We start from the raw sequence: 57,671 nt of genomic DNA, 5'->3' as shown, positions 1-57,671 counted from the left end.
GCCGGTTACGGCGGGCTCGAGCAGCTCCATGAACCGGTCATAAACGCTGCGCTGCAACAGGATCCGGCTGCGGGCACAGCAGTCCTGCCCCGCGTTGTCGAACACCCCGGCCGGTGCGCTCGCGGCGGCACGCTCGAGGTCGCAGTCGTCGAAGACGATGTTGGCGCTCTTGCCGCCCAGTTCCAGGGTCACCCGCTTCACCTGAGCGGCCGCGCCGGCCATCACCTTCTTGCCGACATCGGTGGACCCGGTGAACACGATCTTGCGGATGTCGGGATGGGTGACGAACCGCTCCCCGACCACCGCGCCCCGCCCCGGCAGCACCTGCAGCAGGTCCGCGTCGAGTCCGGCCTGCGCCGCCAGTTCCCCGAGGCGGATCGTGGTCAGCGGCGTCGCCTCGGCGGGTTTGATCAGCACGGCGTTGCCCGCGGCCAGTGCCGGTGCGAAACCCCAGGACGCGATGGGCATCGGGAAATTCCACGGGGTGATCACGCCGACCACACCCATCGGCTCGTTGAACGTGACGTCCAGGCCGCCGGCCACCGGAATTTGCTTGCCGGACAAGCGTTCCGGGCTTGCCGCATAGAAGTTCAGCACGTCCCGGACGTGACCGGCCTCCCACTCGGCCGCCGCGATCGGATGCCCCGAGTTGGCGACCTCGAGGGCCGCCAACTCGCCGACGTGCGCGTCGACGGCGGCGGCGAAGGCCCGCAGGCCCGCGGCCCGCTCGGCGGGGGCCAGCCGCGCCCACCGCCGCTGGGCCGCCCGCGCCCGGCCCACCGCGTCGTCGACCGCCACGGCGTCGGCGTGCTCCACCGAGCGCAGCACCTCCTCGGTCGCCGGGTTGATCAGCCGCGCGGTGCTCACCTCACGCGTCCCGCGTACGACCGGGCCGCGTCCACGATCGCGGCGAACAACCGCAGGTCCTCCAGAGACTGTTCCGGATGCCATTGCACCGCAAGCACAAACCCGTCCCCCGGCAGCTCCAGCGCCTCGACGACGCCGTCGGCGTCCCGCGCGCTGACCACCAGGCCGTCCCCGACCTTGTCGATGGCCTGGTGGTGATAGCTCGGCGCATCGGCGGACTCCCCCACCAGCGCGGCCAGCCTGGTGCCCGGCACGGTGCGCACCGGCAACCTGGTGAACACCCCGTTGCCCGCCCGGTGACCGCTGTGCCCGAGCACCTCCGGCAGGTGCTGGTGCAGCGTGCCGCCCAGCGCGACGTTGAGCACCTGGGCGCCGCGACAGATCCCCAGCACCGGCAGGCCCCGTCGCAGCGCGCCGCGCAACAGCGCGAACTCCCACGCGTCGCGGTCGGTGCGCGGCCGGTCGGTGGTCGGGTGCGGTTGCTGGCCGTAGCTGGCGGGGTCCAGGTCGTACCCGCCGGTAATCACCAGCGCGTGCAGGCTGTCCAGTACCGAGCCGACGATCGCGTCGTCCAACGGCTGCGGCGGCAGCAACACCGCGATCCCGCCGGCCAAGATGACGCCTTCGAAGTAGTCGGCGGGCAGGTACCCGGCGCGGATGTCCCAGACGCCGGTCTGCACCTGCTCGAGATACGACGTCAGGCCGACCACCGGCCGCGGCGCAGCCGGGCGCGGCGGGTCGCCACCATCGGACCGTGGCGATCGCAAGCGCGGCGCAGCCGGGCGCGGCGGGTCGCCACCATCAAACCGTGGCGATCGCAAGCGCGGCGCAGCCGGGCGCGGCGGATCGCCACCATCGGACCGTGGCGATCGCAAGCGCGGCGCAGCCGGCGCGGCGGGTCGCCACCATCAAACCGTGGCGATCGCAAGCGCGGCGCAGCCGGGCGCGGCGGATCGCCACCATCGGACCGTGGCGATCGCAAGCGCGGCGCAGCCGGGCGCGGCGGGTCGCCACCATCAAACTCAGAGGCGTTCAAACCCGCGCATCCTCTCCCAATCGGTGACCGCCGCGTTGAACGCCGCCAACTCCACCCGGGCGTTGTTCAGGTAGTGGGCGACAACGTCGTCGCCGAACGCATCCCGCGCGAGCGTCGAGCGCTCGAACACCGAGGCCGCCTCGGCCAGCGTGACCGGCAACCGCGCGACGCCGGGAGCCTGATAGGCATTTCCCGCGCAGGGCTCCGGTAGCTCCAGGCCCCGTTCGATACCGTACAGCCCGCCGGCGACCATCGCCGCCACCGCCAGATACGGGTTGACGTCGCCGCCGGGGACCCGGCACTCGACCCGGGTGTTGGGCCCATGCCCGACCACCCGCAACGCGCACGTGCGATTGTCCAATCCCCACGCCAGCACGGTGGGCGCGAAACTGCCGTCGGCGAATCGCTTGTAGGAGTTGATGTTCGGTGCATAGAACAGTGTGAGTTCGCCCAGGGTGGCCAGCAACCCGGCGAGGAAACTGCAAAACGCCGACGACATGCCGTGCGGGCGGCTGGGATCGGCGAACACCGCACCGCCCTGAAGGTCGCGCAGCGAGAGGTGAATGTGACAGCTGTTCCCTTCTCGCTCATCGTATTTCGCCATGAACGTCAGGCCTTTGCCGTGCTGGTCGGCGATCTCCTTGGCGCCGTTCTTGTAGATGACGTGGTTGTCGCAGGTGACCAGCGCGTCGGCGTACCGGAAAACGATTTCCTGCTGGCCCCTGTTGCATTCGCCCTTGATGGTTTCGAAGCGCAGGCCGGCGCCGATCATCCCCCGCCGGATGTCGCGCAGCAGCGGCTCCATGCGCGACGACGCCGAGATCGCGTAGTCGATGTTGTAGTCGCTGGCCGGGGTCAGGCCGCGGTACCCGTTGGCCCACGCCTGGCGATAGGACTCGTCGAACACGATGAATTCCAGCTCGGTCGCGACGTCGGCGACCAGCCCGCGCCCGGCCAACCGGTCCAGCTGGCGGCGCAGGATCGCCCGCGGCGACACCGCGACCGGGCTGCCGTCGGCCCAGCCCACGTCGGCGATCACCAGCGCCGTCCCGGGCAGCCAGGGGACGCGCCGCAGGGTGGACAGGTCCGGCCTGGCCACCGTGTCGCCGTATCCGGTGTCCCAACTCGACATCGCATAGCCGCTCACGGTATTCATGTCGACGTCGACGGCGAGCAGATAGCCGCAGCATTCGGCGCCGTGGGCGGCCACGTCGTCGACGAACAGCCGCGCGTCGATCCGCTTCCCGACCAGTCGGCCCTGCATGTCGGCAAACGCCACGATGACGGTGTCCACCTCGCCGGTGTCAACCAGTCGATGCAGCGCGGTCAACGACAGCATCGCGGCATTCGGATCGGTCACAGCGTTTTCTTCACCGGCCATGACCGTCAGTCAACCAGGCGCTACCAGGTGCTGGTGCGCAAGATGATCTCGGCGGCCAGTTGCGCCGTCGACTCCTGCACGGTGCGCCGCCCCAGGTGCACCACCCGGTATTCGGCATAGACATAGCGCTGGCTGGCCTGGGCCACCGCCCGGGCGGCCGGCGAGCTGACCAACACGGTGGTGCCGATCTCGACCGGCGGGCATTGCCCGTCAGTGATGGCGCCCTCGTAGTTGGCGGCCCGCGGATGGCCGCGGTCGATCACCACCAGCCCGACGAACCGGCCCAGCCGGGTTGCGGTCAGTTCCCAGGCGAGTTCTCCGCCGGCCCGGTCGCCCATGACCACGGCCCATCCGATGCTCAGCGCGTCGAGGATGCCGATCACCGACTTGGGGGTCAGGCGCGAATCGAACCCGATCACGACGGTCCGAAGCGATGCGGTGTGCAGGCGCTCGCAGACCGCGTCGTACGCCGCCGGGACCCGGTCCTCGTCACCCAATATGACGACGACGACGCCGTTGTCTGGACCGGCTACAACAACCGGGACGGGGAACCCGTCCAGGGTGGTCATCATCGAGGACACCTAAGCACGCTACAGCCAAACGGCATGCGTGCGCGAGGATTCTGGGCATCTGGTACGCAAATCCGAATTTTTGACCGCACCGTCAGCAACGACCATCATCGCGGTTATGCGGCTAATGAGCTACGGCTGCAAGCGATTTGAGAGATACGGTCGCCGCGGCGGAGGACCATCAAGCAGGTTGAGAACGGCGTCGAGGTCGAGATGGGACGCCAGCAGATCCGCGGCGAGATCGAGCTGGGCATCGCGTCGCGCGGCGACGTCGGTGTCGCCGGCCACGAAGCCGTCGCGGCCCGCCGCGTCGGCGACCCGGGTGAGCCACGCACGCCGGAAGTCGTCGTTGTCCAGCAAGCCGTGCCAATGGGTCCCAAAAACCGCGCCGCGCACCACACCCTGGGAATCCGCGCCGGCTGCGAACCAGCTCTCCTCGTCACAGCGGGTGACCCGCCCGTGGTGGATCTCGTAACCGGTGAGCGGCTGCTGCCAGCGGCGCAAGGTCTTGTCGGGATGGAAGGCGATGTCGACCGCGAGCAGCCCCAGCCCGGGCACGTCCGCCGTCCCGGATTCCACCGGATCGTCTAGGCGACTGCACAGCATCTGAAATCCTCCACAGATTCCCAGCACCGGCTTGCCGGCACGGGCGTGCGCCGTGATCGCGTCGGCCAGACCGCAATCGCGCAGCCACGACAGGTCGGAGACGGTGGCTTTGCTGCCAGGGATGACGACCAGGTCGGTGTCGGCGAGGTCGGCGGGGTCGGCGACCCAGCGCACCAGCACACCGGATTCGCAGGCCAGCGCCTCGACGTCGGTGGAGTTGGAGATCCGGGGCAGCCGGATGGCGGCCACCCGCAGCCACTGCTTGCCGCGCGGGGGCGTGGGCGTGCCGATGACGCGGCGCGCGACCACCGACAGCGAGTCCTCGGCGTCCAGCCACAGCTCGTCGGCGTACGGCAGCACGCCGTAGGTCGGGCGGCCGGTCATGTCGTGCAGCCGGCGCAAGCCGGGTTCGAGCAGCGCGGGGTCGCCGCGGAATTTGTTGACGATGAATCCGGCGATCAGCGCCTGATCGTCGGGCTCGAGTACCGCGACGGTCCCGAACAGATGCGCCAGCAGACCGCCGCGGTCGATGTCCCCGACCAGCAGCACCGGCAAATCCGCGGCCCGGGCCAGCCCCATGTTGGCCAGATCCGTTGCCCGCAGGTTGATCTCGGCCGGCGAACCGGCTCCCTCACAGATCACCACATCGAATTCGTCACGCAGGCAGGTCAATTCGTCGAGCACGATCCGGGAAAGCTGATCACGATGCTGCACATAGCTTTTCGCGGTGACCGAGTCGGCGACCTGACCCTTGATCACCAGCTGCGAGGTGCGGTCACTGCCTGGCTTGAGCAGGATCGGGTTGAACCGCACGCTGGGTTCCAGCCCCGCCGCGCGCGCCTGAATCGCCTGGGCGCGCCCGATCTCACCGCCCTCGACGGTCACCACCGAGTTGTTGGACATGTTCTGCGCCTTGAACGGGGCGACGCGTACCCCGCGGCGCGCCAACAACCGGCACAGGCCCGCCACCACCACCGATTTCCCGGCGTCGGAGCTGGTGCCCGCGACCAGCAGCGCTCCGGTCATCCGGCAAACGTCATGGCAAGGTGAGGATTTCGACGCCGGAGTCCGTGACCAGCAGGGTGTGCTCGAACTGCGCGGTCCACTTGCGGTCCTTGGTGACCACCGTCCAGCCGTCGTCCCAGATCTCGTAGTCCAGGCTGCCGAGGTTGATCATCGGTTCGATAGTGAACGTCATCCCGGGCTGCATGATGGTGGACACCGACGGCTGATCGTAGTGCAAAACGACCAGGCCGTTGTGGAACGTGGTACCGATGCCGTGACCGGTGAAATCGCGAACAACGTTGTAGCCGAACCGGTTTGCGTATGACTCGATGACGCGGCCGACCACCGAGAGCGCACGCCCGGGCTTGACGGCGTTGATGGCGCGCATCGTCGCCTCCCGGGTGCGCTCCACCAGCAGGCGGTGCTCCTCGGAGACGTCACCGGCCAGGAAGGTCGCGTTGGTGTCGCCGTGCACCCCGTCGATGTAGGCCGTGACGTCGATGTTGACGATGTCGCCGTCGGCGATCACCGTCGAGTCGGGGATGCCGTGGCAGATGACCTCGTTGAGCGACGTGCAGCACGACTTCGGGTAGCCCTTGTAGCCCAGCGTGGAGGGGTAGGCGCCGTGGTCGACCATGTACTCGTGGGCGATCCGGTCCAGTTCGTCGGTGGTCACCCCGGGTGTGACGGCTTTGCCCGCCTCCACCAGCGCGCCGGCCGCGATCCGGCCGGCGACGCGCATCTTCTCGATCACCTCGGGCGTCTGCACCCACGGTTCGCTGCCCTCTTGGGCGGTGGACTTGCCGACGTATTCCGGACGCGGGATACGGCCGGGCACCGGCAGAGTCGGGGACAACTCTCCGGGGGAAAGCGCGGTGCGAGCAGGCATGCGACCAGCTTAACCGCGGTGCCGCGAGCCGCTCAGAGCCGCTGGCGGCGCAGCAGCGAGCGGCGCGGTCCGCGGATGACCACCGAGCCGCACACCACCCGCCCGGTCAGCACGACGTGCGGCCGTCCCTCGCCGGGCGGGTCTTTGCGGCGGTCGCTGGCGCTGCCCACGTAGACCTCGACGTCGTCGATCGACGCGCTGGCGCCCTCGGGCAGTCGAACCTCCACCGAGCCGAACCTCATGTCGAGTTCGATCACCACCACCGGCCCGGCGAACCGGGCCTTGGTGAGGTCGAGTTCCACCGAGCCGAGCCGGCGGACCAAGGCCAGGCGGGTCGGCACAGTCCATTCGCCGTGACGCTTCAGCGAACCCGCCCAGCCCCGCAGTTCCACCCGGTCGGCCGCGCAGGTGACGATGGCACCCGGTCCCGGCAGATCGCCGACCAGACCGTCCAGCTCACCACGCGTGCGCGCGTAGGACACCTGCGACGAGCGCTGCTCGAACTCGTCGATGTCGATCAGCCCGAGCGCGACGGCGTTGTGCAGTCGCCGCATGGTGCCGTTTCGGTCGGCGTCGGAGACACGCAAGGACACAGGGGCCACCATGTCGCCGCCGGTATCCGTCATGTTCGCAATTTACCGCCGATGCGACCCCGGGGGCACTCGGCGCTAGCGGCGATCGCAAGCGCGGCATAGCCGGGCGCAGCGGGTCGCCGCCATCGGACTAGGCCAAGAAATCCGGCGGCAGCGATTCGAACATCACCTTGGTCATCCGGACGGCGTACTCCGAGCTGCCGCCCCCGACGATCAGCGCCGCGAAGGCCAGATCGCCGCGGTAGCCGGCGAACCAGGAATGCGATCCGCCGGGGAACTCGGCCTCACCGGTCTTCCCGTACACCGCGCCGCAGCCCGCGATCTCCTTGGCGGTCCCGTTGGTCACCACCAGTCGCATCATCGGCCGCAGCGCATCGACCATCTTCGGGCTGATCGGCGTGGTGTCACCCTGGACGGCGGTCTGCCGCCCCGCGATCAGTTGCGGGACCGGCGTCTTGCCGGCGGCGACCGTCGCCGCCACCAGGGCCATGCCGAACGGGCTGGCCAGCACCTTGCCCTGACCGAAACCGTCCTCGGTGCGCTCGGCGAGATCCACCGTCGGCGGCACCGACCCGGTCACCGTGGTGATGCCTTCGACGTCGTAGTCCAGCCCGATGCCGTAGCGGGTGGCCGCCTGCGTCAGGCCGCGCGGCGGCATTTTGCTGCTGAGCTCGGCGAAGGTGGTGTTACACGAGCTGGCGAACGCGCGGGACATCGGCACCACACCGAGATCGAAGCCGCCGTAGTTGGGGATGGTGCGGTGCCCGATGTCGAGATGGCCGGGGCAGCCCAGCATGGTGTTGGGGGTGGCCATGTCGCGGTCGACGGCCGCGCCGGCGGTGATCATCTTGAACGTCGACCCCGGCGGGAAGAGGCCGTTGGTGGCCGGCAGTCCGTCGGCGTCGGCGCCGCCGTTCTGCGCGATCGCGAGGATCTCCCCGGTCGACGGCTTGATGACGACCATCATCGCCTTGCCGCCGCGGGTGTCCACCGCGTGCTGGGCGGCGTTCTGCACGGCGCGGTCCAGGGTGATCGACACCGACGGCGCGGGCGACCCTTCGACCTCGTGCAGCACCTCGACCTCGACGCCGTTCTGGTTGACACTCACCACCCGCCAGCCCGCCTGGCCGTCGAGTTGGTCGACGACGGCCTTCTTCACCGCGGAGATGACCGCCGGAGCGAAGTGCGGGTCGGTGGGCAGCATCTCGGGCTGGGGCGTGACGATGACGCCGGGCAGGTGCCCGACGAGCGGGGACACCTTGTCGTTGTCATCGGGGTGCAGCGTCACCCCCAGATCCACCGGGTGGGGCGTCGAGCTGGCTTGTTCGGCGAGCAGCTGCGGGTCGTTGAGGGCGCCGTTGAAGGGGTGCAGCACGTCGACGATCGCGTGCGCCGTGCCGATCAGCGCGGCTCCGGAGCCGGCTTGCGTGGCGTCCAGCGTGTAGTGGTACAGGTAGCCCGGCACCAGCACGTCGCTGCCGCCGAGCTCGTTCACCGAGGCGCGGTGCGGTCGATCGGCCCGCAGCGCGAAAGTTTGGTGTTCGCCCAGCTTGGCGTGCAGCGCGGTGGTGGTCCACCGCACGGCCCAGCGCCCTTCGTCGCGGGCCATCTTCAGCTGGCCGTCGTAGGTCCAGGTCCGGTTCTTCGGCAGGTGCCAGGTGAACCGGTAGCCGACCGTGCCGCTGTCCTCGGCGTACTTGGCGTTAAGGATCTGCGCGTCGAGATGAGAGGCCTGCAGGCCAGACCAGGCCGCGTTGAGGGCTTCGCGGGCCTCATTGGGGCTGTCGCTGAGCTGCGCGGCGGCCGCGGTGTCGCCGATGGCCAGGGCGCGGAAGAACTTTTCCGCGGCCGGGCCCGGGCCGTCGGGCCGTGGCGTGCATCCGGACATCGCGACGGCCGCGAGCAGCAACCCGGCCGCGACGATTACCACTGGGGTTTTTGTGACCATTGGTACAGATGTTATGAAGTGTGGATGTCGCACCGGTGCCGACACACCGAGACGCAACCGTTATGCACGCGCACGTAACGCCACGGCGGAAAAGACGGCGGAAAATCGCCACCCCGTTACACCCGCGAACGAGCGGTCCGGGCGCTAGTCGAGCAGCACCGTCGCGAAGGTGCCGATCTCGGTGAAGCCCACGCGGGCGTAGGCGGCGCGGGCCACCGTGTTGAAGTCGTTGACGTAGAGGCTGGCGGTTCGCCCGGTGCCGACGATCACCGCGGCGACCGTCGCGGTGCCGGCGGTGCCCAGGCCCAGCCCGCGCCACTCCGGGTGCACCCACACCCCCTGGATCTGGCCCACGCTTGGGGATTGCGAACCCACCTCCGCCTTGAAGACGACCTGGCCGCGCTCGAACCGCGCCCAGGCGCGCCCGGCCGTGATCAGGCTGGCCACCCGCCGTCGGTAACCGCGGCCGCCGTCGCCGAGCCGCGGGTCGACGCCCACCTCGCCGATGAACATGTCCACGGCGGCCACCAGGTAGGCGTCCAGTTCTTCGGGCCGGACTTGGCGCACACCGGGGTCGAGCTCGCAGCTGGGGTGGTTGGACAACGCCAGCAGCGGCTGGTGGTCGCGCACGTCACGAGCCGGGCCCCACGCCGCCTCGAGCCGCTCCCACATCGGCATCACCAGCTCGGCCCTGCCGACCAGCGACGAGCAGCGCCGCGTCCCGCGCATGGCCTCGTCGGCGAACGCGCTCAGGTCGGCCGGCGCGCCGCGCAGCGGGATCAGGTTGGCGCCGGCGAAGCACAGCGATTCTTCGGCGCCGCGCAGCGTCCACAGTTCGCCACCGATCGAATTCGGGTCGATGCCGTGGTCCGCTACCCGGGCCGCGACCATGCATGACGCGACGGGGTCGTCGTCGAGCACCCGCCAGACGGCGGCCGCGTCGCGCACCACGGACACCCGTCGCTCACCGACAAGGCGGAACAGGGGCGGAGCCGACATCTGGCGAACTCTCTGTGGTGCGAACTCAAGACCAGTACCGGGCGCTGGCCTTCATCAGCTTACGGTCACGATCGGCGAACCGCTCGATGTTGTATCAGGACCGTGATCGGTCCCCATCTCCGAGGCAATTCGCATCGCCTCCTCGATCAGCGTCTCGACGATCTGAGCTTCGGGCACCGTCTTGATCACCTCACCGCGAACGAAGATCTGCCCCTTGCCATTTCCCGATGCGACGCCGAGGTCGGCCTCGCGGGCCTCGCCCGGACCGTTGACGACGCAGCCCATCACCGCGACACGCAGCGGGACATCCAGCCCGTCCAGGCCGGCGCTGACCTCGTTGGCCAGGGTGTAGACGTCGACCTGAGCACGACCGCACGACGGGCAGGACACGATCTCCAGCCCGCGCGGCCGAAGGTTCAGCGACTCGAGAATCTGAGTGCCGACCTTGACTTCCTCGACCGGGGGCGCCGACAGCGACACCCGAATGGTGTCGCCGATCCCCCGGGACAGCAGGGCACCGAACGCGACCGCGGACTTGATGGTGCCCTGGAAGGCCGGACCGGCCTCGGTGACGCCGAGGTGCAGTGGATAGTCGCACTGCGCAGCGAGCTGCTCGTAGGCCGCGACCATCACCACCGGGTCGTTGTGCTTGACGCTGATCTTGATGTTGCCGAAGCCGTGCTCCTCGAACAGCGAGGCCTCCCAGAGCGCCGACTCGACCAGCGCCTCGGGGGTGGCCTTGCCGTACTTCTCCATGAACCGCTTGTCCAGCGAGCCGGCGTTGACGCCGATGCGGATCGGGATCCCCGCCGCACCGGCGGCCTTGGCGACCTCGCCGACGCGGCCGTCGAATTCTTTGATGTTGCCCGGGTTCACCCGCACCGCGGCGCACCCCGCGTCGATGGCCGCGAAGATGTACTTGGGCTGGAAATGGATGTCGGCGATCACCGGGATCTGGCTGTGCCGGGCGATCTCGGCCAGCGCGTCGGCGTCCTCCTGACGCGGGCAGGCCACCCGGACGATGTCGCAGCCGGCCGCGGTCAACTCGGCGATCTGCTGCAGCGTCGTGTTGACGTCGTGCGTCTTGGTGGTGCACATCGACTGCACGGAAATCGGATAGTCGCTGCCCACCCCGACGTCGCGGACCATCAGTTGGCGCGTCTTGCGCCGGGGGGCGAGCGTGGGCGCCGGAGCGTCCGGCATGCCCAGGCCAATGCTCACTGTTTCAATTCCTTCTGCTATTGGAAGATCCTGATCGGGTTGACCAGATCGGCGGTCACGGTCAGCAGCATGTAGCCGACCACGAACACCAGCACGACGTACGTCGCGGGCATGAGCTTGAGGTAGTTCACCGGCGCGGCCGCCACCATGCCCCGGGCCGTCCGGACCAGGTTGCGGAGCTTTTCGAACACCGCAATGGCGATGTGGCCGCCGTCGAAGGGCAGCAGCGGCACCAGGTTGATCGCGCCCAGAATGAGGTTCAGCTGGGCCAGGAAGAACCAGAACGCCACCCACAACCCGTGGTCGACGGTGTCGCCGCCGATGATGCTGGCCCCGACCACGCTCATCGGCGTCTGGGGGTCGCGCTGCCCGCCGCCGATCGCGTGCACCAGCGCGCCGACCTTCGTCGGGATCGACACGAGCGCCTTGCCCACCTCGCCGGTGAGGTCACCGGCGAAGGCGACGGTGGCCGGGATCGCCGTGAACACCCCGTAGTGCGAGGGCGCGACCTTGACGGCGCCGACGCCGATAGCGCCGACCGTCGAGGGTTGCGGCTGACCGCCCTGCCCGCCGGCCCCGTTGGTCAGGTAGCGCTGGGTGGGGGTGACATCGACGTAGGTGGTGATCGTGGTGCCGTCGCGCTGGGCGACGATCGGGACGTTGCCGTGCGCCTTGCGGATAGCGGCGGCCATGTCGTCGAAAGTCGATACCGGGGTGTCACCCACCTTGACGATGACATCGCCGGCGCGGATTCCGGCGAGCGCAGCCGGGCCCGGGCCGGTGCAATCCGCAATCTTGCCCGGAGCGACTTCCGGTGCCACACAAGCGGTTTCGCCGACGATCGCCTGGGTCGGCGGATGCAGGTTCGGCAGCCCCCAGATCAGGGCGATGCCGTAGAGCAGCACCAGGCAGATGACGAAGTTCGCGGCCGGGCCCGCGAACAGCACCGCGACCCGCTTCCAGACCGCCTGCTTGAACATGGCGCGGTCGGTCTCGTCGGGAGCCAGCTCCTCCACCGAGGTCATGCCGGCGATGTCGCAGAAGCCGCCCAGCGGGACGGCCTTGAGGCCGTACTCGGTCTCGCCGCGCCGCGTCGACCACAGCGTGGGCCCGAACCCGACGAAATACCGGCGGACCTTCATGCCGGTGGCGCGGGCGACCCACATGTGGCCGCACTCGTGCAGGGCCACCGAGATCAGGATGGCCAGTGCGAACAGCACAATGCCGATAACGAACATCATCAGGCTGGGAGGACCTTTCTCACACCACTCCAGAGGCTTTTGCGGACACCTTGGCGGGCTGGGCTTGTGCGACGGCACGCCGCGCCCGCTCACGTGCCCAGCGCTGCGCGTCGAGTACCTCATCCACGTTAGCGGGTGAAACGGTCCATTGGTCTGCGGCGTGCAGCACGTCGGCGATGGTTTTGACAATGGCGGGGAACCCGACCCGGCCCGCGAGGAAGGCCTCGGCCGCCTCCTCGTTGGCCGCGTTGTAGACGGCGGTCATGCAGCCACCGGCCTGCCCGGCATGCCGGGCCAGCTCGACCGCGGGGAAAACGGCATCGTCCAGCGGCTCGAATTCCCAGCTAGACGCCTTGCTGAAGTCGCAGCTGGCGGCCGCGCCCGGAACCCGCTGCGGCCAGCCCAGGGCCAGCGAGATCGGCAGCTTCATGTCCGGGGGGCTGGCCTGGGCGAGGGTCGACCCGTCGATGAAGGTGACCATCGAATGAACAATCGACTGGGGGTGCACCACCACCTGGATGCGGTCGTACGGAATGCCGAACAGCAGGTGGGTCTCGATGAGCTCCAGCCCCTTGTTGACCAGCGAGGCGGAGTTCAGCGTGTTCATCGGGCCCATCGACCACGTCGGGTGGGCGCCGGCCTGCTCGGGGGTGACGTCCTCGAGCTGGGCGGCCGTCCAGCCGCGGAACGGGCCGCCGGAGGCGGTCAGCACCAGTTTGGCGACTTCGTCGGGCGCCCCGCCGCGCAGGCATTGGGCCAGCGCGGAATGTTCGGAATCGACCGGCACGATCTGGCCCGGCTTGGCGGCTCGGAGCACCAGCGGTCCCCCGGCGATCAGCGATTCCTTGTTGGCCAGCGCCAGCCGGGCGCCCGAGTTGAGCGCGGCCAGCGTGGGCCGCAGGCCCAACGCACCCACCAGCGCATTGAGGACGACGTCGGCCTCGGTCTCCTCGACGAGCCGGGTGACGGCCTCGGGCCCGCTGAACGGGATGTCGCCGGCCCGCTGCGCCGCGCGTTCGTCGGCGACGGCGATGTTGGTCACACCGGTCTCGGCGCGCTGCCGCAGCAGCGTGTCCAGGTTAGCGCCCCCCGCGGCCAGGCCGACGACCTCGAAGCGGTCCGGGTTGGCCGCGATGACGTCCAGCGCCTGGGTGCCGATGGAGCCGGTGCTGCCCAGCAGCAGCACCCGCAGCCGGTCCCGCGTTGGCCCGTCGGTCGTCGGGTTGGTCACCCATTCATTGTGCCGCCCGGCACCGATGGGGGCCATGCGCCGGGCCATGCCCCGCGGGCCCGGTGGCGGGTGTGCCAGAATTTGGGTTCGACAAGCCAATCCGATCCGAAGGGGATTCGCCGTGGCCAGTACCGAGGTGGAGCACTTCAGCGGCGTCGACGACGTCGAGGTGCCGTCGGCAGCGTGGGGTTGGAGCAGGATCAACCACCGGACCTGGCATATTGCCAGCCTGATCGGCTTCGGATTCCTGCTGGCGATGCTGCGCGGCAACCACGTCGGCCACATCGAGAACTGGTTTTTGATCGGGTTTGCGGCGCTGACCCTCGTGGTGCTGATCCGCGACCTGTGGGGCCGCCGCCGCGGCTGGATCAGGTAGTCACCGCCCCGGTCGCCCTAGCGTTGCGCCCGGCGATGCCAGGCGCCGGCGATCACCACGACCGTTAACGCGAGCACGCCCGTCACCCACGGCAACCATCCGTGCTGATGCACCCAACCGGCCACCGCGCCCTGCACGCGTCCGGCCGCGGTGATCACCGCGTCCTGCGGATTGCCGTTCGCGCCGAACAGGCGCACCTCGTAGCTGCCGTAGTAAGCCACGTACAGCCCGACCAGCACCAGCAGCGCACCACCGAACCGGTTGACGAACGGCAGGACTCGGCGCAGCCGGTCCACCATCGCGGTGCTCGCCGTCGCCGCCGCGACGGCGAGCACGCCGACGACCAGGGTCAGGCCCGCACTGTAGGCGAGGTAGATCGCCACGCCGGTGACGATCGACCCCCCGCGCAGGCCGGCCGCGGTGACGGCCAGGAACGGCCCGACGGTGCAGGACAGCGATGCGATCGCGTAGCTGATGCCGTACCCGTACATGGAGCCCAGCCGCACCGTCGGGGCCCACCGCGGGTCCAGCGGCCGCGGGGTCAACCTCGACAGCTGACGACCCGACAACAGCCATGCCCCGAGCACGATCAGCACCGCGCCGACGATCACGGTGGCGTACGGCAGGTACCGCTGCACGGTCGTGGCCGCCGACACGGTCAGCACGCCGAACAGCCCGAACACCGTCAAGAAACCCAGCGCCATCCCCACGGTGGCCGCCAGCGCCCGCGCGGCCGCTGCCACACCCGACGACGCCCCCGACCCCTGGCCGCGCACCACCAGCAGCAGGTAGGCGGGCAGCATCGCGAACCCACATGGGTTCAGCGCGGCGACCAGCCCGGCCGCGAAGGCCAAGCCGATCAGACCCCGGTCCCTCAAGTCAGGACCTCAGGGCGGCGACCCGGTCGGAAAGCTCCTGCTGCGACATCGCCGAGGTGGGGTTGTTGACGAACGTCGAGCTGCCGTCCGCTCGGTAGAACACGTAGGCCGGCTGCCAGGGGACGTTGTAGCGGGCCCAGATGGACCCGTCGGCATCGTTGAGGTTGGTGAAGTTCAGGCCGTATTTGGAGACGAAGGTCTGTTCCGCGCCGACGTCCGAGTGTCCGGCGACCCCGACGAAGGTGACACCGGGATTGGCGGCCGCCACCTGGCTGACGCCCGGGGCTTCGGCGTTACAGAACGGGCAGAACGGCGCCCAGAACCACAGCACCGCGGGCTTGCCCTGCAAGCTGGCGCCGTTGAACGGCGCGCCGCTCAGCGTTGTCCCGGTGAACTGCAGGCGGTCATCGGCGGCCAGTGCGCGCGGCGCGCTGCCCACGGCGGCTATCACCGTGGCGGCGAACAGCACCGCGGCGCACGCTTTGCTCAGGGCCGACAAGCGAATACTCATGGCACACCTCATTTGCTGGAGTTATGCCTTCATCGACGGGACAGCCCCGCCTCCGGTTCATCCGCCTTCGGCGGCCAGCTGTCCACAGGCCCGTGCTGAATCGCCTGCGCTCCAGCTACCCGCCCTCGGCGGCCAGCTGTCCACAGGCCCGTGCTGAATCGCCTGCGCTCCAGCTACCCGCCCTCGGCGGCCAGCTGTCCACAGGCGGCGCTGATCTCGCGGCCGCGGGTATCGCGCACCGTGCACGAAACCCCCTTGGCGCGGACCCGGCGGACGAACTCCCGCTCGACCGCCTTAGGGCTGGCGTCCCACTCACTTCCCGGGGTCGGGTTGAGCGGGATCAGATTCACGTGCACCAACGGCCCGAGCGCGCGATGCAACCGCTGTCCCAAAAGGTCTGCGCGCCAAGGCTGGTCGTTGACATCGCGGATCAACGCGTACTCCACCGACACCCGCCGGCCGGTGACGTCGGCGTAATACCGTGCGGCGTCGAGGGCCTCGGTGATTTTCCACCGGTTGTTGACCGGCACCAGGGTGTCCCGCAGTTCGTCGTCGGGCGCGTGCAGCGACAACGCCAGCGTCACGCCGAGGCGTTCGTCGGCGAGCTTGCGGATGGACGGGGCCAGGCCCACCGTGGACACCGTCACCGAACGGGCCGAGATGCCGAAACCGTGTGGCGGCGAGGCGATGATGCGCCGCACCGCGGCCACCACGCGGGCGTAGTTGGCCAGTGGCTCCCCCATGCCCATGAACACCACGTTGGACAGCCGGTCCCCGAAGTCGTCGCGCAGGGCCGCAGCGCCGGCGCGCACCTGCTCGAGGATCTCGGCCGTGGACAGGTTGCGGCTCAAGCCGCCCTGACCGGTCGCGCAGAACGGGCAGGCCATACCGCAGCCGGCCTGCGACGAAATGCACACCGTGTTGCGTTGCGGATAACGCATCAGCACCGACTCGACGGTGACCCCATCGAGCGCCCGCCACAACGTCTTTCGCGTCTGGCCCGCATCACAGGTCACCTCGGAGGCCGCGGTCAGCAGGATCGGGAACATCGTCTCGGCGATGGCGTCGCGCAATCTCGCCGGGAGATCGGTCATCTGCCGCGGGTCGGCGATCAGCCGACCGTAGTACTGATGAGCCAGCTGCTTGGCGCGAAACGCCGGCAAGCCCAGCTCTGCGACGGCGGACGCGCGGCCGTCCTCATCGAGGTCGGCCAGGTGCCGCGGCGGCTTGCCGGGGCGCGGCTCGGAGAAAATTAATTGTTGAACCATGACCTGTCCAGTATCGGTCACGTTCGGGCCGAGCTAGGGAACGAGTGTCAGCACCGTCCAGGCCGCGACCGCCGACGGCAGGACGCCGTCGAGCCGATCCATCAGGCCGCCGTGGCCGGGCAGCAACCGGCCCATGTCCTTGATGCCGAGGTCGCGCTTGATCTGCGATTCCACCAGATCGCCGAGCGTGCAGGTCAGCACCAGGACGACGCCCAGCAGCGCGCCTATCCACCAGGGTTTGTTGGCCAGAAGGGTCGCGGTCAGGATCGCCGCGGTGATCCCCAACGCCAGGGAACCGGCGAACCCCTCCCAGGACTTCTTGGGACTGATCGCCGGGACCATCGGGTGCTTGCCGAGCAGCACCCCGACCGCATAGCCGCCCACGTCGGAGGCGACGACGGTGACCATCAGGCAGAACACCCGCCCGGCACCGTCGTGCGGGTAGACCAGCAGCACGCCGAAGGAGGCGAACAGCGGCACCCACGCGGCCAGGAACACGGTGGCCGAAGCGTCCCGGAGGTAGTTAGCTGACGGCGAGCCGGCGAACGGCTCGGGCCGTTTGCTGTTGTCCTGCATGAACAACCGCCACACGTTGCAGATCACCACGGTCACCCCGAAGCCGGCCAATGCGCCCGCGGCGTGGAACGGCCAGGTCAACCAGACGGTGAGCTGGCCCCCCGCCAGCAGCGGGATCAGGGCAATGACGTACCCGGCTTCGCGCAAGCGCCGGACCACCTCGTGGGTGGCCACCAGGATGGCGAGCGCGACGATGGGAACCCAGAGGCGCGGTGCGAATAGCAGCGTGACGATCAGGACGCCGCCGATACCGGCCCCCACCGCGATCGCGGCGCCCAGGTTGCGCCCGGCCCGGGAGGTCTTCGTGGCCGGCTGTTCGACCGGTTCCTCGGCGGCACGCGCGGGATTGTCGGGCGGGTTGCCTGCGCCGGGATCTGGGGTAGCCACTGGCCTGAATGAACTTAGCTGCTGGACGGGTCGTCAGACCTCCAGCAGTTCGCCTTCTTTGTGCTTGACCAACTCTTCGATCTGGGTGACGTATTGATGGGTGGTCTTGTCCAGGTCTTTTTCGGCCCGACCTACCTCATCCTCGCCGGCCTCGCCGTCCTTCCGGATGCGGTGCAACTCCTCCATCGCCTTGCGGCGGATGTTGCGCACCGAGACCTTGGCGTCCTCCCCCTTGCCCTTGGCCTGTTTGACCAGCTCGCGGCGGCGTTCCTCGGTGAGCTGCGGCACGGCCACCCGGATCAGGGTGCCGTCGTTGGTGGGATTGACGCCGAGGTCGGAGTTGCGGATCGCCGTCTCGATCGCACCCAACTGGCTGGCCTCGTAGGGCTTGATGACGACAAGGCGCGCCTCGGGCACGTTGATGCTGGCCAGTTGCGTGATGGGGGTGGCCGTGCCGTAGTAGTCGATCACGATCCGCGAGAACATGCCGGGGTTGGCGCGCCCGGTCCGGATGGTCGACAGGTCGTCGCGGGCAACCGCTACGGCCTTCTCCATTTTCTCTTCCGCATCGAAGAGAGCCTCGTCGATCATGTGCGCCGCTCCTCCTCATCGCTGCGCCGCGGATCCTCGCGAACGCACATCGAGTCTTCCCCTCAGGTGGTGACCAGCGTCCCGATCTTCTCACCAGCGACCGCTCGGGCGATATTGCCATTGGTCAGCAGGTTGAACACCAGGATCGGCATGCCATTGTCCATGCACAGGCTGAACGCGGTGGCATCGGCCACTCGTAGCCCGCGGTCGATGACCTCGCGATGGCTGATCGCGGCAATCAATTCGGCGTCGGGATGCTGCCGTGGATCCGCGGAGAACACGCCGTCGACGGCCTTGGCCATCAAGACCACCTCGGCGCCGATCTCAAGGGCACGCTGGGCCGCCGTGGTGTCGGTGGAGAAGTACGGCAGCCCCATGCCGGCTCCGAAGATCACCACACGCCCCTTCTCCAGGTGGCGCACGGCGCGCAACGGCAGATAGGGCTCGGCCACCTGGCCCATGGTGATCGCGGTCTGGACCCGCGTCACGATGCCTTCCTTCTCCAGGAAGTCTTGCAGCGCGAGGCTGTTCATTACCGTGCCCAACATGCCCATGTAATCCGAACGGGTGCGTTCCATGCCACGCTGCTGAAGCTGGGCACCCCGGAAGAAGTTGCCCCCGCCGATCACCACGGCAACCTGGACACCGCCGCGAACCACCTCGGCGATCTGTCGCGCCACGCGCGCCACGACATCGGGATCCAAGCCGACTTGGCCGCCGCCGAACATTTCGCCGCCGAGCTTGAGCAGCACTCGCGAATACCTGGCCCGGCTCGGTGACTGGCCCGCACCGTTTTCCGGTGCAGATGTCGGCACGCCGTTGCTGGTGGTTGTCGGCTCCGGCCTCGGAGCCGCCGAGCCGGCGACGTGGGGCTCCCTGGACTCCGTCATCAGACTCCTCGCATGAGAGTGCCATCCCGGGCGGTCTCCGTCCGGGACGGCATTTCACATCCTGCCTCATCGCAGCACAATGCGGCGTCGGCGGGGTGCATTATGCGCATAGTTGGCGCGCCGGACCAATTTTCGAGTCTGCCGGTAGTGGAATGCCCTCGCCGGTGTGGTTTCTTCGGGCTCGCGTTTGAGCGATGTGTGGCATGGGAACCCGCATCAACGCGGCAGAAATATGCGGTCTTAAGCAATGAGGACCGGCCTCGCCGTATGACCGGGTGGATCGCTCGCGATCGCCGTTGAGCGTGGATCGCTCAAAATACGCCAACGAGGAGGAACACTTCCATGGCTGAAGAAAACAAGTCGGGACCTGCCGAAGCTGTGAAGGGCGTCGTCGAAGACGTCAAGGGCAAGGCCAAGGAGGCCGTCGGCGCGGTGGCCGGTCGTGATGACCTCACCCGCGAGGGTCAGGCCCAGCAGGACAAGGCCGAAGCGCAGCGCGACGCCGCGAAGAAGGAAGCCGAAGCCGAAGCCGCGCGCGGTGGCGCGGAGGCGGCCGAGGAGCGCCAGAAGGCCAACCAGTAACACGTCGTAAACGATGGGCCCGGTCCGTGCAAACGGCCGGGCCCATCGCCGTTCTCCGAGGCCGGGCCGGCGCGGCCCGAGTTTGCATAGTTTTCAGCTGGACGGGTACCCGTGCATAGCGCTGTATGACATCTCCGAAGAGGTGCCTACGGACCCGGGGGGGAAGCCGGGACGTCATGAGGTTTGGAGATGTCGTTGCACGTGGTGGTACTCACCGATGAGGATGACTTCGAATCGGCCCTACCGGATTTGGCCACGTTCGCGCAGCCGGTGCGCCATGTCACCCTGACGGCCGACACAGACGGGCACTGCGCCACGGCCGACATCGCGATCATTGATGCGCGCAGCGATATGGTGTCGGCTCAGACCATCGGCCATCGACTCAAGGTCGACAACCCCGGTACCGCCGTGGTGGCCCTGGTCGCGCCAGCGGACGGGGTGACGGTCGACGGGGACGGCAGTTTTGATGACGTCATGGTGCCCGGCACCGGCGCGGAAGAGTTGCAGGCGCGACTGCGCCTCGCGATCAGCCACCGTCGCAGCGCGGTCGACGGCACGCTGAAGTTCGGCGACCTGCTACTGCATCCGCCCAGTTTCACCGCAACGCTGGACGGCCACGACCTGAGCCTGACACACACCGAGTTCAAGTTGCTGAAGTTCCTTGTGCAGCATGCCGGTCAGGCATTCACCCGCACCCGGCTGATGCAAGAGACGTGGGGCTATGACGCGACCGGCAAGGTGCGTACCATCGACGTTCACATCCGGCGACTGCGCGCCAAGCTCGGCACCCGGCACCAATTCATGGTCAACACCGTCCGGGGAGTCGGCTACCGGGCCGCCACACCACCACAGCCGGAATGGGTCGTCACCGACTCCACGCTGACCCCGATCTGGACGTCGGCCACGACGTCCGACCCGGGTCTGCGGAACACGGAAGCATCAGAGTCCTAACACCCTCAGGCGCAACGCTTTTGGTGGACGGTCAGCCGAAGAGAGGGAAAGCGCGTTTGCGCGCCAGCGCATTCATCCCATCCTGGATGGCATCTTGCACCTCGTGGTATTTGCGGTCGACGTATTGGTCGTCGTCGGCCCGTGCGGGATCGTTGTCGAGCTCCACCGGAGGCATGAACCGGGTTCTGATCTTGGCCGGCAGGGGCAGCTGTGGAAGCGCCGCCGGCGCGATCCCCCACGGCAACGAGACGGCCAGCGGGAACACCTTGAGCCGCAAGACCCGGTCCAGGCGCAGGGCTTTCGACAGGCGGTCGCCGCGGATCAGCACCGGCATCGCGTCCGCACCGCCGACGGTGGCGATGGGCACGATCGGCACACCGGCGCGAATCGCCATCTTGACGAAGCCGGTCCGTCCGGCCAGGTTGGCCCGATCGCGCTCGATCCACGGGCGCAGCGAGTCCACTTCCCCGCCCGGCCACAGCGCCACGTCACGCCCTTCCGCCAATGCGGTGGCGATCGCGTCGGGGGCGGCCGGCAACACCCCCATCGACCGGAAGTAGCGCCCGAACACAGGAATCGCCATCAATGCATCGTGCGCAGTGCCGTGCAAGGTGCGATCCTGTCCGAATCGTCGCCACCATTGCAGACCGACGGTCCACGCATCCCAGACGAACGGCGCGCCGGAGTGAATCCCGATCAACAGCGCCGGCGGTGACTCCGGTATGTTCTCCCAGCCGTCGATTTCCATGCGAAACCAGTAGTCCACCAGCACATTCCACAGATACTTCTGACGCTGCAGCGCGCTCTCGTCCTGACCCGAGAGATCCCATCTCGCTGCGCGTTCGGCCACCCAGCCGCTCAGCCCGCCGCTTTGACGACTGCGTCGTTCTTCCATCGCCTCGCGGGCTTCTTCGGCCTGCCGCTTCGCCTGCGCGCGCACCGGCGCCGGCCTGTGATCGGGGTTACTCATGCTCTGTCGCATACCCGCTTCGGGGGCGCACGATTCACCTTTATGCAATTCTCCCCGCGCCACCGAGCGTGGCGCGGGGAGAAATCGACAACCGGATCAGGTGTGCGTTGCCGGCGCAGGCGGTGCACCCGGCGCCGGGCTGTTCGGCGCGCCAGGCGCCGAGCCTCCCGGCGCGTTGGACGTCCACATCAGGACGTCTTGCATTCCGTCGTTGTAGACGACACCGTTCGGAGGCGCGCCGGTCACGTCGAAGTACAGCGTGCCGGTCGACTCGTTGCCTTGAGCGATGGGAGCCGGGTTGAGCCCGTTGGGCGCCCCGACCTTGTCGATCACCCGGTAGTTCTGGCCGTTGGGGCCGCGGGCGATGAAGTCATTCACCATCGGGGTGACAAGCCCGCCGTCCGACCTGGCGGTGATGTCCGCCTGGTAGAGCGTTCCCTTGGGCGTGTAGCCCGGAATGGCGACGGTGCTGGGCTGCAGGTTGCTCACCGTGTAGTCGGTGATCAACGGCCCGTCCACAAGTTGTTCACTGGTGCCGAAGCCCTGAATGTTGGGCGCGGCCAGCGCGGGCGTCGCCGCGAAAACGCTTGCCACCGCTATACCCCCGGCAGCGGCAGCTGTCGCAGCAATCTTGGTGACCTTCACTGTTCATTTCCTTTCGTGTAGAACAATTGCCCCCCGGAAGGGCATGAGCATATATGCAGCAAATAGCCATACCTCTCCCCCTTTAAACATTTACGCTCGCGAAACACCGTATCGGCCGGTTACTCGCCAGAGCAGGGATCCATTCTTGGGCAGCATCTTTCGCATCAGTGGATAACACCTGCACCACCCCTCACACCCGACTCCCGATTAGGCCGGGTGGTGACGGGTAGTAGGTGACCTAAGCCTCCCCTGGCATTCCGGTCAGGGCGGGCAAGCACAGAAAGCGCAGAGGCGACAGTCAGATCTAACGCGGAAACTCCAAGCACGGTGCACGCGAAGACGATGCGCTCAAGGATGAATTGGAAGGGACGGTTCGCGGCAATCGACCCAGCCGCAGCGAGGAATGGCGCGACCCGGAGCCACCGGTCGATGACGACCCGGATGTTCCGACCGCCGGCCCGGCACCGCGCGAACTTAAAGCGGCGGACGGTTAATTCCGACTGCTTCGTTGACTTGTCCGGACTGCAAATCACACAACTGACGATGAATCGGTAAAGGAAATCGCATGGGCTTTGTGGCGCAACAACAATCGGTTCCCGGTGTACAGGCGCAGATGGAACCGATTCCTGACTGTGGCGAAAACAGTTACCAGGGCTCGGGAAAACTGCTGGGCAAAAAGGCGATCATCACCGGCGGCGACAACGGCATCGGGCGCGCCGTCGCGATAGCGTTCGCCCGCGAAGGCGCCGACGTGCTGATCGCGTACCTCAACGAGGACGACGACGCGCGCGAAGTCGCCCGCTACGTCACCAATGCCGGCCGCAAATGCGTGCTGGTGCCCGGTGATCTCTCCGACGCTGCGCATTGCCGTAGCGTCGTCGACCGGGCGGTGCAGGAATTGGGCGGGGTGGACATCCTGGTCAACAACTCCGCCTATCAGATGATGCGCGAGAGCCTCGACGAGATCAGCGACGAGGAGTGGGAGTACACCTTCCGGCTCAACGTCGGTGCGTATTTCTATCTGGCAAAGGCGGCCGTGCCGCACATGAGCCCCGGATCGTCGATCATCGGCAGCTCGTCGGTCAACTCCGATACACCCAATCCCGCGCTGGCGCCCTACGCGGCGACGAAGGCGGCCATCGCGAATTTCTCGGCCAGCCTGGCCCAGCTGTTGGGCGACAAAGGAATTCGAGTCAACAGTGTGGCGCCCGGGCCGATATGGACACCACTGATTCCCTCGACCATGGCACCCGACAGCGTGGAATCCTTCGGCGACAACGTACCGCTGGGCCGCGCCGGTCAGCCCGCCGAACTCGCCCCGATCTACGTGTTGCTGGCCTCCGACGACGCAGTTACATCTCCGGGGCGCGGGTGGGGGTGACCGGCGGTCGACCCATCCTCTAACGAAACTCTTTACACCGCAACGGGTTTCTTTCAAAATACCTCATGAGCCGCGGTTGTCGCCCGGCTCGTCCACGATCGGGTTCTGGGCGGGGATGTCCTTCACGCTCTCGGCCCGACCGGGCTGGGTGTTGGTGCGCCGCGCCGCGGCCCTGTCCCTGTCGGAAACGTCGCGGTCATCGGCGATGGTGACCGACGCGGCCACTTGACCGACGTTGGCGTAGGTTTCCGGCGGCATGGCGCGCAGGACGCGGATGGTTTCGCCGTCGCAACGATTGCGCTCGGCGGCGGTGAGCAGGTCCTCCTTGTTCACCGGGAAGTCCACATCGCTGAGGCACTGGCGAAGTTGGCTGGGAGTGGTAGACGCGACCATGGCAGTCGGGGTGCCCGGTAGCCCGGCGCCTAAACCGTTCCGAACTCCGAAATGTGCACGACCCGGCGAGGCGAAAGTTGGTTCAGTCTCGGCGATTTCGCCATGGTGTGCACGCCCTTTCAGCGGCCCCGGACCCGGCGGTTGTGCTTCTTGATCGCGTCGACCAATTCCGACTTGTTCATGGTGGACCGGCCGGCGATGTCGAGCCGGCGGGCCACGTCGAGCAGGTGCTTTTTGCTTGCGTTGGCGTCGACGCCCTCGGCTGATTCCCCGACTGGCCGCAGGCCACCGCGCTCGGCCCGCTCATCGGATGGGCCCTTCTCGTCCTTGGGCTCCCAGTGGTCGCCGACCTTTTCGAAACTGTGCTTGACAGCGGCGTACGCCACCCGGTGGGCGCGCTCCTCGCTGCCGTACTCGTCGGCGGCCGCGTCATGGGTTTTCGCGAAGGTCCGCTGGGCCTTGGCGCTGGACCGCCGCAAAGTGCTGGGCAATTCGCTCTTTTTGGCCGCGCCGCCTTTCGTCGTCTTCGGCATCGAACCTCCCTCGGGTGCCAAGACAGCTGCGATTACCGGTCGGTTACCCCGTTGCGGCACGGACAATCACGGTCTGAACAATGTGCGCATCGGGCCGGTCGAAATATGTCAAGATCGTTGACATGAATCAGGCCGACGATGCTCCGCTGGGTTACCTGCTCTACCGGTTGGGAGCCGTCCTGCGACCCGAGGTTTCCGCCGTGTTGAGTCCGCTCGGCCTGACGCTGCCCGAATTCGTTTGCCTGCGCATACTTTCGATGTTTCCGGGAATGTCGAGCGCCGAATTGTCCCGCCACACCAACGTCACCCCACAGGCAATGAACACGGTGCTGCGCAAGCTGGAAGAAATCGGGACGGTGGCGCGCCCGTCGTCGGTGTCCTCGGGGCGCGCGCTCCCGGCCAACCTGACCGGCCAGGGCCGCGCCCTGCTCAAGCGCGCCGAAGGCGCGGTCCGCGGCGCCGACGCCCGCATCCTGGCCAAGCTCACCGACGCTCAGCAGCGCGAGTTCAAGAGAATGCTCGAAAAGCTGGGGGCCGACTAGCGGCGATCGCGAGGGCAGCGAAGCCGGACGAAGCGGGTCGTCGCGTTCACTCAAATCACGCGGTGCCGTGGATGCGCGCCCACGGCCGCGCCTCTTCGAGCTCGTAGGCCAACTCGAGCAGCAGCGCTTCCTGTCCCATGTCGGCCGACAGCATCATGCCCACCGGCATGCCGTGCGCGGACTGGGCCAACGGCAGCGAGATCGCGGGTTCGCCGGTGACGTTCTGCAGCGGCGTGAACGAGACCCAGTCGATCAGCCGGCTGATCACCTGCTGGTAATCGGTCGGCGCCAGGAATCCGATGCGCGGCGTCTCGTCGGCAAGGGTCGGCGTGAGCACCGCGTCGTAAGTACGGAAGAACCGCGCGGTCCGCCGGCGGGCCCGGCGCAGGCGCACGATCGCCGTCGGGAGGCGGTGCAGGTTGCGACTGGTGTGCCGGAGAAGACCCAGCGTCAGGCTGTCCAGCTTGCTGCGATCGAACGTCTCACCGAACATGTGCCGCCCGCCGCGTACCTGGGCCAGCGCCAAAAACCCCCAGTACATGACGAAGTCCTCGACGAAACTGGCCGCGACCGGAGGCTCGTCGACGTGCTCGACGCGGTGGCCCAGCTCCTCGAGCAGGCCGGCGGACTTCAGCGTGAGCTCCCGTACCTGGGGGCTGCACTCGCGCTGCACCGAGCGGGTCAGCACCGCGATCCGCAGTCGCTGCCGACCGGGCGCGCTGACATCCCCGACGGGCGCCAGCTTGGGATTGCGCCAGATCCGCTCGGCCTCCCGGTAGAAGGCCGCGGTGTCGCGCACCGAGCGGGTCACCACGCCGTTGACGACGACTCCCACCGGCATCCGGCGCAGCGTCGCGTCCAGGGGTAACCGCCCGCGCGACGGTTTGAGTCCGACCAACCCGTTGCAGGCGGCCGGAATCCGGATCGAACCGCCGCCGTCGTTGGCGTGCGCCATGGGCACCACACCGGCCGCGACGAACGCGCCCGAACCCGACGACGACGCGCCGGCGCTGTATTCCGTGTCCCACGGGTTGCGGACCGGGCCCAGCCGCGGGTGTTCGGCCGACGCGCTGAACCCGAATTCCGACAGCTGCGTCTTTCCCACCGAGGTCAGCCCGGTGGCCAGGAACAGCTCGGTGAACACGCTGTCGGCGTCGGCGTCCCAGCTCGTCCACGCGTCGGTGCCGTGCATGCTGGGCTGCCCGGCGACGTCGATGTTGTCCTTGATGAACGTCGGGACGCCGCCGAAGTAGCCGGCCGCCGGAGCTTCCGAGGCTTTGCCGGCGGCGGCCCGCGCCTGCTGAAAAGCCGCGTACGCCAACCCGTTCAGCAGCGGGTCGACGGCCTCGGTGCGGGCGATGGCGGCCTCGACCACCTCGGCCCTGCCGACCCGGCCGGATCGAAGGGCGTCGGCGAGGCCGACCGCGTCCAGATCGCCCAGGGCATCGTCGCCGAAAGCATGCACGTGTCGCATGGCACTGACGCTAGCCCGCGCGCCCGTGCAGTCGGGAGATTTCCCGGCTTGTCCGCGGTCCGGACGGGGTCGGTACGGGGCCGGTCAGGCCTGACCCACCTCGAAGCGGACGAACCGTGTCACCGTGACACCGGCCTCATCGAGCAGCGCCTTGACGGTCTTCTTGCTGTCGGACACCGACGGCTGCTCGAGCAGCACCGCGTCCTTGAAGAAGCCGTTCAGCCGGCCCTCGACGATCTTGGGCAGGGCCTGCTCCGGCTTGCCCTCCGCCTTGGCGGTTTCCTCGGCGATGCGGCGCTCGCTGGCCACCACGTCCTCGGGCACGTCATCCCGGGACAGGAAGCGGGCCTTGAGCGCGGCGATCTGCAGCGCGACGGCGTGCGCAGCCTCGGTGTCCGAGCCGCTGTACTCCACCAGCACACCGACGGCCGGCGGCAGGTCGGCCGCGCGCTTGTGCAGGTAGGTTTCGACGGTGCCGTCGAAGAACGCGACGCGGCGCAGCTCGAGCTTCTCGCCGATCTTGGCCGACAAGTCGGCGATGGCCTGCTCGACCGTCTTGCCGCCGGCCTGCGCGGCCTTGAGCGCGTCGACGTCGGCGGCCTTGGATTGGGCCGCCACCGCCACGATCTCGTCGGCCAGCGCCTGGAACTCCGCGTTCTTGGCGACGAAGTCGGTCTCGCTGTTCAGTTCGATCATCGCGCCGCCCTGGGCGGCGACCAGACCTTCGGCCGTCGCGCGCTCGGCGCGCTTGCCGACGTCCTTGGCGCCCTTGATGCGCAGCGCTTCGACGGCCTTGTCGAAGTCGCCGTCGTTTTCGGCCAGCGCGTTCTTGCAGTCGAGCATGCCGGCGCCGGTGAGTTCCCGAAGCTTCTTGACGTCGGCAGCGGTGAAGTTCGCCAATGATCAGCCTTCCTATGAGGGGTCAGTGGTTGGTTCGGGGGTGCCCGCAGCGGCGTCGGTGGGGGCGGTGGTGGTAGCGGAGGCCAGCAGCTCCTGCTCCCATTCGGCCAGCGGCTCGGCGGCCTCGGCTTCGGGCTTGCCGTCGCCGCGGCCGACGCCGGAGCGAGCCTGCAGGCCCTCGGCGACGGCGGAGGCGATCACTTTAGTCAGCAGCGCGGCGGAACGGATCGCGTCGTCGTTGCCGGGGATCGGGTAGTCGACCTCGTCCGGGTCGCAGTTGGTGTCCAGGATCGCGATGACCGGGATACCGAGCTTGCGGGCCTCACCGACGGCGATGTGCTCCTTGTTGGTGTCGACGACCCAGATGGCCGACGGCACCTTGGCCATGTCGCGGATACCGCCGAGGCTGCGGTCCAGCTTGTTCTTCTCGCGGGTCAGCATCAAGATTTCCTTCTTGGTGCGGCCCTCGAAGCCACCGGTCTGCTCCATCGCCTCGAGCTCCTTGAGGCGCTGCAGCCGCTTGTGCACGGTTTGGAAGTTGGTCAGCATGCCGCCCAGCCAGCGCTGGTTCACGTACGGCATGCCGACCCGGGTCGCCTCGGCCGCAACCGATTCCTGCGCCTGCTTCTTGGTGCCGACGAACAGCACGCTGCCACCGTGGGCGACGGTCTCCTTGACGAACTCGTACGCCTGGTCGATGAAGGTCAGCGTCTGCTGCAGGTCGATGATGTAGATGCCGTTGCGGTCGGTGAAGATGAACCGCTTCATCTTGGGATTCCAGCGACGGGTCTGGTGCCCGAAGTGGGTGCCGCTGTCCAGCAGCTGTTTCATGGTTACGACGGCCATGGTTGTGCCTTACTTGTGTCGGTTGTCGCCTGGCATCGGGTGAGGCCGGGCCCTGGCGACTGCTGCGATGCCGGACCCGGCCGGGAAAAACCCGGTTGGGACCGCCCGGCATGCGATGCGAACTCCTCGTGGAACCAGAGCCGCGATGCAGACGCGCGAAGTCAGCCCGCGAACGAGCTGCGACCAGCAGTTTACACCGACTCAGCAGGTGCTTTTGCCACGCTTCCCCAACCGGGCCGCGCGTCCACAACACCGGCCAGGACCGGGTGGCGCGTCTGGCGGCGAAGCGCTGAACTGCCCGGATGCGGTTTACGGCGCTGCTGTGGTGTGCGGGCCTGGTCAGCACGGCGCCGGCGGTCGCCGCCGACGATCGCCTGCAGTGGCCGTTGCGCCCGCCGCCGGCCGTCACCCGGGCCTTCGACGCCCCGGCCCCGGACTGGCATCCCGGTCACCGCGGCGTGGACCTGGCCGGCGTGGCCGGTCAGCCGGTGTACGCCGCGGGCGCCGGAACCGTGGTGTTCGCCGGGCTGCTGGCCGGACGGCCGGTGGTGTCGCTGGCCCATCCCGGTGGGCTGCACACCAGCTACGAGCCGGTCCGGGCCACGGTGCGGGTCGGTCAGCCGGTGACGGCCGCGACCGTGATCGGCGAGCTGGCGACCGGGCACGCCGGCTGCCCGGTGGCGGCGTGTTTGCACTGGGGCGCGATGTGGGGCCCGGCCTCGGGTGCGGCCTATGTCGATCCGCTGGGTCTGCTGCAGTCCACGCCGATCCGGCTCAAACCGCTGAACCCGTGAGCCGCCTCAGGCCCGGGGGTGAGCCTGATCGTGCACCGCACGCAACCGGGACACGGCGACATGCGTGTAGAGCTGGGTGGTCGCCAGGCTCGAATGGCCGAGCAGCTCCTGGACAACACGCAGGTCGGCGCCGCCTTCGAGCAGGTGGGTGGCCGCGCTGTGCCGCAGGCCGTGTGGCCCCATGTCCGGCGCGCCGTCCACCGCGGCGACGGTCTGATGCACCACCGTGCGGGCCTGGCGGACGTCGAGCCGGCGGCCCCGCGCGCCCAGCAGCAGCGCCGGGCCCGACTCCGCGTTCGCCAGGGCGGGGCGCCCGTCGGCCAGCCACGCGTCGAGCGCCTCGCCCGCGGGCCGGCCGAACGGCACGCTGCGCTGCTTGTTGCCCTTGCCGAGGACGCGCAGCAGCCGATAGGTGGTGTCGACGTCGTCGATGTCCAGTCCGCACAGTTCGCTGACCCGGATCCCGGTGGCGTACAGCATCTCGACGATCAGCCGGTCCCGCAGCGCGAGCGGATCCCCTTGCTGTGCACCAGAGTTGGCGGCGGCCATGGCGTCGGCGGCCTGGTCCTGGCGCAGCACCGCGGGCAGGGTCCGGTGCGCCTTGGGCACCTGCAGCCGGGCGGCCGGATCCCCGGCCATCAGCCCGCGCCGCACGGCCCACGCGGTGAAGGCCTTGACCGCCGAGGTGCGCCGGGCCAGTGTCGTGCGGGCGACACCGACCGCGGCTGCGGCGGACAGCCAGGAGCGGAGCAGGGGCAGGCTCAACGCGTCCAGACCGGCGCCGCGCTCCTCGATGAAGGCGAGCAGCGAGCGCAGGTCGCCGAGGTAGGCGCGACGGGTGTGCGCTGAACGACCGCATTGCAGCGCCAGGTATTCGTCGAACTCTTCGAGAATCGGTTCGCTGTCGGGCACTCCCCCACGTTCGCAGGCCCGCCCGGGGCGCTCTATTCGACGCGCCGAAGTGTGTCCGGGGTGAGATCTTTGCGCGTGGGATAGCCGTCGACGGCCATGATGAGGTCCGCCTCGGCGAGGATCGAGCGCAGCACGTGCACGATGCCGTCGACACCGCCCAGCGCCAGGCCGTAGGCGTAGGGCCGCCCGATCCCGACGGCCGTGGCGCCTAGCGCGAGCGCCTTGACGACGTCGGCGCCGCTGCGGATCCCCGAATCGAACAGGACGGGCAGCCCGTCCGCCGCCTCGATGACGCCGGGCAGACAGGCGAGGGCGGGCAGGCCACCGTTGGCCTGGCGGCCGCCGTGGGTGGAGCAGTAGATGCCGTCGACGCCGCCGTCCCTGGCACGCCGCGCGTCGTCGGGGTGACAGATGCCCTTGATGATCAGCGGCAGATCGGTCAGCGACCGCAGCCAGCCCAGGTCATCCCAGGTCAGAGGATTTCCGAAGGTCGATACCCACTGCAGCACGGTGCCTTGCGGGTCCACCTCGGGCGGGCGCTGCAGGCTGGCGCGGAAGACCGGATCGCTGGTGTAGTTGCTCAGGCACAGCCCGCGCAGCTGGGGGAAGTTGGCCGTGCTGAGGTCGCGGGGGCGCCAGCCGGGAATCCAGGTGTCGAGCGTGACGATGATGCCCTTGTAGCCGGCGGCCTCGGCCCGCCGCACGAGGCTGGCGGCCAGCTCGCGATCCTTGGGCGTGTACAGCTGGAAGAAGCCGGGGGTGTCGCCGAACTCCGCCGCGACGTCCTCCATCGGGTCGGCGGTCAGGGTGGACACCATCATCGGAACGCCGGTGGCCGCCGCCGCGCGGGCAGTGGCCAGGTCGCCGTGGCCGTCCTGGGCGCAGATGCCGATGACGCCGATTGGCGCCATGAACACCGGCGACGGCAGGGTCATGCCGAACATCTCCACCGACAGGTCGCGATTGGCGGCACCGACGAACATGCGCGGGATCAGGCCCCAATGATCGAACGCCTCCCGGTTGGCCCGCTGCGTGCGTTCGTCGCCAGCGCCCCCGGTGACGTAGGACCACACCGACGGCGACATGGCCCGCTCGGCGCGGGCCTCCAACTCCGCGAAGGCCATCGGCAGCGCGGGCGCCACCCCGCCCAGGCCCTTGAAGTAGATCTCGTTCTGGTAGTCGCCGAATGCCATGCGATAGACAATGCCAGGCGGCCGTCAGGCTGACGAGTTCGCCGACTCCGCCTGCGCCAGTTCCTTCTTCCACTGCCGGAAGGTCTCCTCGGTGCGGCCGCGGCGCCAGTACCCCGAGATCGACGACGCCCATTTGGCGTCCACGCCACGCTCTTTGCGGATGTAGGGCCGCAGATTGTGCATGACGGCCTGCGCCTCGCCGTGGATGAAGACGTGCACCTGCCCGGGCAGCCACGGGGCGCTGGTGACGGCCTCGATCAACGGCGCGTGATCGCCGGCGCGATCCTCGGGAACCAGATCGGCGCGGCCGCCGCGATACACCCAATGCACCTCGACGCCCTCCGGTCCGGTCAGCGGGATCTCGTCCTCCTGGCCCGCCACCTCGATGAACGCCTTGCCGACCGCGCTGGGCGGCAACGCTTCCAGGGCCGCGGCGATGGCCGGCAGCGCCGATTCGTCGCCGGCCAGCAGGTGCCAGTCGGCGGCCGGGTCGGGTGTGTACGCGCCGCTGGGGCCCATCAGGTAGATCGGCTGGCCGGGCCGGGCCGTGGCCGCCCACTGGCCCGCCGTCCCGTGCTCGCCGTGCACGACGATGTCCAGCGCGATCTGGCGGGCCTCGACGTCGACGTGCCGGACGGTGAGGGTGCGCACCGAAGGCCTCTTCTCGGGTGGCAGGCCGGCGAAGCTGTCGAGGGTTAGCGGCTCGGGCAAGCCGGCGACGTCCACGTCGTCGGCGACGAACACCAGCTTGACGTAGGAATCGGTGAACTTGCTGGGCACGAAGGCGTCAAAATTCTTGCCCCGCAGCACCACCCGCACCATGTGTGGGGTGAGTTGCTCGGTACCGACAACTTCGAAGCGTTGCAGTGGTCGACCTGCCACGTGTCCTCCTGTCCAGCCCCTGACCCCCGTCGACTATACGAGTCACGAGTTCTGGGAGCTTGGGCTGCAGCTTGGCCTGCGGCGACGCGACGGCGCCAGCGCCCATCTACGTGACTACGAGCCGCCGAGTTGTGAACCCATCTAGAAGTCGAACACCACGCCGCGCGTTATGAGCGCACCCGACCCGGCGAACGGTCGCCGTTGCAGTACCCGAGTTGCGGGTACCGACGGGTGGTGACGGTGATTGTGCCTTCGGTGTTGGTGATGGTGACGCCCTCCGCGCCGACGGTGGCGGTGGCGGTGCGAAGGGCGGGGGTGGTGACCTGGCCGGTGTGTGGGCCGGTACCGGTCGTGGCGGAGCCGTTGATCAGTTCGATTTCGACCCGTGCGCGGCGGTACTGAGTGAGGGTGAAGGCGCCGTAGCTGCCAGCGAGTAGCCGCGTGTTGGAGGGGATGACGGCGCCGGTCGCACGACACCGACCAAGGGTGGTGACAGTGCTGCCGTCGTTGACGGTGACGGGGACGTTCGCGACGCAGGCCCCAGCGCCTTCCACGCTGATGGAGCCGCCCTCAACGAGCATGGTGGTGCGTTCGCCGAGAGCGATGGTGCTGCCAAACGGGAGGGTGACGGTTTGGCCTTGCAGGATGCGGATGACGATTACGTGGTCCGCGGTCCGCACCGTAGTGTTGGTTGCGGCCTGGCCGACTGCGGACGCGGGATCACCGGCTTCGCCGTCATGCGCGGTGGCGTCATCTCGGGCCCGAGTCCCGGCGCGGCGAACCTCGGCGTTGTCTGTGGTGCTCTTGCGGTGGTCCGGTGAACGGGTCGCTGCAGAGATCGCACCCGGCCAGGTAAGCATTGCCATCAGTCCCTTGGAGTACGTGCTCACCATTGGGTTTCCGGCGGTGGGCCGAGAGCTGGCGTTGCGGCTGGCGACAGCCGAGAGAGGCGAGGCCGTCTGGATCCGCGGGGCGGCCACGGACCAGCTCGGCGGCACCGATAACGGCCCGCGCGCAATTGCCTTGCCCCGGCGCCCGGAGGACTCGCTGGACCGGGACCGCGGCGACTCCGGTGTCCTCGATTTCGTGTCGTCTTCTCGCTGAGCGCTTTCCATGATCTCTCCTGCCCCAACCAAATTCATTAGTCAACCTCGGATGCGAGGAGATCCCAGCAGCACCGACCTCCGTTTGCGTCTATATATCGGCAACAGGATCTACCGTCCGATCCAGACGCAGCTAACATTGAATTGTCTTGTGGGGGTTGGATTCCGGAAAGCCCCGCCAGGCCGGCCAGGCCGGGGGAGGCAAGCCCGCCTGGAGAGATGCCGAACACCACATGCGACGGGACCGGCGGCACCGGCGTACCGGGGGCGATGGTGACAGGACCGATCACGCCGGTAGAGGTGTAACTGCCACCGGGGCCAATGGTGATGACTTCGCCTGGGCCGACAATGATGCTTCCGCCATTGAGGATGGGGACGATGCCGCCGGGATCGACGGTGAAGGTGCTGCCGGACCCGACGGTGACGATGCCACTGTCGACCAGGGTGCCGCCGACCGTGACAGTGCCACCGTTGGTCAGTGCGCCACCCAAACTGACCGTGAAGGTGCCACTGTCCGTGAGGGTGCCACCCACGCTTACCGTGAACGTACCGCCGTCGGTCAACGTACCGCCACTGATGACGGTCACGGTCCCGGAATCCGTCAGCGTGCCACCGGCATTGATGGTCAACGTGCCGCCGTCCGTCAGGATGCCACCGGCGCTAACCGTCACAGTGCCGCTATCGGTCAACGTGCCACCCGAGCCCAAAAGCCCTCCACCGCCGACGGTGACGCTGCCGCTATCGGTCAAGGTGCCCGTGGAACCGACCGTCAACGAACCCCCAGAACCGACCACCGAGCCACCATTGACCGACAAGGCACCACCATTGGCGACGGTCAGACTGCCCCCATCGGTGAGCGCCCCACCCGAACCCAGCACCGACCCACCATCAACCGACAAGACACCGCCATCGGCCACCGTCACACTGCCGTCATCAACAAGGCTGCCCGCAGGAACCAGAACCGACCCACCATTGACCGTGACAGTCCCACTATCGGTCAACACCCCACCCGAATTAACCGACACCACACCACCATCGGACAAGGTGCCGGTGGTACCGACACTCAGCGTGCCCCCGCTGTCCACATTCACCACACCCGTGGAACCCACATCAATCGTGCCCGCAACACCGGTACCACTATTGATATTGAGCGTGCCGTTATCGGCCAACGTCACACCCGAGTCCACAGTAAGCGAACCACTATTCGTCAACACACCACCCGAATCAATGGTCAACACACCACCATCGGTCAACGAACCACCACTAGACACCGTCACCGTGCCACCATCGGTCAACGAGCCGGTCGGACCCACAGTGACGGTCCCGCTATCCGACAAAACGCCACCGACGTTGACAGTCACGGTGCCGCCGTCGGTCAGGATGCCACCCGAACCCACGGTCACCGTGCCGCCGTCGGTCAATGTGCCGCCACTGGCGACGGTCACCGTGCCGCTATCGGTCAACACCCCACCCGAGCCGACCGTCACCGTCCCGCCATCGGCCAGGCCGCCACCAGCATTGACCGTCACGGTGCCACCATCGGTCAACAGGCCACCCGAGCTCACCGTCACAGTGCCGCCATCGGTCAACAGGCCACCCGAGCTCACCGTCACAGTGCCGCCATCGGTCAACGTGCCACCGACACTAACCGTCACAGTGCCGCTATCGGTCAACGTGCCACCCGAGCCCAAAAGCCCTCCACCGCCGACGGTGACGCTGCCGCTATCGGTCAAGGTGCCCGTGGAACCGACCGTCAACGAACCCCCAGAACCGACCACCGAGCCACCATTGACCGACAAGGCACCACCATTGGCGACGGTCAGACTGCCCCCATCGGTGAGCGCCCCACCCGAACCCAGCACCGACCCACCATCAACCGACAAGACACCGCCATCGGCCACCGTCACACTGCCGTCATCAACAAGGCTGCCCGCAGGAACCAGAACCGACCCACCATTGACCGTGACAGTCCCACTATCGGTCAACGAACCACCACTAGACACCGTCACCGTGCCACCATCGGTCAGGCTGCCACCACTAGAAACCGTCACCGTCCCGCCATCCGAAACGGTGCCACCAACATTGACGGTCAAAGCCCCACCGCTATTGACGTCGAGCGCACCGGTGGAACCCACATCGATCGTCCCAGAAAGGCTGACGCCGCTATCAATGTTGAGCGTGCCGTCGTCTACCAGGGTGACACCGGAATCGATGATGAGCGCCCGCTATCCGTCAACGTGCCACCCGAATTGACCGTCAGCGCACCACTATCGGTCAACAAACCACCCGAATTCACGGTAACGACACCGCTGTCGGTCAACGCGCCACCACTGGAGACCGTCACAGTCCCACTGTCGGTCAACACCCCACCCGAACCCACAGTCACCGTGCCACCATCGGTCAACGTGCCACCACTGGCGACGGTCACCGTGCCGCTATCGGTCAACGTCCCACCCGAGCTGACACTCAACGTGCCGCCATCGGTCAGGCTGCCACCCGAGCTGACAGTGACACTGCCGCTATCAGTGAAGGTGACACCAGGACTCACGCTCAGCGTCCCGCCATCGGTCAGAGTCCCCCCCGAATTCACCGTCAGCACACCACTATCCGTCAGCGTGCCACCCGAATCGACCGTGACCACACCACCATCGGTCAACAAACCACCCGAATTCACGGTAACGACACCGCTGTCGGTCAACGCGCCACCACTGGAGACCGTCACAGTCCCACTGTCAGTCAACACCCCACCCGAGCTGACCGTCACCGTGCCGCTATCGGTCAACACCCCACCCGAGCTGACGGTCACCGTCCCGCTATCGGTCAACACCCCACCGCCCGTGACGGTCACCGTCCCACCATCAACCAGGCTGCCGGTGGAACCAATGGTCACAGTGCCACCATCAGTCAACCCCCCACCCGACCCGAGAACCCCTCCGCTACCTATGGTTACGGTGCCTTCATCGGTGAGCACCCCACCCGAACCCACCGTCAACGTCCCACCGGAGCCAACCACCGACCCACCATTGACCGACAAAGTGCCGCCATTGACGACGGTCAAAGTACCGCTGTCACTAACAAGGCCCCCCGAGCCCAGAACCGCTCCACCATCCACCGACAGAGTGCCACCATCGGCGACCGTCAAAGTGCCCCCATCAGCCAGGGTCCCAGCCGAACCCAGCACCGCACCCCCATTGACGGTGACAGTCCCACCATCAGTCAACGCACCAGCCGAATCGATCGTCACGACACCGCCGTCACTCAACGTGCCACCCGCACCGATAGTCAGCGTGCCGCTGTTGACATTCACCACACCCGTGGAACCCACATCAATCGTGCCCGCAACACCGGTACCACTATTGACATTGAGCATGCCGCCATCGACCAACGTCACACCCGAATCCACAGTAAGCGAACCACTATTCGTCAACACACCACCCGAATCAATGGTCAACACACCACCATCGGTCAACGAACCACCACTAGACACCGTCACCGTGCCACCATCGGTCAACGAGCCGGTCGGACCCACAGTGACGGTCCCGCTATCCGACAAAACGCCACCGACGTTGACAGTCACGGTGCCGCCGTCGGTCAGGATGCCACCCGAACCCACGGTCACCGTGCCGCCGTCGGTCAATGTGCCGCCACTGGCGACGGTCACCGTGCCGCTATCGGTCAACACCCCACCCGAGCCGACCGTCACCGTCCCGCCATCGGCCAGGCCGCCACCAGCATTGACCGTCACGGTGCCACCATCGGTCAACAGGCCACCCGAGCTCACCGTCACAGTGCCGCCATCGGTCAACAGGCCACCCGAGCTCACCGTCACAGTGCCGCCATCGGTCAACGTGCCACCGACACTAACCGTCACAGTGCCGCTATCGGTCAACGTGCCACCCGAGCCCAAAAGCCCTCCACCGCCGACGGTGACGCTGCCGCTATCGGTCAAGGTGCCCGTGGAACCGACCGTCAACGAACCCCCAGAACCGACCACCGAGCCACCATTGACCGACAAGGCACCACCATTGGCGACGGTCAGACTGCCCCCATCGGTGAGCGCCCCACCCGAACCCAGCACCGACCCACCATCAACCGACAAGACACCGCCATCGGCCACCGTCACACTGCCGTCATCAACAAGGCTGCCCGCAGGAACCAGAACCGACCCACCATTGACCGTGACAGTCCCACTATCGGTCAACGAACCACCACTAGACACCGTCACCGTGCCACCATCGGTCAACGAGCCAGTCGGACCCACAGTGACCGTCCCGCCATCCGACAAAACGCCACCGACGTTGACAGTCACAGTGCCGCCGTCGGTCAACACCCCACCCGAACCCACAGTCACCGTGCCACCATCGGTCAACGTGCCACCACTGGCGACGGTCACCGTGCCGCTATCGGTCAACGTCCCACCCGAGCTGACACTCAACGTGCCGCCATCGGTCAGGCTGCCACCCGAGCTGACAGTGACACTGCCGCTATCAGTGAAGGTGACACCAGGACTCACGCTCAGCGTCCCGCCATCGGTCAGAGTCCCCCCCGAATTCACCGTCAGCACACCACTATCCGTCAGCACACCACCCGAATCGACCGTGACCACACCACCATCGGTCAACGAGCCACCACTAGAAACAACGACCGTGCCACCATCGGTCAACGTCCCCCCGGCGTTGACGGTCAACGTGCCACTATCAGTGAAGGTGACACCAGGACTCACCGTCAAAGTACCGCTATCAACACCACCAGTACTGACAACCAAGGCCCCACCCGTGTTGGTCAGCGAGCCGCCATCAGTCAACACCCCACCGCCCGTGACAGTCACCGTCCCACCATCAACCAGGCTGCCGGTGGAACCAATGGTCACAGTGCCACCATCAGTCAACCCCCCACCCGACCCGAGAACCCCTCCGCTACCTATGGTTACGGTGCCTTCATCGGTGAGCACCCCACCCGAACCCACCGTCAACGTGCCACCGGAGCCAACCACCGACCCACCATTGACCGACAAAGTGCCGCCATTGACGACGGTCAAAGTACCGCTGTCACTAACAAGGCCCCCCGAGCCCAGAACCGCTCCACCATCCACCGACAGAGTGCCACCATCGGCGACCGTCAAAGTGCCCCCATCAGCCAGGGTCCCAGCCGAACCCAGCACCGCACCCCCATTGACGGTGACAGTCCCACCATCAGTCAACGCACCAGCCGAATCGATCGTCACGACACCGCCGTCACTCAACGTGCCACCCGCACCGATAGTCAGCGTGCCGCTGTTGACATTCACCACACCCGTGGAACCCACATCAATCGTGCCCGCAACACCGGTACCGCCATTGACATTGAGCATGCCGTTATCGGCCAACGTCACACCCGAATCCACAGTGAGCGAGCCACTATTCGTCAACACACCACCCGAATCAATGGTCAACACACCACCATCGGTCAACGAACCACCACTAGACACCGTCACCGTGCCACCATCGGTCAGGCTGCCACCACTAGACACCGTCACCGTCCCGCCATCCGAAACGGTGCCACCAACATTGACGGTCAAAGCCCCACCGCTATTGACGTCGAGCGCACCGGTGGAACCCACATCGATCGTCCCAGAAAGGCTGACGCCGCTATCAATGTTGAGCGTGCCGTCGTCTACCAGGGTGACACCGGAATCGATGATGAGCGCCCCGCTATCCGTCAACGTGCCACCCGAATTGACCGTCAGCGCACCACTATCGGTCAACAAACCACCCGAATTCACGGTAACGACACCGCTGTCGGTCAACGCGCCACCACTGGAGACCGTCACAGTCCCACTGTCAGTCAACACCCCACCCGAGCTGACCGTCACCGTGCCGCCATCGGTGAGCGTGCCACCGGAGCTGACCATCAAGGTGCCGCTATCGGCGCCACCAGTACTGACAACGATGGTCCCGCCCATATTGGTCACGGCGCCCCCATCGGTGAGCACCCGCCCCAGTCACGGTGACGGTTCCACCGTCCGTCAGGGTGCCGCCCGAGCTAACAGTCAAAGCACCGCTGTCCGTTAAGGCGCCGCCGGTGTCGACAGTCAGGGTGGCACCCGAACTCACAGTCACAGTGCCGCCGTCGGTCAGCGTGCCACCCGAGCCCACGGTCACCGTGCCGCCATCAGCAAGCACACCACCAGAGCTGATCGTCAGAGTGCCACTATCGGTCACCGTGCCACCCGAGCCCAGAACCGCTCCGGCGTCGACGTTAAGAACGCCGCCGTCGGTGACGGTGAGACTGCCGGCGTCAGTCAGGGTACCGCCGGAACCCAGAACCGCACCCCCGTTGACGGTGACAGTGCCACCATCCGTCAACACCCCACCCGAATTGACCGTAACCGCACCGCCGTCGGTCAACGTGCCACCGCTGGCGACGGTCACGGTGCCGTTATCGGTCAACGTTCCACCCGAGCTGACACTCAACGTGCCGCCATCGGTCAGGCTGCCACCCGAGCTGACAGTGACACTGCCGCTATCAGTGAAGGTGACACCAGGACTCACGCTCAGCGTCCCGCCATCGGTCAGAGTCCCCCCCGAATTCACCGTCAGCACACCACTATCCGTCAGCGTGCCACCCGAATTGACCGTGACCGCACCACTATCGGTCAACAAACCACCCGAATTCACGGTAACGACACCGCTGTCGGTCAACGCGCCACCACTGGAGACCGTCACAGTCCCACTGTCAGTCAACACCCCACCCGAGCTGACCGTCACCGTGCCGCTATCGGTCAACACCCCACCCGAGCTGACGGTCACCGTCCCGCTATCGGTCAACACCCCACCGCCCGTGACGGTCACCGTCCCACCATCAACCAGGCTGCCGGTGGAACCAATGGTCACAGTGCCACCATCAGTCAACCCCCCACCCGACCCGAGAACCCCTCCGCTACCTATGGTTACGGTGCCTTCATCGGTGAGCACCCCACCCGAACCCACCGTCAACGTGCCACCGGAGCCAACCACCGACCCACCATTGACCGACAAAGTGCCGCCATTGACGACGGTCAAAGTACCGCTGTCACTAACAAGGCCCCCCGAGCCCAGAACCGCTCCACCATCCACCGACAGAGTGCCACCATCGGCGACCGTCAAAGTGCCCCCATCAGCCAGGGTCCCAGCCGAACCCAGCACCGCACCCCCATTGACGGTGACAGTCCCACCATCAGTCAACGCACCAGCCGAATCGATCGTCACGACACCGCCGTCACTCAACGTGCCACCCGCACCGATAGTCAGCGTGCCGCTGTTGACATTCACCACACCCGTGGAACCCACATCAATCGTGCCCGCAACACCGGTACCACTATTGACATTGAGCATGCCGCCATCGACCAACGTCACACCCGAATCCACAGTAAGCGAACCACTATTCGTCAACACACCACCCGAATCAATGGTCAACACACCACCATCGGTCAACGAACCACCACTAGACACCGTCACCGTGCCACCATCGGTCAACGAGCCGGTCGGACCCACAGTGACGGTCCCGCTATCCGACAAAACGCCACCGACGTTGACAGTCACGGTGCCGCCGTCGGTCAGGATGCCACCCGAACCCACGGTCACCGTGCCGCCGTCGGTCAATGTGCCGCCACTGGCGACGGTCACCGTGCCGCTATCGGTCAACACCCCACCCGAGCCGACCGTCACCGTCCCGCCATCGGCCAGGCCGCCACCAGCATTGACCGTCACGGTGCCACCATCGGTCAACAGGCCACCCGAGCTCACCGTCACAGTGCCGCCATCGGTCAACAGGCCACCCGAGCTCACCGTCACAGTGCCGCCATCGGTCAACGTGCCACCGACACTAACCGTCACAGTGCCGCTATCGGTCAACGTGCCACCCGAGCCCAAAAGCCCTCCACCGCCGACGGTGACGCTGCCGCTATCGGTCAAGGTGCCCGTGGAACCGACCGTCAACGAACCCCCAGAACCGACCACCGAGCCACCATTGACCGACAAGGCACCACCATTGGCGACGGTCAGACTGCCCCCATCGGTGAGCGCCCCACCCGAACCCAGCACCGACCCACCATCAACCGACAAGACACCGCCATCGGCCACCGTCACACTGCCGTCATCAACAAGGCTGCCCGCAGGAACCAGAACCGACCCACCATTGACCGTGACAGTCCCACTATCGGTCAACGAACCACCACTAGACACCGTCACCGTGCCACCATCGGTCAGGCTGCCACCACTAGAAACCGTCACCGTCCCGCCATCCGAAACGGTGCCACCAACATTGACGGTCAAAGCCCCACCGCTATTGACGTCGAGCGCACCGGTGGAACCCACATCGATCGTCCCAGAAAGGCTGACGCCGCTATCAATGTTGAGCGTGCCGTCGTCTACCAGGGTGACACCGGAATCGATGATGAGCGCCCCGCTATCCGTCAACGTGCCACCCGAATTGACCGTCAGCGCACCACTATCGGTCAACAAACCACCCGAATTCACGGTAACGACACCGCTGTCGGTCAACGCGCCACCACTGGAGACCGTCACAGTCCCACTGTCGGTCAACACCCCACCCGAACCCACAGTCACCGTGCCACCATCGGTCAACGTGCCACCACTGGCGACGGTCACCGTGCCGCTATCGGTCAACGTCCCACCCGAGCTGACACTCAACGTGCCGCCATCGGTCAGGCTGCCACCCGAGCTGACAGTGACACTGCCGCTATCAGTGAAGGTGACACCAGGACTCACGCTCAGCGTCCCGCCATCGGTCAGAGTCCCCCCCGAATTCACCGTCAGCACACCACTATCCGTCAGCGTGCCACCCGAATCGACCGTGACCGCACCACTATCGGTCAACAAACCACCCGAATTCACGGTAACGACACCGCTGTCGGTCAACGCGCCACCACTGGAGACCGTCACAGTCCCACTGTCAGTCAACACCCCACCCGAGCTGACCGTCACCGTGCCGCTATCGGTCAACACCCCACCCGAGCTGACGGTCACCGTCCCGCTATCGGTCAACACCCCACCGCCCGTGACGGTCACCGTCCCACCATCAACCAGGCTGCCGGTGGAACCAATGGTCACAGTGCCACCATCAGTCAACCCCCCACCCGACCCGAGAACCCCTCCGCTACCTATGGTTACGGTGCCTTCATCGGTGAGCACCCCACCCGAACCCACCGTCAACGTCCCACCGGAGCCAACCACCGACCCACCATTGACCGACAAAGTGCCGCCATTGACGACGGTCAAAGTACCGCTGTCACTAACAAGGCCCCCCGAGCCCAGAACCGCTCCACCATCCACCGACAGAGTGCCACCATCGGCGACCGTCAAAGTGCCCCCATCAGCCAGGGTCCCAGCCGAACCCAGCACCGCACCCCCATTGACGGTGACAGTCCCACCATCAGTCAACGCACCAGCCGAATCGATCGTCACGACACCGCCGTCACTCAACGTGCCACCCGCACCGATAGTCAGCGTGCCGCTGTTGACATTCACCACACCCGTGGAACCCACATCAATCGTGCCCGCAACACCGGTACCACTATTGACATTGAGCATGCCGCCATCGACCAACGTCACACCCGAATCCACAGTAAGCGAACCACTATTCGTCAACACACCACCCGAATCAATGGTCAACACACCACCATCGGTCAACGAACCACCACTAGACACCGTCACCGTGCCACCATCGGTCAGGCTGCCACCACTAGACACCGTCACCGTCCCGCCATCCGAAACGGTGCCACCAACATTGACGGTCAAAGCCCCACCGCTATTGACGTCGAGCGCACCGGTGGAACCCACATCGATCGTCCCAGAAAGGCTGACGCCGCTATCAATGTTGAGCGTGCCGTCGTCTACCAGGGTGACACCGGAATCGATGATGAGCGCCCCGCTATCCGTCAACGTGCCACCCGAATTGACCGTCAGCGCACCACTATCGGTCAACAAACCACCCGAATTCACGGTAACGACACCGCTGTCGGTCAACGCGCCACCACTGGAGACCGTCACAGTCCCACTGTCAGTCAACACCCCACCCGAGCTGACCGTCACCGTGCCGCCATCGGTGAGCGTGCCACCGGAGCTGACCATCAAGGTGCCGCTATCGGCGCCACCAGTACTGACAACGATGGTCCCGCCCATATTGGTCACGGCGCCCCCATCGGTGAGCACCCCGCCCCCAGTCACGGTGACGGTTCCACCGTCCGTCAGGGTGCCGCCCGAGCTAACAGTCAAAGCACCGCTGTCCGTTAAGGCGCCGCCGGTGTCGACAGTCAGGGTGGCACCCGAACTCACAGTCACAGTGCCGCCGTCGGTCAGCGTGCCACCCGAGCCCACGGTCACCGTGCCGCCATCAGCAAGCACACCACCAGAGCTGATCGTCAGAGTGCCACTATCGGTCACCGTGCCACCCGAGCCCAGAACCGCTCCGGCGTCGACGTTAAGAACGCCGCCGTCGGTGACGGTGAGACTGCCGGCGTCAGTCAGGGTACCGCCGGAACCCAGAACCGCACCCCCGTTGACGGTGACAGTGCCACCATCCGTCAACACCCCACCCGAATTGACCGTAACCGCACCGCCGTCGGTCAACGTGCCACCGCTGGCGACGGTCACGGTGCCGTTATCGGTCAACGTTCCACCCGAGCTGACACTCAACGTGCCGCCATCGGTCAGGCTGCCACCCGAGCTGACAGTGACACTGCCGCTATCAGTGAAGGTGACACCAGGACTCACGCTCAGCGTCCCGCCATCGGTCAGAGTCCCCCCCGAATTCACCGTCAGCACACCACTATCCGTCAGCACACCACCCGAATCGACCGTGACCGCACCACTATCGGTCAACGTCCCACCACTAGAAACAACGACCGTCCCGCTATCCGACAGAGCGCCACCGACGTTGACGGTAACCGTACCGCCATCGGTCAACACCCCACCCGAGCTGACCGTCACCGTGCCGCTATCGGTCAACACCCCACCCGAGCTGACGGTCACCGTCCCGCTATCGGTCAACACCCCACCCGAGCTGACGGTCACCGTCCCACCATCAACCAGGCTGCCGGTGGAACCAATGGTCACAGTGCCACCATCAGTCAACCCCCCACCCGACCCGAGAACCCCTCCGCTACCTATGGTTACGGTGCCTTCATCGGTGAGCACCCCACCCGAACCCACCGTCAACGTCCCACCGGAGCCAACCACCGACCCACCATTGACCGACAAAGTGCCGCCATTGACGACGGTCAAAGTACCGCTGTCACTAACAAGGCCCCCCGAGCCCAGAACCGCTCCACCATCCACCGACAGAGTGCCACCATCGGCGACCGTCAAAGTGCCCCCATCAGCCAGGGTCCCAGCCGAACCCAGCACCGCACCCCCATTGACGGTGACAGTCCCACCATCAGTCAACGCACCAGCCGAATCGATCGTCACGACACCGCCGTCACTCAACGTGCCACCCGCACCGATAGTCAGCGTGCCGCTGTTGACATTCACCACACCCGTGGAACCCACATCAATCGTGCCCGCAACACCGGTACCACTATTGACATTGAGCATGCCGCCATCGACCAACGTCACACCCGAATCCACAGTAAGCGAACCACTATTCGTCAACACACCACCCGAATCAATGGTCAACACACCACCATCGGTCAACGAACCACCACTAGACACCGTCACCGTGCCACCATCGGTCAACGAGCCGGTCGGACCCACAGTGACCGTCCCGCCATCCGACAAAACGCCACCGACGTTGACAGTCACGGTGCCGCCGTCGGTCACGGTGCCACCCGAACCCACAGTCACCGTGCCACCATCGGTCAACGTGCCACCACTGGCGACGGTCACCGTGCCGCTATCGGTCAACACCCCACCCGAGCCGACACTCAACGTGCCGCCATCGGTCAGGCTGCCACCCGAGCTGACAGTGACACTGCCGCTATCAGTGAAGGTGACACCAGGACTCACGCTCAGCGTCCCGCCATCGGTCAGAGTCCCCCCCGAATTCACCGTCAGCACACCACTATCCGTCAGCACACCACCCGAATCGACCGTGACCACACCACCATCGGTCAACGAGCCACCACTAGAAACAACGACCGTGCCACCATCGGTCAACGTCCCCCCGGCGTTGACGGTCAACGTGCCACTATCAGTGAAGGTGACACCAGGACTCACCGTCAAAGTACCGCTATCAACACCACCAGTACTGACAACCAAGGCCCCACCCGTGTTGGTCAGCGAGCCGCCATCAGTCAACACCCCACCGCCCGTGACAGTCACCGTCCCACCATCAACCAGGCTGCCGGTGGAACCAATGGTCACAGTGCCACCATCAGTCAACCCCCCACCCGACCCGAGAACCCCTCCACCGCCGACGGTTAGCGTGCCACTATCGGTCAACGTCCCACCCGAACCCACCGTCAACGTCCCACCGGACCCCAAAACCGTTCCGCCGTTGACAGAAAGAGCACCGCCATCCGCAACACTGAGACTGCCACCAGAACCCACAGACGCGGTGCCACCAGAGCCCAGAACCGCTCCGCCGTTCACCGCCAAATCGCCGCCACTCACCACGGTTACGGTCCCGCCATCGGTGAGAATGCCACCAGAACCCACCACCGCACCGCCATTGACCGTGACAGTCCCACCATCGGTCAACACCCCACCCGCACTAACCGTCACCACACCACCATCGGACAACGTGCCGGTGGCGTCGACGGTGAGTGTGCCGCTGTTGACGTTCAGGGCGCTCGCGGAGCCCACGTTGATCGTGCCAGCAACGCTGGCGCCACTGTTGATGTTGAGCGTGCCGTTATCGGCCAACGTCACACCGGAACCCACAGTGAAGGAGCCACTGTTCGTCAACACGCCATCCGAATTGACCGTCAGCGCACCACTATCGGTCAACACTCCACCCGAATTCACGGTGACGACACCGCTGTCGGTCAGCGTGCCGGTGGAGCCGACGGTCAGCGAGCCCCCGCTGTTGACGTTGAGGGCACCAGTGGAGCCCACGTTGATCGTGCTGCCAGTCAGAGTCACGCCGCTGTTGACATTGAGTGTGCCGTTGTCCGCGACAGTGACACCAGAACCCATGGCGAAGGAGCCGCTATCGGTCAAGACACCACCCGAATTGACCGTCAGTGCACCACTATCGATCAGCGTGCCGCCCGAGCTGACGGTCACGGTGCCGCCATCGGTCAGGGTCGCGCTGGAGGCCACGGTCATGGTGCCGCCATCGGTCAACGTGCCACCGCTAGCGACGGTCACGGTTCCGCCGTCGGTCAGCGTGCCACCAGCGCTGATCGTCACAGTGCCACCATCAGTCAAGGTGCCGCCCGAGCCGAGAAGCCCTCCGCTGCTGACAGTGACGGTTCCACCGTCGGTGAGCGTGCCACCCGAGCCGACGGTCACGGTTCCCCCGGAGCCGACGACCGATCCGCCGTTGACGGACAGGGCGCCGCCGTTCGCGACGGTGAGGCTGCCGCTGTCGGTCACGGTGCCGCCGGAGCCCAGAACCGCTCCGCCGTTGACGTTGAGGGCGCCGCCGCTGGTGACGGTGAGACTGCCGGCGTCAGTTAGGGTGCCGCCGGAGCCCAGAACCGCTCCACCGTTGACGGTGACAGTGCCACCATCGGTCAACACCCCACCCGCATTAACCGTGACCGCACCGCTGTCGGTCAAGGTGCCGGTGGAACCGACGGTCAGCGTGCCCCCGCTGTTGACGTTGAGGGCACCAGTGGAGCCCACGTTGATCGTGCTGCCAGTCAGACTCACACCACTGTTCACATTGAACGTACCGTTATCAATCACCGTGACACCGGAATCCATAGTGAACGTGCCGCTATCGGTCAACACACCACCCGAATTAACCGACAGCGCACCACTATCCGTCAGCACACCACCCGCATTAACCGTGACCGCGCCACCATCGGTCAACGAGCCAGTCGGACCCACAGTGACCGTCCCGCTATCCGACAGAGCGCCACCGACGTTGACGGTAACCGTACCGCCATCGGTCAACGCACCACCCGAATTGACCGTGACGGCACCGCCGTCGGTCAACGTGCCAGCCGGACCGACAGTGAGCGCGCCGTTGACAGTCAGGTTGCCACCGGTGTTGACGGTTACGGTGCCGCTATCCGTGAAGGTAACGCCGGAGCCCACGGTCAGAGTGCCGCTATCGGTGCCGCCGGTGCTGACAACGACGGTCCCTCCGGTGTTGGTCAGGGTGCCGCCGTCAGTCAATGTGCCACCGCCAGTGACGGTCACGGTGCCGCCGTCCGTCAGGGTGCCACCCGAATTGACGGTGACAGCACCGCCGTCGGTCAAGGTGCCACCCAGACCGGTGGTGAGCGTGCCACCACTGTTGACGTTGAGCGCGCCCGTGGGGCCCACATTGATCGTGCTGCCGGTGAGGCTGACAGCGCTGTTGAGGTTGAGCGTGCCGTTATCGACGACCGTGACACCGGGGCCCACGGTGAACGTGCCGCTATCGGTGAACACACCGCCCGAATTCACGGTCAATGCACCAGAATCCGTCAACGTGCCGCCGCTGGCGACGGTGACCGTGCCACCGTCCGTCAACGTGCCACCGCTGGCGACGGTAACGGTTCCCCCGTCGGTCAGGGTGCCACCCGAACCGATGGTCACGGTGCCGCTGTCAGTAAAGGTCACGCCGGAGCCCACGCTCAACGTGCCGCTGTCGGTGCCACCGGTGCTGACGATGACGGTCCCGCCCGTGTTCGTGAGGGTGCCGCCGTCGGTGAGCACGCCGCCGCCGGTGACGGTGACGGTGCCGCCGTCGGTAAGCGTGCCGCCCGAACTGACAGTCAAGGCACCGCTGTCGGTCACGGCGCCGCCCGAGTTGACGACGAGGGTGCTGCCGGAGCTGATGGTCACGCTGCCACCGTCGGCCAGCGTGCCGCCCGAGCTGACTGTCACGGTGCCGCCATCGGCGAGCACGCCGCCGGAACCAATGGTCAATGTGCCGCTGTTAGTCAGGGTGCCGCCGGAGCCGAGAAGCCCTCCGCTGCTGACGGTGAAGGTGCCACTGTCGGTGAGGACACCGCCGGAGCTCACGGTCACGCCGCCTCCGGCGCCCACAACCGTTCCGCCGTTGACCGTGACGGTGCCGCCGCTCGCGACGGTCAGGGTGTTGCTGACGGTGAGGGTGCCGCCGTCGGCGACAAGCGCGCCGCCGTTGACGGTAACGGCGCCGCCGTTCGCGACGGTGATGGCGCCGCCGTCGACCAGGGTGCCGCCGGAACCAAGCGTTCCGCCGTCGATGGTGAGGGTGCCGTCCACGGTGAGGGTGCTGCCGGAGTCGGCGATGAGGCTGGCACCGGGGTCAATGGTGACGGTGTTGCCGGCCAGGATGACGTAGCTATTTCCGGCGGTGAGGTGAGTGGTGCCGGTGACGTCGCCGGAGAGGGAGATCGGGTCGACACCGTCGATGATGACGTGAGTTTCGGTGAGCCCTTCGGAGACAGTGGTCGACGCCGCCTGCTGCGTCAGCGCACTCGAGCTGAGCTGTTGGGTGGCCGCGGACGAGCTGACCTGCTGCGTCACCGCGGTCGACGCCGACTGCTGCGTCACCGCACTCGAGCTGAGCTGCTGAGTGGCCGCGGACGAGCTGACCTGCTGCGTCACCGCGGTCGACGCCGACTGCTGCGTCACCGCGGTCGACGCCGACTGCTGAGACACCGCGGTGGCGGCCGGCTGGTTCGACGTCGCGGGTGAGGCCACCTGATAGGCAGCGGTCGTGGTCGGCTGCGGGGAGACAGAACTCGGCGCCGACTGTGGCGACACAGTGGTCGAGCCAAGCTGCTGGGACAACGTCGGCGACACCGCCTGCTGAGACACCGTTGTCGCGCCCGGCTGCGAGGAGACAGCGTTCGACGCGGATTGCTGAGACATCGCAGACGCGCTGAGCTGTTGAGACGCCGCGAATGAGCTGGCCTGCTGGGACACCGCAGTCGAACCAGACTGCTGGGACACCACAGTCGAAGCAGACTGCTGGGACACCGCAGTCGAGGCAGACTGCTGCGAGGCGGTGGGCGAGCTCAGTTGCGTGAGGGATTGGATCCGGGCGGTGGTGGAGTCGCCGACGGCCCGGACCATCGCGCCGGCGCGAGCTCCCTGCCCGGCAGGGTTGGTGGTCCGCGGCGGCTCCCCGAACGGGGCAAGGGCGCTGGCGGCCGTCGAGGCGGCCTCATATCCGTACATGACGGCGGCGTCTTGGGCCCACATCTCCATGTACAGGGCTTCAGTAGCCATGATCGCCGGCGCGTTCTGCCCCAGAAAATTGGTCGCGACCAAAGCCGCCAGCTCCGCCCGATTCTCGGCGATCGCCGGCGGGGGCACCGTCGCGATGAAGGCCGCCTCGTAGGCCGCCGCCGCCGCATACGCCTGGGCGGCGGTTTGCGCGGCCTGAGTGCCCGTGGTCGCCAGCCACTCCGCATAGGGAACCGCTGCAGCCGCCATCGCCAGCGATGCCGGTCCCAACCACACCTGGCCGGCCAGCTCCGACACCACCGAGGTGTAGCCGCTGGCGGTGGACGCCAGCGCCGCGGCCAGCGCGTCCCAAGCCGCCGCGGCCGCCAAAAGCGGCCCCGCCCCGGGGCCGCTATACATGCGCGTGGAATTGACCTCTGGGGGCAGCTCAGCAAAATCCATAGCCTTCTCACCAAGTTGTCTGCGTGACGACACCCAAAGTCAGGACTCTTACTGCGCTCGTGGGGGATTTACCTCGAGGACTTCTATTATGCGCGTGTAGCATTAGTTCGGGTGGACTTTGCAGAATTTGGTTGGGGCATCAACCGCCGTTTCCACTGGCTTCGGGGATCGAGCGGTATCGCATAATGGCCAGGGGCGGACCTCCGGTGAACCGCCAACGTGCGACGGCCGCTGGGAACCCGGCCTGGGCTCGGCTTTTGCCCTGATCGGCAATGAGGTCGAGCTAAGCAACGAGCCGGCCTCGTCGCATTACCAGGTAAGCACCCAGGGCCCGCGGCGGAAGTCGACGAGTTCAAACGTCTTTCGCCGCGGGATATGTGGACTCGACGCGCCGTTGCGACGTCGCTTGCCCTGGTCACCACCGCTGCGGTCAATCTTGACCGCGAATCGGCATCTGGCCTCTGAACAGCAGAAAGGCAGCGCTCAGCGAAATCCGTTGAGCTTCCCTTCATTCAATCGCGGGGCGGCTTGGCGATCGATGCTGCCAATTACTCACTGCGGTAAGGCTTTCTGCGTACTGTTCTCGACATGGAGTTGACAGCAATTTTGTGTAACCACGCTGAGGCGCAAAACAACTTGTTGTACATCTCGGCGGGAGGCATAGATCAGGTCCGCATTCCGGCCGGACACTCGGTACCCTTTACGGTCTCGGTGGGCATCGGAATTATCGTCGAAGTACCGCGGACGGCGAGCGACCGAGAGCACACGGTCGACATTGGACTGCTGGACTCGGACGGGTGTGCGGTTGAGGTTCAAAAGGGTGTGGACGGATACGAACCGTTCCGCGCTCAATTTCAATTCAACATTGGCAGGTCGAGCTCTCATGAGGCCGACCAAACCCAGTCAGTTGCCTTCGCAGTTAACATTCCGGTACTTCGGTTGGAGAAGCTGGGCTCGTATGTCTTCACCGTCAGCGTCGACGAGACAGTTCAACGCCGCCTCCCGTACCGACTGGTTGAACAGGCAGCGTGACCGGTCGACCAATGTTGTCCTGTCGGCTCCCGGCCCCCGTCGAGCAAACGAGCCCCGCGCGAGCGGTTCTCCGCTTGATCCCATTCACGCAGGCGGCGCCGTCGCCACGGCCCCGTGAGCCCGCACGATTCGCCAGCACCCGTCCTGGCGGCGCACCAATCCGGCCAGCTCGAGCATCGCCAGCGGCCCCAGCGCCTGCTCGGGCGGCAGCCCCGACGCGACCGCGATCTCGTCGACCGTGGCGCCGCCGCGGCCCGGCAACGCCTCGTACACCCGGCGCTCGGCGTCGCTGAGGCCGTCGAGGGGCGTCGCCGGGCGCGGCTCGTCGGAGGCCAGTTCGCCGATGTGGCCCACGAGCTCCACAACATGGTCGGCCCGGGTGACCAGTTCGGCGCCGTTGCGCAGCAGCGCATGGCAGCCCGCCGACGCCGACGACGTGACGGGCCCGGGCACCGCGGCCACCACCCGCCCCAACGCCCGCGCCCAGGCCGCGGTGCTGGCCGCGCCGCTGCGCAGCCCCGCTTCCACCACCACGGCCGCCCCCACCACCGCGGCCACCAGACGATTGCGGGTCAGGAACCGGTAGCGGGCCGGGCGGATACCGGGCGCGTATTCGGTGAACAGGAGTCCGTGCTGGCCGATGCGGTGCAGCAGCGCGGTGTGACCGCTCGGGTAGGGGATGTCGAGCCCGCCGGCCAGGACGGCCACCGTGATGCCGTCGCAGTCCAGCACCGCGCGGTGCGCCGCACCGTCGATGCCGTAGGCGCCGCCCGAGACGACCGCGACGTCACGCTGGGCCAAGCCGGCCGCCAAGTCACCGGCGACCTGCTCGCCGTACGCGGTCGAGGCGCGCGTCCCGACCACGGCGACCGCCCGGTGCGCGGCCTCATCGAGCCGCACAGGGCCCTGCGCCCACAACACCATGGGCGGAACCATCGGCGGACCGCCGCGCCGTCGTGGTTCGGCACCGTGGAATGCGGCGAACGCCAGCAACGGCCACTCGTCGTCGTCGGGGGTGATCAACCGCCCGCCCCGCCGAGCGATCATCTCGAGATCGGCCGCTGAGCTGTCGATGTCACGCCTGGCCTCGGTGTGGCGGGCCAGATCGTCGTCGACCGATCCCCGCCGAACCCGCTCGGCCGCCTCCACCGGGCCGACGCGCTGCACCAAGGCGGCGAGTTCGGCGCAGGGCGGCTCGGCCACCCGGGACAGATAGGCCCAGGCGCGCTGCGCGGGATCGTCGGGCGTCATCGCCGCGCCTCCGGCTCCAAGAATCCGCCAAGGATCCATGCAGCCCGGCGCGCGAATGTGGTGTGGTCAGCCGCCCGCCGCACGCCGGCCCGCAACGAACGGAACGACCCATGATCCTCGACCTGCCGATGGTGTACCGCGTGTCCGAACGTCCGAAGAACCCCTGGGCCGTGGCGGCGTTCGCGCTCAGCCTGGTCAGCTGGATCGGGTTTCCCATCCCCCTGATCAGCATCGGTCTTGCCTGCATCGGGTTGCGCGAGATGCAACAGCGCGGTGAGAGCGGCCGCGCGATGGCCCAATTCGCCCGCGCGTTCGCGGTCCTGGTGACCGTCGCGATCGCGGTGCGGGGTGGGCACACCGATTGGCTGACCATGGCGCGCTGGTAGCGCGGCCAGCCGGTGGGCCGTCGCGCTCATCGCTGCGCCCCGGGCTGGCGGAAGCTGAGTGCGGCGGCGACTTCGTCGATCCCCGGTATCGTGCGGCCGGCCAGGTCGGCCAGGCTCCACGCGACCCGCAATGTGCGGTCGAGGCCACGGATGCTGAGCACCCCGCGGTCCAGCGCCTTTTGCAGCGGCTCCATCGCCGCGTTGCTGGGACGGAACTTTCGGCGCAGCAGCGTCCCGCTGACCTCACCGTTGGTGTGGAATCCGTGCGGTTGCCAGCGCTGGGCGGCGGCCGCGCGGGCCTGCGCCACCCGGTGGCAGACCTGTGCCGTGGATTCACCGTCCCGGCCCGCGAACGCCCCGGCCTTGACCTGGTGCATCTGCACGCGCAGGTCCACGCGATCCAGCAGCGGCCCGGACAGCTTGCCCAGGTATCGGCGTTTGGCCGCCGCCGCGCAGATGCAGTCCTGCGGGTCGGCCGGCGCGCACGGGCACAGGTTGGCGGCCAGCACCAGCTGGAACCGGGCGGGATAACACGCCACCCCGTCGCGGCGGGCCAGCCGAATCTCGCCGTCCTCCAACGGTGTTCGCAGAGCTTCCAGTGCGCTGACCCGAATCTCGGCGCACTCGTCGAGGAAGAGCACCCCGCGATGCGCCCGGCTGACCGCGCCCGGGCGTGCCATCCCCGACCCGCCGCCGACCAGCGCGGCGACGCTCGAGCTGTGATGCGGCGCGACGAACGGCGGCCGGGTGATCAACGGTGTGTTGCCGGACAACAACCCGGCCACCGAGTGAATCGCGGTGACTTCCAGGGATTCGGCATCCGTCAATGCCGGCAGCAACCCCGGAAGGCGTTGGGCGAGCATCGTTTTGCCGACCCCCGGCGGGCCGGTGAGCATGAGGTGGTGCGCCCCGGCGGCGGCCACCTCCACCGCGAACCGCGCCTGCGTCTGCCCGACCACGTCGACCAGATCCGCGGCCGGCTCCCCGCCCGTGGGTTGCGCGTCGATCCTGTTGTCCAGGGCGCCGGTGCCGCCGAGCCACTTCTGCAGCTGCCCCAGGGTGCGCACGCCCCACACGTCGATGCCGTCGACCAGGCTGGCCTCGGCGAGGTTGTCCACCGGAACAACCACTGCCGGCCAGCCGTCGCGTTTGGCGGCCAGCACGGCGGGCAGCACCCCGCGTACCGGCCGCACCCGCCCGTCCAGCGACAGCTCGCCCAGCAGCACCGTTTTCTCCAGCCGGTCCCAGGGATTCTTGCGCTGCGCCGACAGCACCGCGGCCGCCAGGGCGATGTCGTAAACGGACCCCATTTTGGGCAGCGTCGCCGGCGACAACGCCAGCGTGAGCCGCGCCATCGGCCAGGCGTTGCCGCAATTGGTGACCGCCGCCCGGACCCGGTCACGCGACTCCTGCAGGGCGGCGTCGGGCAGGCCCACCAGATGCACGCCCGGCAGGCCGGAAGTGATGTCGGCTTCGATCTCCACGATCTGTCCGTCGACGCCGCGCACCGCGACGGAGAACGCGCGTCCCAGCGCCATCAGCCGATCCCTTGCAGGTGGGTGATCTCGGGGGTGCGGCGGCGCCCGATGCGCACGCCGATCACGTCGATGCGGATCGCCGCCGAATGCTGGTCCTGGCCGGCCAGCCACAGCCCGGCAAGCCTGCGCAGCCGCCGCACCTTGCGCGGCGTGACGGCGTGCGCCAGTCCCCCGTAGCCGTCGCCGGTACGGGTCTTCACCTCGACGAACACCACCGTCGACGTGGTGTCGTCGCGGGCGATGATGTCGAGTTCGCCGTAGCGGCAGCGCCAGTTGCGCTGCAGGATCCGAAATCCCACTCGCGTCAGATGATCCACGGCGAGCGCCTCACCCATCGCCCCGAGCTGGATCCGGGTCATCGTCGTTTCGGTCGTCATGGGGGTCACGGTGCCCGGGGCCTCCGACGGGACGGGCCGCCACCGCCGTCCGTGGCCGCCCGCGGCGGCCGGTTATCCCCAGTGCGGCGCCCATCCACAACCGGGTCGCCACCATCGACTAGGTGATCCGGTCCGCCCTGGTGTAGATGTTCATCGAGTCTTCCCGCAAGAACGCCACCAGCGTGATGCCCGACTCCTCGGCCAACGAGACCGCCAGCGACGACGGCGCCGACACCGCCGCCAGCACCGGAATCCCGGCCATCACGGCCTTCTGTGTCAGCTCGAACGACGCGCGCCCGCTGACCAGCAACACCGAGGCGTGCGGCGGTATCCGCTCATGTTCCAGCGCCCAGCCGATCACCTTGTCGACGGCGTTGTGCCTGCCGATGTCCTCGCGCACCACCAGCATCGCGCCGTCCACCCCGAACAGCGCGGCGGCGTGCAGACCCCCGGTGCTGTCGAAAACCTTTTGCGCGGAACGTAATTGGTCGGGCATCGCCTTGAGCGTGGCCGCCGCGACGGTCGCGGGATCGGCGCCCGGAGAAAACCGGCCGGTCAGCCGCACCGCGTCCAGCGACGCCTTGCCGCAGACCCCGCACGACGAGGTGGTGTAGAAGTTGCGGGTGACATCGAGAGTGGGCTTGTCCACACCGGTGGCCAACGTCACGTCCAGGACGTTATAGGTGTTCTCCCTGTCGACGGCACCGCCGCAATACCGGATGGTCAGCACGTCGTCGCGGCCGGCGATGACGCCCTCGGTGAGCAGAAAGCCTTGCGCCAGTTCGAAATCCGCCCCCGGCGTACGCATCGTCACGGTGACCGCCGCGCCGTTCACCCGGATCTCCAGCGGCTCCTCGACGACCAGCGTCTCGGGCCGGGTGATCGCCTTCCCGGCGGTCAGATGCGTCACCCGCCGACGCGATGTTACGTGCCGCACTAGGCGATTTCACCGCCGGCGGCGTCGCGCGAAGCGGCGGAACGCTGGGACCTCACGAAGCCAAACTACCTTGGTCGCCGGCCGGTCGCCGGGGCGTCATGCCCCCGAGGCCAGCGCTTCCAACGTTTCGGCCGACGAGTGCAGCGGGCGCCAGCCCAGTTGGGTCTTGGCCTTGGTGGTGTCCATGACCATCGACGTCCGGGCCGTGTGCAGCCATTCCAGTATCGACGGCACCACCGGCACCCGCGAGATGGCCGCCGAGGCCGCCGTCGCGGCGACGGCGGGAACCCGCACTGGGCGACCGCCCAGCGCCCTCGCGACGTCGCCCACCGTCACGACCCCGTCGCCGGCGATGTTGTAGACGCCCGGCGGCGCCGGAGCGGTGGCCGCCAGCGCGATCGCCGCCGCGACGTCGTCGTGGTGAACCAGCTGCAACGGGATACCCGGGTCCGGCACCACCGGCTTGAGGATCGGAACGGCCTTCACCACGGCACGCATCGGACCGGGCAGCTGATTCCACGGCATCGCGTCGGCCAGCGCGGTGGCTCTGGGCCCGGCGACCACGCAGGGCCGCAGCACGAACACCTCGAGCGCCGAGTCCGCGGTGATCTCGGCGAGCAGCTCCTCACAGGCCGCCTTCTGCTCGGAGTAGTAGTGCTCGGCGGAGCCCCGGGCGGGCACGTCCTCGGTCAGCGGGACGGGATTGTCGGAGTGGTAGCCGTAGGCCGCCACCGACGACGTGTAGACCAGGCGCCGGGGCCGCTCGGCGGCCACCGTTGCCTCGAACACGTTGCGGGTGCCCTCCAGATTCACCCGGGCGCTCTCGTCGCGCGAACCCATGATGATGAAAGCCAGGTGGATGACCACGTCGGCCTGCGCCACCAGGGCGTCGACGGCCTCGCGGTCCAGGATGTCGCCCTGCTGATACGTGGTCTTTTGCCAACCGTGAGACGACGGGTCAAACGGCCGGCGGGCCATCCCGATGATGGCGTCGACGGCGGGTTCGCGTTCGAGCGCCGTCACCGCGGAGATGCCGATCTCCCCGGTCGGACCGGTCACCGCGACGGTCACTCCCATTCACAACGTCCTTCCCTCCCGCAGCCGGCCGAAACCCCGGGTGGGAAACGTCACCGAGCCCACCGGCGCACGCAGTCGGCGCATGATAGAACCATCTTTCCAACATTTCGCGACTCGCGAGCGGTTGGACGTGCGGGCACTCCGCATCGTCAGCGGGGACTTGGCGGATCGACGGTGACCGGCAAGATGCCCACTGATTGGCCGCAACCAGACGGAACCGCGTGTAAGGCTGGTCGCGGCGACCGATAATTTACGGCGATCGGACGCTGTCACACCGTCGGCACCGCAGGAACGAAGGGCTCAGTATGGGGGACGAACCGAAGGCCGGCGCGGAGGCACCCGTGACGGGCGGGGAGAAGGCCGACCCCGGCACGGTTTTCGCCGCCCTCGCCGAGATCATCTATCAGGGCTCGGACGCCAACCAGATGTACGCCGCCATCTGCATCGCCGCCACCCTGGTCGTCCGTGGCTGTGACCACGCCAGCCTGTTGGTGCGTGACGGGGACCGCTACGTCACCGTGGGCGCGAGTGACCGCCTGGCCCAAGCCATCGACGAGCTGGAACGGCGTTCCGGCGACGGCCCCTGCATCGACGCGATCGAGGAGGAGACCCCCCAGATCGATCCGGACCTGACCACGCCGTCGCTGTGGCCCAAGCTGGCGGAGGTTCTGGTCGCCGAGACCCCGGTGCGGGGCGCGATGGGGTTTCGGCTCCTGGTGGACAAACGCAAGGGGGCCGCGCTCAACCTGTTCAGCGACACCCCGAACATTTTCGACGCCGAGTCCGCCGGGCGGGCGGCAGTGCTGGCCGCGTTCGCCAGTGTCGCCATCAACGCCGTCAACAAGGGCGAAGATGCCGCGAGCCTGCGGCGCGGACTGCTCAGCAACCGCGAGATCGGCAAGGCCGTCGGCATGTTGATGATGCTGCACGACATGGGCGAGGACGAGGCCTTCGACCTGTTGCGGCGCCACTCCCAGGCGCTGAACATCAAGCTTGCCGACGTCGCGCGGGAGGTGATCAATCAGCGCGGCCAGCTGCCGGCTTCCGACGACAACCAGCTTCCGCCGAATACGTAGGCCCGGTTATTCGGGCAGCCGCAGCTCGGGCTTCTCGACCTCTTCGATGTTGACGTCCTTGAAGGTGACCACCCGCACCTGCTTGACGAACCGCGCCGGCCGGTACATGTCCCACACCCAGGCATCGGACAGCCGC

General features: G+C 67.2%; 45 protein-coding genes and 4 pseudogenes (2 of these 49 running past the window's edge). 11 read left to right on the top strand and 38 right to left on the bottom strand.

All coding sequences use genetic code 11. The features are described from left to right. The 12 genes and pseudogenes from G6N50_RS01140 to dxr all read right to left on the bottom strand — a co-directional run. On the bottom strand, window positions 1-867 hold the 5' portion of the coding sequence (locus G6N50_RS01140) for an aldehyde dehydrogenase family protein (protein ID WP_083098268.1). It extends 498 nt beyond the left edge of the window; 867 of the gene's 1,365 nt are visible here — the first part of the coding sequence; its start codon is at window positions 865-867; the stop codon falls past the left edge of the window. Further along, window positions 864-1,795, bottom strand: a pseudogene (locus G6N50_RS01135) (gamma-glutamyl-gamma-aminobutyrate hydrolase family protein). The gene G6N50_RS01140 and the pseudogene G6N50_RS01135 overlap by 4 nt, the downstream one beginning before the upstream one ends. A gap of 94 nt (window positions 1,796-1,889) precedes the next feature. Continuing rightward, window positions 1,890-3,284 carry a glutamine synthetase family protein gene (locus G6N50_RS01130; protein WP_083098263.1) on the bottom strand — a complete coding sequence of 465 codons (1,395 nt, stop codon included), beginning with the start codon at window positions 3,282-3,284 and terminating at the stop codon, window positions 1,890-1,892. A 20-nt stretch (window positions 3,285-3,304) separates the two neighbouring features. After that, window positions 3,305-3,856 (bottom strand): alpha/beta hydrolase, encoded by a 552-nt coding sequence (locus G6N50_RS01125; RefSeq protein WP_083098260.1) that lies wholly within the window; start codon window positions 3,854-3,856, stop codon window positions 3,305-3,307. A 129-nt stretch (window positions 3,857-3,985) separates the two neighbouring features. After that, complete coding sequence (locus G6N50_RS01120) at window positions 3,986-5,485, bottom strand: cobyric acid synthase (RefSeq protein ID WP_083098258.1); 1,500 nt, start codon at window positions 5,483-5,485, stop codon at window positions 3,986-3,988. 10 nt (window positions 5,486-5,495) lie between these two features. After that, window positions 5,496-6,353: a type I methionyl aminopeptidase gene (gene map / locus G6N50_RS01115; RefSeq protein WP_083098255.1), complete on the bottom strand. Its 858-nt coding sequence runs from the start codon at window positions 6,351-6,353 to the stop codon at window positions 5,496-5,498. 32 nt (window positions 6,354-6,385) lie between these two features. Then, window positions 6,386-6,979: a DUF1707 SHOCT-like domain-containing protein gene (locus tag G6N50_RS01110; protein ID WP_083098252.1), complete on the bottom strand. Its 594-nt coding sequence runs from the start codon at window positions 6,977-6,979 to the stop codon at window positions 6,386-6,388. Window positions 6,980-7,076: 97 nt separating this feature from the next. After that, complete coding sequence (locus G6N50_RS01105) at window positions 7,077-8,894, bottom strand: penicillin-binding transpeptidase domain-containing protein (RefSeq protein WP_083098249.1); 1,818 nt, start codon at window positions 8,892-8,894, stop codon at window positions 7,077-7,079. Between the two features lie 144 nt (window positions 8,895-9,038). Further along, window positions 9,039-9,893: a GNAT family N-acetyltransferase gene (locus tag G6N50_RS01100; RefSeq protein ID WP_083098246.1), complete on the bottom strand. Its 855-nt coding sequence runs from the start codon at window positions 9,891-9,893 to the stop codon at window positions 9,039-9,041. 54 nt (window positions 9,894-9,947) lie between these two features. Next, entirely contained in the window at window positions 9,948-11,114 is a 1,167-nt protein-coding gene (gene ispG, locus G6N50_RS01095) for a flavodoxin-dependent (E)-4-hydroxy-3-methylbut-2-enyl-diphosphate synthase (RefSeq protein ID WP_083098243.1), read from the bottom strand. Between the two features lie 17 nt (window positions 11,115-11,131). Then, window positions 11,132-12,355 (bottom strand): M50 family metallopeptidase, encoded by a 1,224-nt coding sequence (locus tag G6N50_RS01090; RefSeq protein WP_083098240.1) that lies wholly within the window; start codon window positions 12,353-12,355, stop codon window positions 11,132-11,134. Window positions 12,356-12,374: 19 nt separating this feature from the next. Further along, the gene (gene dxr / locus G6N50_RS01085; protein WP_163650796.1) at window positions 12,375-13,586 is read right to left on the bottom strand and encodes a 1-deoxy-D-xylulose-5-phosphate reductoisomerase; all 1,212 of its coding nucleotides are present in this window, start codon (window positions 13,584-13,586) and stop codon (window positions 12,375-12,377) included. Between the two features lie 121 nt (window positions 13,587-13,707). Between dxr and G6N50_RS01080 the strand changes: the two genes are divergently transcribed. Beyond that, window positions 13,708-13,962 (top strand): DUF2631 domain-containing protein, encoded by a 255-nt coding sequence (locus G6N50_RS01080; protein ID WP_083098237.1) that lies wholly within the window; start codon window positions 13,708-13,710, stop codon window positions 13,960-13,962. Window positions 13,963-13,979: 17 nt separating this feature from the next. On the opposite strand, the gene G6N50_RS01075 is transcribed toward G6N50_RS01080, so the two are convergent. The 6 genes from G6N50_RS01075 to pyrH form a co-directional block, all read right to left on the bottom strand. Then, window positions 13,980-14,840, bottom strand: a complete 861-nt coding sequence (locus G6N50_RS01075; RefSeq protein ID WP_083098234.1) for a cytochrome c biogenesis CcdA family protein — start codon at window positions 14,838-14,840, stop codon at window positions 13,980-13,982. A gap of 1 nt (window position 14,841) precedes the next feature. Then, window positions 14,842-15,351: a protein disulfide oxidoreductase gene (locus G6N50_RS01070; protein ID WP_083098231.1), complete on the bottom strand. Its 510-nt coding sequence runs from the start codon at window positions 15,349-15,351 to the stop codon at window positions 14,842-14,844. A gap of 173 nt (window positions 15,352-15,524) precedes the next feature. Further along, complete coding sequence (gene rlmN / locus G6N50_RS01065; protein WP_083098228.1) at window positions 15,525-16,619, bottom strand: 23S rRNA (adenine(2503)-C(2))-methyltransferase RlmN; 1,095 nt, start codon at window positions 16,617-16,619, stop codon at window positions 15,525-15,527. 33 nt (window positions 16,620-16,652) lie between these two features. Continuing rightward, window positions 16,653-17,582: a phosphatidate cytidylyltransferase gene (locus tag G6N50_RS01060; RefSeq protein ID WP_083098225.1), complete on the bottom strand. Its 930-nt coding sequence runs from the start codon at window positions 17,580-17,582 to the stop codon at window positions 16,653-16,655. Window positions 17,583-17,615: 33 nt separating this feature from the next. Beyond that, window positions 17,616-18,173, bottom strand: a complete 558-nt coding sequence (frr, locus tag G6N50_RS01055; protein WP_083098222.1) for a ribosome recycling factor — start codon at window positions 18,171-18,173, stop codon at window positions 17,616-17,618. A gap of 62 nt (window positions 18,174-18,235) precedes the next feature. Next, window positions 18,236-19,063 carry a UMP kinase gene (pyrH, locus tag G6N50_RS01050; RefSeq protein WP_083098220.1) on the bottom strand — a complete coding sequence of 276 codons (828 nt, stop codon included), beginning with the start codon at window positions 19,061-19,063 and terminating at the stop codon, window positions 18,236-18,238. 342 nt (window positions 19,064-19,405) lie between these two features. Between pyrH and mbp1 the strand changes: the two genes are divergently transcribed. After that, window positions 19,406-19,645, top strand: a complete 240-nt coding sequence (mbp1, locus tag G6N50_RS01045; protein ID WP_067835338.1) for a microaggregate-binding protein 1 — start codon at window positions 19,406-19,408, stop codon at window positions 19,643-19,645. Between the two features lie 189 nt (window positions 19,646-19,834). Beyond that, window positions 19,835-20,596 (top strand): response regulator transcription factor, encoded by a 762-nt coding sequence (locus tag G6N50_RS01040; protein WP_083098217.1) that lies wholly within the window; start codon window positions 19,835-19,837, stop codon window positions 20,594-20,596. Between the two features lie 31 nt (window positions 20,597-20,627). Here the strand turns inward: G6N50_RS01040 and G6N50_RS01035 are convergent, their stop codons facing one another. After that, window positions 20,628-21,566, bottom strand: a complete 939-nt coding sequence (locus tag G6N50_RS01035; RefSeq protein ID WP_083098215.1) for a lysophospholipid acyltransferase family protein — start codon at window positions 21,564-21,566, stop codon at window positions 20,628-20,630. Window positions 21,567-21,662: 96 nt separating this feature from the next. Next, window positions 21,663-22,211 carry an MPT63 family protein gene (locus tag G6N50_RS01030; RefSeq protein ID WP_083098212.1) on the bottom strand — a complete coding sequence of 183 codons (549 nt, stop codon included), beginning with the start codon at window positions 22,209-22,211 and terminating at the stop codon, window positions 21,663-21,665. 308 nt (window positions 22,212-22,519) lie between these two features. Between G6N50_RS01030 and G6N50_RS29135 the strand changes: the two are divergent. Both G6N50_RS29135 and G6N50_RS01025 read left to right on the top strand, forming a co-directional pair. Continuing rightward, window positions 22,520-22,705, top strand: a pseudogene (locus G6N50_RS29135) (hypothetical protein); the annotation flags it as partial. 71 nt (window positions 22,706-22,776) lie between these two features. Further along, window positions 22,777-23,615 (top strand): annotated as a pseudogene (locus tag G6N50_RS01025) (SDR family oxidoreductase). 40 nt (window positions 23,616-23,655) lie between these two features. On the opposite strand, the gene G6N50_RS01020 reads toward G6N50_RS01025, so the two are convergent. Beyond that, window positions 23,656-23,985: a DUF2795 domain-containing protein gene (locus tag G6N50_RS01020; protein WP_083098209.1), complete on the bottom strand. Its 330-nt coding sequence runs from the start codon at window positions 23,983-23,985 to the stop codon at window positions 23,656-23,658. Window positions 23,986-24,104: 119 nt separating this feature from the next. Further along, a complete protein-coding gene (locus tag G6N50_RS01015) occupies window positions 24,105-24,518 on the bottom strand; it encodes a ChaB family protein (protein ID WP_083098206.1) in 414 nt (137 codons plus the stop codon). A 122-nt stretch (window positions 24,519-24,640) separates the two neighbouring features. On the opposite strand from G6N50_RS01015, the gene G6N50_RS01010 reads away from it, so the two are divergent. Then, window positions 24,641-25,060 carry a MarR family winged helix-turn-helix transcriptional regulator gene (locus tag G6N50_RS01010; protein WP_083098363.1) on the top strand — a complete coding sequence of 140 codons (420 nt, stop codon included), beginning with the start codon at window positions 24,641-24,643 and terminating at the stop codon, window positions 25,058-25,060. A gap of 55 nt (window positions 25,061-25,115) precedes the next feature. Here G6N50_RS01010 and G6N50_RS01005 read toward each other — a convergent pair whose 3' ends face one another. The 3 genes from G6N50_RS01005 to rpsB all read right to left on the bottom strand — a co-directional run bounded on the left by G6N50_RS01005 (window position 25,116) and on the right by rpsB (window position 28,280). Continuing rightward, on the bottom strand, window positions 25,116-26,534 hold the full coding sequence (locus G6N50_RS01005; RefSeq protein ID WP_083098204.1) for an amidase: 1,419 nt from the start codon (window positions 26,532-26,534) through the stop codon (window positions 25,116-25,118). Between the two features lie 84 nt (window positions 26,535-26,618). After that, window positions 26,619-27,434 carry a translation elongation factor Ts gene (tsf, locus tag G6N50_RS01000; RefSeq protein WP_083098201.1) on the bottom strand — a complete coding sequence of 272 codons (816 nt, stop codon included), beginning with the start codon at window positions 27,432-27,434 and terminating at the stop codon, window positions 26,619-26,621. Window positions 27,435-27,446: 12 nt separating this feature from the next. Continuing rightward, complete coding sequence (gene rpsB / locus G6N50_RS00995; protein WP_083098198.1) at window positions 27,447-28,280, bottom strand: 30S ribosomal protein S2; 834 nt, start codon at window positions 28,278-28,280, stop codon at window positions 27,447-27,449. Between the two features lie 341 nt (window positions 28,281-28,621). Here rpsB and G6N50_RS00990 point away from each other — a divergent pair. Continuing rightward, window positions 28,622-29,068, top strand: a pseudogene (locus G6N50_RS00990) (M23 family metallopeptidase); the annotation flags it as partial. A gap of 12 nt (window positions 29,069-29,080) precedes the next feature. Here the strand turns inward: G6N50_RS00990 and G6N50_RS00985 are convergent. From G6N50_RS00985 to G6N50_RS00970, 4 genes are all read right to left on the bottom strand, one after another. Further along, window positions 29,081-29,986, bottom strand: a complete 906-nt coding sequence (locus tag G6N50_RS00985; protein ID WP_083098192.1) for a tyrosine recombinase XerC — start codon at window positions 29,984-29,986, stop codon at window positions 29,081-29,083. A gap of 32 nt (window positions 29,987-30,018) precedes the next feature. Continuing rightward, a complete protein-coding gene (locus G6N50_RS00980; RefSeq protein WP_083098190.1) occupies window positions 30,019-31,179 on the bottom strand; it encodes a lactate 2-monooxygenase in 1,161 nt (386 codons plus the stop codon). 24 nt (window positions 31,180-31,203) lie between these two features. After that, the gene (locus G6N50_RS00975; protein ID WP_083098187.1) at window positions 31,204-32,061 is read right to left on the bottom strand and encodes a siderophore-interacting protein; all 858 of its coding nucleotides are present in this window, start codon (window positions 32,059-32,061) and stop codon (window positions 31,204-31,206) included. Window positions 32,062-32,228: 167 nt separating this feature from the next. Continuing rightward, the gene (locus G6N50_RS00970; RefSeq protein ID WP_232068860.1) at window positions 32,229-32,927 is read right to left on the bottom strand and encodes a hypothetical protein; all 699 of its coding nucleotides are present in this window, start codon (window positions 32,925-32,927) and stop codon (window positions 32,229-32,231) included. Between the two features lie 7 nt (window positions 32,928-32,934). On the opposite strand from G6N50_RS00970, the gene G6N50_RS00965 reads away from it, so the two are divergent. After that, complete coding sequence (locus G6N50_RS00965; protein ID WP_142275709.1) at window positions 32,935-33,165, top strand: hypothetical protein; 231 nt, start codon at window positions 32,935-32,937, stop codon at window positions 33,163-33,165. Window positions 33,166-33,202: 37 nt separating this feature from the next. Here G6N50_RS00965 and G6N50_RS00960 read toward each other — a convergent pair whose 3' ends face one another. Genes G6N50_RS00960 through G6N50_RS00950 form a run of 3 tightly spaced genes read right to left on the bottom strand, consistent with a single transcriptional unit; the run spans window position 33,203 to window position 49,861 of the window. Continuing rightward, window positions 33,203-35,299, bottom strand: a complete 2,097-nt coding sequence (locus G6N50_RS00960) for a beta strand repeat-containing protein (protein ID WP_163650795.1) — start codon at window positions 35,297-35,299, stop codon at window positions 33,203-33,205. 53 nt (window positions 35,300-35,352) lie between these two features. Further along, window positions 35,353-39,105 (bottom strand): beta strand repeat-containing protein, encoded by a 3,753-nt coding sequence (locus G6N50_RS00955; protein WP_232069031.1) that lies wholly within the window; start codon window positions 39,103-39,105, stop codon window positions 35,353-35,355. Continuing rightward, window positions 39,065-49,861, bottom strand: coding sequence for a PPE domain-containing protein (locus tag G6N50_RS00950; RefSeq protein WP_163650778.1), 10,797 nt, complete (start codon window positions 49,859-49,861; stop codon window positions 39,065-39,067). The genes G6N50_RS00955 and G6N50_RS00950 overlap by 41 nt, the downstream gene beginning before the upstream one ends. Window positions 49,862-50,449: 588 nt before the next feature. On the opposite strand from G6N50_RS00950, the gene G6N50_RS00945 reads away from it, so the two are divergent. Continuing rightward, on the top strand, window positions 50,450-50,893 hold the full coding sequence (locus tag G6N50_RS00945) for a DUF6941 family protein (RefSeq protein ID WP_083097447.1): 444 nt from the start codon (window positions 50,450-50,452) through the stop codon (window positions 50,891-50,893). Window positions 50,894-50,977: 84 nt separating this feature from the next. Here the strand turns inward: G6N50_RS00945 and dprA are convergent, their stop codons facing one another. Continuing rightward, on the bottom strand, window positions 50,978-52,144 hold the full coding sequence (gene dprA / locus G6N50_RS00940; protein ID WP_083097445.1) for a DNA-processing protein DprA: 1,167 nt from the start codon (window positions 52,142-52,144) through the stop codon (window positions 50,978-50,980). Window positions 52,145-52,254: 110 nt separating this feature from the next. Between dprA and G6N50_RS00935 the strand changes: the two genes are divergently transcribed. Continuing rightward, on the top strand, window positions 52,255-52,530 hold the full coding sequence (locus G6N50_RS00935) for a DUF4190 domain-containing protein (protein WP_083097443.1): 276 nt from the start codon (window positions 52,255-52,257) through the stop codon (window positions 52,528-52,530). 26 nt (window positions 52,531-52,556) lie between these two features. Here the strand turns inward: G6N50_RS00935 and G6N50_RS00930 are convergent, their stop codons facing one another. From G6N50_RS00930 to G6N50_RS00915, 4 genes are all read right to left on the bottom strand, one after another. Further along, complete coding sequence (locus G6N50_RS00930; RefSeq protein WP_083097442.1) at window positions 52,557-54,068, bottom strand: YifB family Mg chelatase-like AAA ATPase; 1,512 nt, start codon at window positions 54,066-54,068, stop codon at window positions 52,557-52,559. Then, complete coding sequence (locus G6N50_RS00925; RefSeq protein ID WP_083097440.1) at window positions 54,068-54,445, bottom strand: YraN family protein; 378 nt, start codon at window positions 54,443-54,445, stop codon at window positions 54,068-54,070. Before G6N50_RS00925 ends, G6N50_RS00930 begins: the two co-directional genes overlap by 1 nt. Before the next feature lie 118 nt (window positions 54,446-54,563). Continuing rightward, complete coding sequence (gene fdhD / locus G6N50_RS00920) at window positions 54,564-55,382, bottom strand: formate dehydrogenase accessory sulfurtransferase FdhD (protein WP_083097438.1); 819 nt, start codon at window positions 55,380-55,382, stop codon at window positions 54,564-54,566. A gap of 96 nt (window positions 55,383-55,478) precedes the next feature. After that, the gene (locus G6N50_RS00915; protein ID WP_083097437.1) at window positions 55,479-56,459 is read right to left on the bottom strand and encodes an NAD-dependent epimerase/dehydratase family protein; all 981 of its coding nucleotides are present in this window, start codon (window positions 56,457-56,459) and stop codon (window positions 55,479-55,481) included. Window positions 56,460-56,764: 305 nt separating this feature from the next. Between G6N50_RS00915 and G6N50_RS00910 the strand changes: the two genes are divergently transcribed. Beyond that, a complete protein-coding gene (locus G6N50_RS00910) occupies window positions 56,765-57,535 on the top strand; it encodes a GAF and ANTAR domain-containing protein (protein WP_083097435.1) in 771 nt (256 codons plus the stop codon). A 6-nt stretch (window positions 57,536-57,541) separates the two neighbouring features. Here G6N50_RS00910 and G6N50_RS00905 read toward each other — a convergent pair whose 3' ends face one another. Continuing rightward, window positions 57,542-57,671, bottom strand: the 3' end of a protein-coding gene (locus G6N50_RS00905; protein ID WP_003875077.1) for a DUF2469 domain-containing protein. 176 nt of this gene lie beyond the right edge of the window; only the last 130 of its 306 coding nucleotides appear in the window; the start codon falls outside the window, past its right edge; the stop codon is at window positions 57,542-57,544.

The sequence above is a fragment of the Mycobacterium mantenii genome (genome assembly GCF_010731775.1).
GTDB lineage: Bacteria > Actinomycetota > Actinomycetes > Mycobacteriales > Mycobacteriaceae > Mycobacterium > Mycobacterium mantenii.
This window is presented reverse-complemented; position numbering and strand designations above follow the sequence as displayed.

What these genes read in the sequence shown, in the direction of transcription:
- G6N50_RS00915 (WP_083097437.1), bottom strand. Translation starts at nt 56,459, where the DNA reads ATGGGAGTGACCGTCGCGGTGACCGGTCCGACCGGGGAGATCGGCATC.
- G6N50_RS01035 (WP_083098215.1), bottom strand. Translation starts at nt 21,566, where the DNA reads ATGAGTAACCCCGATCACAGGCCGGCGCCGGTGCGCGCGCAGGCGAAG.
- G6N50_RS00910 (WP_083097435.1), top strand. Translation starts at nt 56,765, where the DNA reads ATGGGGGACGAACCGAAGGCCGGCGCGGAGGCACCCGTGACGGGCGGG.
- G6N50_RS01010 (WP_083098363.1), top strand. Translation starts at nt 24,641, where the DNA reads ATGAATCAGGCCGACGATGCTCCGCTGGGTTACCTGCTCTACCGGTTG.
- G6N50_RS01125 (WP_083098260.1), bottom strand. Translation starts at nt 3,856, where the DNA reads ATGATGACCACCCTGGACGGGTTCCCCGTCCCGGTTGTTGTAGCCGGT.
- G6N50_RS01015 (WP_083098206.1), bottom strand. Translation starts at nt 24,518, where the DNA reads ATGCCGAAGACGACGAAAGGCGGCGCGGCCAAAAAGAGCGAATTGCCC.
- mbp1 (WP_067835338.1), top strand. Translation starts at nt 19,406, where the DNA reads ATGGCTGAAGAAAACAAGTCGGGACCTGCCGAAGCTGTGAAGGGCGTC.
- rpsB (WP_083098198.1), bottom strand. Translation starts at nt 28,280, where the DNA reads ATGGCCGTCGTAACCATGAAACAGCTGCTGGACAGCGGCACCCACTTC.
- G6N50_RS00955 (WP_232069031.1), bottom strand. Translation starts at nt 39,105, where the DNA reads ATGGGCGGGACCATCGTTGTCAGTACTGGTGGCGCCGATAGCGGCACC.
- G6N50_RS01100 (WP_083098246.1), bottom strand. Translation starts at nt 9,893, where the DNA reads ATGTCGGCTCCGCCCCTGTTCCGCCTTGTCGGTGAGCGACGGGTGTCC.
- G6N50_RS01020 (WP_083098209.1), bottom strand. Translation starts at nt 23,985, where the DNA reads ATGGTCGCGTCTACCACTCCCAGCCAACTTCGCCAGTGCCTCAGCGAT.
- G6N50_RS01105 (WP_083098249.1), bottom strand. Translation starts at nt 8,894, where the DNA reads ATGGTCACAAAAACCCCAGTGGTAATCGTCGCGGCCGGGTTGCTGCTC.
- G6N50_RS01005 (WP_083098204.1), bottom strand. Translation starts at nt 26,534, where the DNA reads ATGCGACACGTGCATGCTTTCGGCGACGATGCCCTGGGCGATCTGGAC.
- G6N50_RS01110 (WP_083098252.1), bottom strand. Translation starts at nt 6,979, where the DNA reads ATGACGGATACCGGCGGCGACATGGTGGCCCCTGTGTCCTTGCGTGTC.
- map (WP_083098255.1), bottom strand. Translation starts at nt 6,353, where the DNA reads ATGCCTGCTCGCACCGCGCTTTCCCCCGGAGAGTTGTCCCCGACTCTG.
- G6N50_RS00930 (WP_083097442.1), bottom strand. Translation starts at nt 54,068, where the DNA reads ATGGCGCTGGGACGCGCGTTCTCCGTCGCGGTGCGCGGCGTCGACGGA.
- G6N50_RS00925 (WP_083097440.1), bottom strand. Translation starts at nt 54,445, where the DNA reads ATGACGACCGAAACGACGATGACCCGGATCCAGCTCGGGGCGATGGGT.
- pyrH (WP_083098220.1), bottom strand. Translation starts at nt 19,063, where the DNA reads ATGACGGAGTCCAGGGAGCCCCACGTCGCCGGCTCGGCGGCTCCGAGG.
- frr (WP_083098222.1), bottom strand. Translation starts at nt 18,173, where the DNA reads ATGATCGACGAGGCTCTCTTCGATGCGGAAGAGAAAATGGAGAAGGCC.
- G6N50_RS01130 (WP_083098263.1), bottom strand. Translation starts at nt 3,284, where the DNA reads ATGGCCGGTGAAGAAAACGCTGTGACCGATCCGAATGCCGCGATGCTG.
- G6N50_RS01070 (WP_083098231.1), bottom strand. Translation starts at nt 15,351, where the DNA reads ATGAGTATTCGCTTGTCGGCCCTGAGCAAAGCGTGCGCCGCGGTGCTG.
- G6N50_RS00935 (WP_083097443.1), top strand. Translation starts at nt 52,255, where the DNA reads ATGATCCTCGACCTGCCGATGGTGTACCGCGTGTCCGAACGTCCGAAG.
- G6N50_RS00970 (WP_232068860.1), bottom strand. Translation starts at nt 32,927, where the DNA reads ATGGCAATGCTTACCTGGCCGGGTGCGATCTCTGCAGCGACCCGTTCA.
- G6N50_RS01120 (WP_083098258.1), bottom strand. Translation starts at nt 5,485, where the DNA reads ATGACCGGAGCGCTGCTGGTCGCGGGCACCAGCTCCGACGCCGGGAAA.
- G6N50_RS01040 (WP_083098217.1), top strand. Translation starts at nt 19,835, where the DNA reads ATGTCGTTGCACGTGGTGGTACTCACCGATGAGGATGACTTCGAATCG.
- G6N50_RS00945 (WP_083097447.1), top strand. Translation starts at nt 50,450, where the DNA reads ATGGAGTTGACAGCAATTTTGTGTAACCACGCTGAGGCGCAAAACAAC.
- G6N50_RS00950 (WP_163650778.1), bottom strand. Translation starts at nt 49,861, where the DNA reads ATGGATTTTGCTGAGCTGCCCCCAGAGGTCAATTCCACGCGCATGTAT.
- G6N50_RS00980 (WP_083098190.1), bottom strand. Translation starts at nt 31,179, where the DNA reads ATGGCATTCGGCGACTACCAGAACGAGATCTACTTCAAGGGCCTGGGC.
- rlmN (WP_083098228.1), bottom strand. Translation starts at nt 16,619, where the DNA reads ATGGTTCAACAATTAATTTTCTCCGAGCCGCGCCCCGGCAAGCCGCCG.
- dprA (WP_083097445.1), bottom strand. Translation starts at nt 52,144, where the DNA reads ATGACGCCCGACGATCCCGCGCAGCGCGCCTGGGCCTATCTGTCCCGG.
- G6N50_RS01090 (WP_083098240.1), bottom strand. Translation starts at nt 12,355, where the DNA reads ATGATGTTCGTTATCGGCATTGTGCTGTTCGCACTGGCCATCCTGATC.